This window comes from Sphingobium mellinum (genome assembly GCF_037860795.1).
Classification (GTDB): domain Bacteria; phylum Pseudomonadota; class Alphaproteobacteria; order Sphingomonadales; family Sphingomonadaceae; genus Sphingobium; species Sphingobium mellinum.
Genome location: NZ_JBANRK010000022.1, coordinates 1 through 41,116, shown reverse-complemented (window position 1 = coordinate 41,116; position 41,116 = coordinate 1). Strand labels below are relative to the sequence as shown.

Here is a 41,116-nt window from a genome sequence, read left to right as displayed (position 1 = left end):
CAAACCACGGTGCTTGCACTGCCGCTAACTCCCGCGAATACTCCCCTATCGCAAGGCGGCCGCTATCGGATGCGTACTTTGATAATAGCTCCACATACGTCAATTTGCCCCCTCGCTTCGAGCCGCCCTTGCGGTATGAGCTTTTTATAGAAAGCGCATACGGGGGTTGTGGTGTCGCTTGCAGCAGGGCTTCGGTTCATCGGGCTTGGATTCGCGGTCAGTCTACCCAGCCTGGCAGCCGTGACCGCCGCTAAGGCACAATCGCTATCGCCGGACACGGCAGGCAAAAGCGACAATGAAATAGTCGTTTATGGTCGGGCGCTCGCGCAGATCGGTCTCGCAACCTCCGGCTCTCAGGGCGTCGTTGGCTACAAGGATTTCGAGAACAAGCCGCTCAGCCGGGTCGGCGAGCTGGTCGAGAACGTTCCAGGCGTCATCGCCACGCAACACTCGGGCACCGGCAAAGCAAACCAGTATTTTTTACGAGGGTTCAATCTCGATCACGGAACCGACTTCGCCGGTTTCGTCGATGGTGTTCCCGTCAATATGCGGACGCATGGTCATGGCCAGGGCTACCTCGATCTGAACTTCCTCATTCCCGAGTTGGTCGAGCGCATCGATTATCGGAAAGGTCCCTATTTCGTCGACGTCGGTGATTTCTCGGCTGCCGGAACTGTTCGCTTCAAGACGGTCGATACGATGAAGCCGACCGCGGAAATCACGGTCGGCAGCTACGGCTATTATCGTGCATTGCTGGCGGGAAGCATGCCAGCAGGCAGTGGCGACCTTCTACTCGCGGTCGATGGCACGGCGTCCAACGGGCCATGGGTGCTCAACGAGGATCTGAAGAAGATCAACGCCGCGGTGAAATATTCGCACGGGAGCGACCGCGAGGGCTTGAGCATTGGCTTTACCGGCTATCACGCGACTTGGAATGCCACCGATCAAGTGCCCCTTCGTGCAATCGAAAGTGGGCTTATCAGCCGATTTGGAAACATAGATCCGTTTCTTGGCGGATCGACAACGCGGATCGGCCTCACCGGAAACGGTTCGTTTAGCGGCACAGACATCAACCTCTTCGCATTATATTACCGCTTTCGCCTTACCTCGAACTTCACCTATTTCCTCGACGATCCGGTCAATGGGGACGAGTTTCAGCAACGCGATCAGCGTGGCGTCTTCGGCGGCTCGGCAAAGCACGACTTCGCAGCGACGATCGCCGGCAAATCGGCCGTTTTTACGATCGGCATGGATGCCCGGTACGATCACATCGGGAAGATCGGCCTCTATCACACTCGCAATGCGATCAGGATCGGGACGGTTCGGCAGGACCGGGTGGATGAATATAGCGGCGCCATCTACGCGCAGATGGCCGCATCACTGACTGAACGCCTCAGGCTTGTGCTCGGCTTGCGCGGTGACCTGTACGGTTATGATGTGCGGTCCGAAACGCTCCGCGCAAATAGCGGGAAAGGTTCAGACGCCATTCTTGGGCCGAAGGCGGCACTTGCTTGGAAGGCTACGGACCATCTCGAGCTTTACGCCAATTACGGTGAGAGCTTTCACTCCAACGATGCCCGCGGTGCAACGATACGGCTCGACCCGAAGACCGGCGATCCGGCCGATACGGTCAAATTGCTGGTAAAGGCGCGCGGCGCAGAGGTCGGCGCACGCGTGGAATATCCGCGTGTCTCGATTTCGCTCGTCGGTTTTTGGCTCTCCCTCGGCTCCGAGTTGGTGTTTTCCGGCGATGGCGGCACGACTGAACCAAACGACGCCACGCGTCGCTACGGCGCAGAGGCGACCCTATTCGTCAGGCCCTCTGATTGGATCACATTCGATGCGTCGGCGGCGCTCACACATGCTCGATTTCATGACGTCGCGCCGGGAGAAGCGCGGATACCTAACTCCGTGGGCAACGTGATCTCGGCCGGCACAACAATTGATTTAGGCCGAGGGCTGTCGGCATCGCTCCGCGTCAGGCACTTTGGTTCGGCTCCTCTCATCGAAGATGACAGCGCAAGATCTAAACCCACGACACTTGTCAATTTTGGGGGCTACTACACATTCGGTCGGGCCAAACTCGGCATCGATGTGTTGAACCTGCTCGCCGCCAAGAATGCTGACATCACCTATTTCTACACTTCTCGTCTGCAGGGCGAGCTGGCATCGGGGGTAGACGATTATCACCTTCATCCGGTTGAACCGCGACAGGTGCGCGTCTCGTTGCGCTATCAATTCTAAGAGCATCGCCGCTTATCGGTCGGTAATCTGACGGTTGCTGATTTAAGGGGAAAGCCTTCCCCTACCGCCGAGCCGCACGGTCTCGGCGGACCCCTTCTGCAGGGAGCCAGCCCCCCGCAACGCCCCCTATATAGACGCCTGCGGCGGAGAATTGGTTCTGGGCCTTCGGCCCGCAGAACGTCACTTGACGTCGGGACCGCTGTTAAAGAACGATCGCTGGCATGGCTGCGGACGCCGCGCATCCGCGCGGCGGCGTTCTCTGTGCCTCTCCCGGTACGGCGGGTGCGGGCGGCGCTCCCGGCTAGGCCCGGCGCGGCCGGCGGCAACCCTCGCGCGCTCGGGTGCTCCTCTTCGTTCCGCCCTGCGGTGCCGCCGGCCACTGGAGCCGGGCCTCTTGGTCGCGTCTCGCCGCCCACCCCCGCCTTCCGGGGAGGCTTGCTGCTTTTTGGGTGGCGATGGAGGACCGCGATGCGCAAAGCTACCAGCCGCCGTGCCCGCCGAGAGGTTGCGGGCGAGGATCGTCAGGCCGACAACCGGGTGAGCCTCTATGACGAGGTGACCGCGCGCATCGTATCCGAGCTTGAGGCCGGGCGTCTGCCTTGGGTTCAGCCTTGGGGATCGACCGGCAGCGCCGGACCCGGCTTGCCGCGCAACGCGCTCACAGCACGCAATTATTCGGGCCTGAATGTGCTGATCCTGTGGGGCGCGGTCATCGAGCATGGCTGGCCGTCGCAGTCGTGGCTGACCTTCCGGCAGGCGCAGGAAGCGGGCGGATGCGTCCGCAAGGGCGAGCATGGCGTGACCGTCGTCTATGCCGACCGCTTCACCCCCGAGGCCGAGAAGGAGCGGGCTTCCCGCGAGGGTGGCGACCCCAAGGCCGTGCCCTTCCTCAAGCGCTTCACCGTCTTCAATGTCGCGCAGTGCGAAGGCGTGCGTGCCGGACTGGCGGCCGATCCCGCGCCGCTGCCCGAGCGCGAGATCGTGCCCGTCGCCGAGGACGTGATCGCCGCGTCGGGTGTGGATTTCCGCATCGGCGGGACGCGCGCCTTCTATGTGCCGTCGCTCGATTTCGTGCAGGTGCCGCCGCAGCCTGCCTTCTTCGAGCAGGTCAATTACTACCGGACCTGCCTCCACGAACTGACCCACGCCACCGGCCATGCCAAGCGTCTCAACCGCGACCTGACCAACGGTTTCGGCAGCAAGGATTATGCGCGCGAGGAACTGATCGCCGAGATGGGATCGGCGTTCCTCTGCGCCGCGCTCGGCATCATGCCGACCGTGCGCCACGCCGATTATATCGGTTCGTGGCTTGAGGTGCTGCGCGAGGACAATCGCGCGATCTTCCGCGCCGCCGGCGCGGCTACCAAAGCCGCCGACTGGCTGCTGGCGCGCCACCGCGAGGCACAGGCCGCGCGCGGGGACGGGAGGATCGCGGCATGATCCTCCTGACCCCGACCTTGCGCTCCGCGCTTCGCGCCAACGACCTTTCCCGTCGCGCCTGTGACGAGAAGGGGCAGCGCTTCGACCCACCGCCCGTGGTCAAGCTGTTCAATCCGCTTGGCGCGGCGACATGGCTGGCTACCGAACTGGCCGAGGATGGCGACACCCTGTTCGGGCTGGCCGACCTTGGCTTCGGTTGCCCGGAACTTGGTTATTTCAGCCTGTCCGAGATCGTCGCCGTGCGCCTGCCTTTCGGCTTGTTCATCGAGCGCGACCTGTCGTTCGAGAGCACCTTTCCGCTGTCCGTCTGGGCCGAATGGGCGCGCCGCGCCGGTTCGATCTTTTGGGCCGAAACCCTGCTGCGCCGCGCCGTCCAGACCGGCGCGGACCCTGATCTTCCGCACCGTTCCGGCGAGCCGGACGGCGGTTGAAGCGCGGGCGGCGCGCTTCGCCGCCAATCCGAAACCGGCCCGCCATCCCCGCAAAGAGCGACGGACCGGCACTCACAAGGAGTTGTGCCATGACACTCGTTTTCATCGATCAAGACAAGCTGTCCGTCAGCAAGACCAACATGCGCTACGGCAAAAAGGCACCGGACGTGTCCGATATGCTGCCGACCGTGCGCAAGCGCGGCATCATCCAGACCTTGCTGGTGCGCCCCAATTGTCAGGACGGTCACTATGAGATCGTCGCGGGCGCGCGGCGCTTCCACGCCGCCCGGATCGTCGCGCAGGAAACCCGCGAGGCCGAGCCGCTGCCGTGCCGCATCCTCGCCGAAACCGACGATGCCGCCGCCATCGAGGCGTCGATGATCGAGAACCTCGCCCGGCTCGATGCCGACGAGGTGACCCAATGGGAGACTTACACTCGGCTGGTGAAGGAAGGCCGCGACGTCGCCGACATCGCCGCCACCTTCGGCCTTCCCGACTTGACCATCGCGCGGGTGCTGGCGCTCGGCAATCTGTTGCCGCGCATCCGCAGCCTCTATGCGGCGGAGAAGATCGACCGCGCCACCGTCCGCCACCTGACGCTTGCCAGCAAAAGCCAGCAACGCGCGTGGCTGGCGCTCTATGATGACCCGGAGACCTATGTCCCGACCGGCCACCAGTTGAAGGCGTGGCTGTTCGGCGGGCAGTCGATCCCGGCCCGGTTCGCGCTGTTCGATCTGGACGGGTTCAAGGGCGCGACGGTCGCCGACCTGTTCGGCGACGACCGCTATTTCGCCGACGCCGATGCCTTCTGGACGGCGCAGAACGAGGCCATCGAGGCGCGCCGCGCGGCTTATCTGAAGGAGGGCTGGAGCGACGTCGTGATCGTCCCCGCGTCCGAGCATTTCCATTCGTGGGAATATGAGAAGGCCGCGAAGCGCAAGGGCGGGCGCGTCTATGTCGATGTCCGTTCGACCGGCGAGGTCACCTTCCACGAGGGCTATCTCTCCGCCAAGGAAGCCCGGCGCGCCGCGCGCGGCGACGGCCCGGAACCCGCGAAACTGGCACGGCCCGAGGTCACATCGACGATGCAGACCTATCTCGACCTGCACCGTCACGCCGCCGTGCGCGCCGCCCTGCTCGGTCATCCCGGCATCGCTTTGCGCCTGATGGTCGCCCACGCCATCGGCGGATCGCATCTGTGGCGGGTGTCGCCCGAACCGCAGGCGGCGCGCAACGACGAGGTCCGCGAGAGCCTCGAAACCTGTCGCGGCGAGACGCTGTTCGACGAGCGCCGCCGCGCGGTGCTTGGCGTTCTCGACTTCTCGTCCGAGGAGCCGACCGTCACCGGCGGCAATGGCGACGACTATGGCGTGGCGGGAGATCGCCTCTCGGCGATCTTCCTGCGCCTGATCGACCTTCCCGACGCCATCGTCATGGAGATCATCACGGTCGTCATGGGTGAGACGCTGGCCAGCGGGAGCGCCGCCGTCGCGGCGGCGGGAACGCAGATCGGCGTGGACATGGCCGACTGGTGGCAGGCCGACCCGGCATTCTTCGAGCTGATCCGCGACAAGGAAGTGCTGATCCGGATCGTCGCCGAAGTGGCGGGCGAGACGGTCGCCACGGCGAATGCGGGCGAGAAGACCAAGACCTTGAAGCGCATCGTCCGTGACCATCTTGATGGTGCGGACGGGCGGACCAAGGTCGAGCGCTGGGTGCCGAAATGGCTGGGCTTCCCAGCATCGGCCTACACCGCGCGCGGCGGTGTCGGCACTGTAGCCGCCCATGCCAAGGTCGAGGCAGCGCGGACCCCGGAGCCGGACCCCGACACCGAGCAGGAGCCGTTGAAGCAAGCTGCGTGACCGAACGCGGGCGGGCTTCGGCCCGCCCGCCATCAGGCCCTGAATATCGGCCGCACGCCTCCGCCGTTCCGGCGTCGGCGCGCGGATTTTTCATCTTGGGGGCGGGTTGAGCGCGTGCACCTTAAGCGTGACGCCCAGCGTTCTGGCGCGGGCCTTCAACTCCTCCGGCAACTCTTCCTCGGTTAGCAGCAGCGCGCGCACGTTGGCCGCGACCGGCAGTTCCTGCGCCGCGATCACCGCGCGGTATTTCACGCATTGGTAGAGTCCGCGCTGCCAGTCGTAATAGCCCGACCGTATCGATTTGACCTCGACCGCGACGAAGGCTGTCCCATCCGTGAAGAAGGCGTCGATCCGGTCGCCGGACAACAGGTCCTTCTCAGGTTCTCCCTTCATCGCGCCCGCTAGGCCGAGCGCCTGCGGATTTTCGACAGCCCATTCCTTGAGCCGACGATGCTCCTCGCTTTCACCCGCGCCCCGCGGGCGTGCCGTCTCGGGTGGCTTGCCGTCCTTCTCGGTGAATTTCTTGGGTTGAGGCCGCCGCGGCGGATCGCCGCCATAGATCGCCCGATAGACCTTGTCCCAATCCGGATAGGCGCGCACGTCGCCGCGGACCTCGGCGACGACATCGAGCTTGCGAGGATCGGTCAGCTTCGTCCAGCCGCGCCCACCGGCCGGCTTGAGGATACGGTCGTAATAGCCGCCGAAGCCGGCCCCCGGAATGCCGGTGGGGCGGGTGACGAGCGCATTGATCAACGGCGCGTCTGGATCGACCCCCTCGATCTGGTCCATCATCGCGCCGGCCACCCAGCCGATATGAGTTGGGAAGACCTTCGGGATTTGCAGCTTTTGCTCGAGCAGGCGCGCGATCGCGCCGTAGGTGACGAACGGTTCGTCACCATCGCGGACATGCTGGAGCAGCAGCTGGAACGCATAGCGCGCGCCCCGCTTCGCGAGATTTGGAACCGTATAAGTGGCCATCGGATACCCCCGGACTCTGCCGAACGGCGAAGTGCTGAGGCCTAAGTGCCATTCCCTTGATCACAACGCACGCGGTCAGCGTAGACGTTCGCACCAAACCGGTTTCGGTCGCCCGTGCGGCCACCACTTCGCGACACCGATCCGCACCAGCTCGGTTCCAAGATCGCGTCCATCGACGACAACGGTGGCCACTGTCCGATTGTAGCTGCGGCCGACCCGGTGGAAGGTCACCTCGCGGCCCGCGAGCAGCGCCTTGGCACGGTCCTTTGCTCGCAATCCCAATACTGTCTCGCCTGCGCATCTGGCCTGGCCGCGGTGCGTTTCCGGAGCATCGATCCCCGCGATCCTGATCCGCTCGCCGCTTTCCAGCCGGAACGTGTCGCCGTCGGTCACCCAGGCGACGCGGCCGGAACCAGGGCCGCCCGCCGCGCCGGCGGGCGCTGCCATCGGTATCGCCGCGATGAGGGCGGTCAGCGCAAGGGCACGAAGCATCAACACGATTATCGCGGTGCCGGGGGCCGATTGTCGAGCGTCATCCGCACGGTGCCAGACCTCCTGCATGTCGACTGCCGCCCTAAACGGACCTCTCTCTCGGGGGGTCTGGCGGGGTCCTCCAGTCCCGCAACGGCGTCGCCGAACTTCTTCCCCGGCTCGGTTCCCTCGCCTTCCTCGCGAGGCAAGAAGCCCGGCTTTGGCCGTCCTCCGCGGTGCTGCGGCCCTGCGGGTGCGGGACCGTCCTTTGCCCGCCTGATCGACCGCCTGTCGAGGCCGCATCGGGCGGCATCGCATCACTTGAAGGAGGTTATCATGGCACAGATTGGCAGCTTCACCCGCGGCGAAAACGGCGTCTACACCGGCGAAATCCGGACCCTGACGCTTCGCGTCAAGGCGAGCATTCGCCCCTGCGAGCGCGACAACGAGAAGGCGCCCGACCACCGGGTCAGCGCATCGGGCGTCGAATTCGGAGCGGCCTGGACCAAGGCGGCGCGCGAGACCGGCGCGGAATATCTGAGCCTCAAGCTCGACGATCCATCGTTCCCGGCGCCGATCTACGCGACGCTCAGCCAGGGCGACGACGGCGAGCACAAGCTCATCTGGTCGCGCTGAACCGGATGCCCCGCGCGCCACTGCGCGCGGGGCATTCACGCCCCGGCGCATCAGGTGTGTCGAAAACGCAGGTCGCGATTCCGACACTCCCCGGCCAGTGTCCCGCCCGCCATTCCCGGTGTCAGCGGCGGCAGATCGCCATCGCTTTCGGACACGGACAGACAGAATGGACAGCGACGACGACATCTCCCGCGCGAGCCGCGCGAAACGCGGCTCCCCCTATCTCAATACCGATCAGGCGGCGGCCTATCTGAAGTTCTCCAGCCGGCTGCTGAAACGGCTTCGGCGTGCCGGCAAAGGTCCGGTGTTCCGGCTGCACAGTCGCTTCGTCCAATATCATATCGACGATCTCGATGCATGGTCGAAGGCCCAGTCGATGGGAGGCCGCGACCATGACCAGGCGTGAAAAGCGCGGGCCGGCGACGCCACTGCTAGAGTGGGGCGATCAGCTTCGTGCCGGCAAGCAGCGGCGGCGGATCCTCGGCCGTCGCATCGCAATCGCCGGCATCGGCATCACCCTGCTGGGGCTGACTATAGCGTCTCCGCCGGCTCCGCGCCTGGTGTGGAATGCCAGCGCCAGCGCGCCGATCGGCCTTTATGCCGTGACCCCCGGAGCGTCCGTCGATGCCGGCGACATGGTCATCGCGCGCGTGCCCGATCCGTGGCGGATGATGGCCGCGCAGCGCCGCTACATTCCCGTCAATGTGCCGTTGGTGAAGCGCGTCGCGGCAGTGGCGGGAGACGAGGTCTGCGCGCTTGGGCAGGAGATCTTCATCAACGGAACATGGGTGGTCGAGCGCCGCGTTGCCGACGCCAGGGGGCGACCAATGCCGTGGTGGAGCGGGTGCGTTCGACTGCGCGGTCGTCAGCTTTTCCTGCTGATGTCGGACAGTCCCGGTTCGTTCGATGGTCGCTATTTCGGCGTGACTGATGGTGGATTGGTCGTTGGAAAGGCGCGGATGCTGTGGGCGCGCTGACCCGGTTGCTATCGGCCATCCTGCTGCTGGCCGCGACCCCCGCCAGGGCCGATGAGGTCGGGCGCTGGCGGCCGATCATCGAGGAGGCGTCGACCCGGTTCGGCATCCCGACCAGCTGGATCGAGCGCGTCATGCGGGCCGAAAGCCGGGGCTATACGACGCTGAACGGGCATCCGATCCGCAGCCGTGCCGGGGCGATGGGCCTGATGCAGATCATGCCCGCGACCTGGGCGGACATGCGCGCGCGCCTCGGATTGGGCACCAATCCCGACGATCCGCGCGACAATATTCTCGCGGGCACCTGCTTCCTGCGGCTAATGTACGACCGCTTCGGCTATCCGGGATTGTTCGGCGCCTACAATGCGGGACCGGGCGCCTATGCCGCCTGGCTCGCCGGCGATCGGAGGCTTTCCGGCGAGACGGTGGCCTATCTCGGTACTGTGGGCGGCAGGTCACAGCCGATGTCGCTGGCCGCCCAAACCGCAGCACCGCCCCCGCTGTTCATCGTCCGGCGAACCGTTTCCGAAGACCGATCCTCATCCACCGCAAGTGAGCCGCAGGCGTCGCTGTTCGCTGTCCGGAAGGTCGGGCCATGATCGCGGGCGTGGGAGGGGCTCGTCTCGACAGGCCCAGCATGACGGCTGCCGGAGCGGCTATCAAGGCCCGTGGGTGCCCCCCAATTTTCTTCGAAAATCGGTTCCCCCCACGTCCGCTTCGCGGCGCTCCACTCCGCTCCGCGGCCCTGACAGCCGCTCCGCCACCCGTCTTCTTCACGATGTTCTCGATCAGGAAAACAGAAGCGAAGGAGATGATCATGGGCATGTTTCAACCCATTTCGGTGGCGTCGGATCGCGTGATGGCGGCGCTGGTTTCGGGGCTGGAGATCGAGTTCGGCCACGGTGTCGGGGAGGCTCTGGCGCATCGGTTCCTGGAGGCCGAAGAGAGTGATTTTCTCTGGGATGCGCGGGAGCAGGAGCGCTGGATCGGCACCTATGAGAGCGCGGACGATGACGAAATCGACCTGGATCGGGTTCGGATTTTCGGGCGACTGGATGGCAGATGGTTCGTCGCGGTGATGATCGCCGATGGCGATGGAAACGCGCACGGGATGATGGGAAAGCGCGAGTTCGGGCGGCGCAAGCAGGCATTGGCGGCGTTCGCGGATGCATGAGGAGCTGCGCATTTCGGGCCGGGGCGCGGTGCCGGGTCGGCATCGTGTCCCGGCCTTTGTTTTGCGCCGAGGGTGGGGAACGGGATGGGAAGAAGGGGAAAGGCGAAAGCAAGAGAAAGGCAATGCCTCGCAGGCATTGCTAAGTGTTTGTCTGCACATCGTTTTTCCGGGAGACAGGCCGCTAGTTGAGCGAGACACGCTCAAAACAAATGGCAGAAATCCGCCATTTTTGGTGCCAAATCGCGAGATTTGGAGCGTACGGTGAGCGAGGACGACGAGTTCACGCCCCGGCTCGGCCGCCAGCGTCAGCGGAGCAGCAAGAAGGCCCGGCGATACCTCGGCCGCGTCGTCGGCGCGGCGATCCGCTCGGCCGAGAAGGGTGCGGTCAGGAGCCGTCGGTTCGACGGCAGCCGGATCGGGCGCGGAGCGAGCATGGGCCGGCTACTGTCGAGCCGCGATCGGTTCGGCGGCATGCGCGCTCGGCGTGCGGTGGTGAAGACGCGGCTGGTCCGCATCGGCACCAAGGGGATGCCCGCCGCGCGCGCGCATCTGCGCTATATCCAGCGCGACGGCGTCACCCGCGAAGGTGCGCCGGGCGAACTCTATTCCGCGGATCAGGACACGGCCGATGGCAAGGCCTTCCTTCAGCGCTGCGACGGCGATCGCCATCAGTTCCGCTTCATCGTCTCCGCGGAGGACGGTTCGGAATATCCCGACCTCAAGCCCTACACCCGCCGGCTGATGGCCCAGATCGAGGCCGACCTCGGCACAAGCCTGGATTGGGTCGCGGTCGACCATTTCAATACCGCCCATCCGCACACGCACATCATGCTGCGCGGTGTCGACGACACTGGTCAGAACCTGATCATCGCGCGCGAATATATCTCGCACGGCATCCGCGAGCGTGCGGCCGAGCTGGCGACGCTCGACCTCGGGCCACGCACCGACCAGGAGATCGAAGCGCGCCTGCGGCACGACATTGGTGAGGAGCGAATGACCGCGATCGATCGCCGTCTGATCCGGTCGATGGATACAGATCGCCTGGTCCTGTCGGCCGACCGCGATCCGTTCCAGCAATCGCTGCGCGCGGGGCGTCTGCAGAAGCTCGCGAGCATGGATCTCGCGGAGAATGTGGGCGGCGGTATCTGGCGCCTCGCCGATGACCTTGAGGGAACGCTGCGATCGCTCGGCGAGCGCGGCGATATCATCCGGACCATGCAGCGCGAACTGACGGCGCGGAACCTGCAGCGGCCATGGATTGGACGAAGCCTATTCGGCGGCGGCGACAGCGACCCAGAACCAATCGTCGGGCGGGTGATCGCACGCGGCTTCTCTGATGAGCTCCGGGATCGACATTTTCTGATCGTCGACGGTGTCGATGGGCACGCCCATTATGTCGACATCGGGCGTGGCGACGCCGTCGCGCCGATCCCGGAGGGCGCGATCGTGCGGGTGTCAGCGCGGAGCATGGAAGTTCGGGACGCCGACAGAACCGTCGCCGAGGTGGCGGCGGCGAATGGCGGGCAATATTCGGTCGACCTGCATCTGCGGAACGATCCTTCGGCCACGCAGGCGTTCGCCGAAACCCATGTGCGCCGGCTCGAGGCGATGCGACGCGCCGGCGCGGGCGTCGAGCGGGAGGCCGACGGGACCTGGACGATCCCGGCTGACCATGTCGATCGTGCGGCCGCCTACGAGGCGCGCCGCCATCGCGACCAGCCGGTGGAGGTGGAGACCCTGTCAGCGCAACCACTGGACCAGCTTCGTGGAGCCGACGCGGCAACTTGGGTCGATCGAGAGCTGGCATCGCAATCTCCGCTGCCGATCCGTGACGCCGGCTTCGGACGCGACGTCCGTGCGGCCATGGCGGGCCGTCAGCAGTGGCTGGTCGAGCAGCAGCTTGCGGATGTCGAAGGGGATCGTATCCGGCTTCGCGCCAACGCGATCATGATGCTTCAGCGACGTGAGCTTCTTCGTGCCGGCGAGGAATTGGCTGGCGAGTTGGGCAAGCCGTTCGTCGAGGCGAGAGCCGGGGAAACTATCGAGGGGCGGCTGGCGCGTCGGGTGGATCTCGCCAGCGGTCGGTTCGCGCTGGTTGAGAAGAGCCGTGAATTCACCCTCGTGCCTTGGCGGCCGGTGTTTGATCGGCGCATCGGCAACCCGGTGGCCGGGGTCGTCAGAACCGATGGAATTAGCTGGCGCATAGGCCGTGGACGAGGGGGGCCAGAGATTCCCTGATCAACTGTTCTTGCTTTGTTCCGTTGTGGATGCTATGTGTCAAGTGCATTGAGTGAAGTGAGCGAATAAGGCATAGTCGCTGCGCCGCGGAATGCCGCGGATCGCTGCGGAGCCAACGATGGGCAAGGATGGAAAGGACGCGGAACGCGTCACGACTACATTGTCCCGCTTGCAAAAGTTGGAGTTGGACCGTTTAGCGAAGGCTGAGGGTGTAAAGGTTGCGTGGCTCGTTCGCCGGGCCGTGGAACGATTTTTGGAGCAGGCGTCGGGCGGCCCGATGCTGCCGTTGGATTTTGAGAGGGGCGAAGATGCGCAGCGCTGAACTCTTCGCCGGATGTGGAGGGCTTGCCCTCGGCATGTCGCAGGCGGGCTTCCGTCACCTTCTCATGGCTGAGTTTGACTCCGACGCGGTCGCCACCGTGCATCATAATCGCGATCGAAAGGTCGAGCACGTCGCACACTGGCCGATGGAGCGTACGGACGTGCGCGATATCGATTGGTCGGCGCACAAGGCACTGGATCTGATCTCTGGTGGGCCGCCATGCCAGCCCTTTGGCATCGGCGGCAAAAAACTTGGCCAGGAAGATCACCGCGACATGTGGCCCGAGGCGATTCGGGCGATCCGGGATGGCGCGCCTCGCGCTTTTCTCTTCGAGAACGTCCGGAATCTCGCCGGTCCGAAGTTCAGGCACTATCTCGAATGGATTCTCGCTCATCTCGAACGGCCGTCGGTGGCCCGTCGACCGGGCGAGTCGTATATTGCCCATACCCATCGGCTGCGCGCGAGTTCGCAACCGCGCGACTACGAGGTCTGCTGGCAGATCGTGAACGCCGCGGATTTCGGCGCCTCCCAGATAAGGCATCGCGTTCTGATTTTCGGTGCCCGGGCCAGCGAGGGTGTGACGCCAATGCCGATGATCGCGACGCATTCCCGCGAACGCCTCTTGTGGGAGCAATATGTCACCGGCGAATATTGGAAGCGGCACGGACTCAAGCCGCGCAAGGCGCCGTCCCTTAGACAGGATCAGGCCACCGTCGCGCGTTTGCGCCAAGCGAAGGCAGCGCCGGTCGGCGCGGCTTGGGTCACGGTTCGAGACGCGTTGTCCGATCTTGGCGATCCCGATGGACTGCGGAACCATGTTTTGCAGCCGGGCGCGCGCGTCTACCCCGGCCACACGGGCAGCCCTCTCGATTTGCCGGCGAAAGCCCTCAAGGCGGGCGACCATGGCGTGCCCGGTGGCGAGAACATGATGGTTCGGGACGATGGGTCCGTGCGCTATTTCACGAAACGCGAAGCGGCGCGGCTGGTCGGCTTGCCGGACGCGTTCGAGTTTCCGCGCTCGTGGAGTGAGAGCATGCGCCAAATGGGCAACGCCGTCCCGGTGCCGCTCGCCTTGGCTGCGGGCGGTTGGCTGCGCCGCCTCCTGAACTCCGGCAAGGTCGGGCTGGCCCCCCGTCGTCGCGCCGCTTAACACGGGTTGGTGGGGAACCAAGTCGGTTGAGTCGCAACTACGGTGCCCCCTTAGGAATTTGAAGGGGTATTGATGGCGCTGTCACCCGATCGGGCCGCGATCAAAGCATTGGAGGAGGCGCTCGCCGGCGTACTCGCGGCGGCGGGCGACAACCCGCCTCAGGCGGTTGTGCGCCGGATTCGCGAAAGCCTGGCCGCGCACGCCAATGCGGTGGAGGCGGCGCGGTCGCGGACCGACCCTGTTCGTATGCCTACTGCGACTTTTGATCCCTCCGATCCAAAAACGGTTGGTAGAATGGTGTCGCTGGCTTTGCTGGCGCAGCCGATGATTCCATTGAGCGCGATCAAATCCGCATACGGGTCGGGCGTCTACGCGATTTACTACACCGGCGACCATCCGCTCTACGCAGCGATCTCCGGCACCGAGACGCCGATCTACGTCGGCAAGGCCGACCCGCAGAACGATGATGCGAGCAATCCCCGCGAGCAGGGCGCTAAGCTTACCGCGCGGTTGCTGGAGCACGCAGGCACGATCGCGACAGCCGCCGGTTACGCCGATCGGCTTCCGTCGGGCCTCCACGCCATCCAACTTGACGACTTCAATTGTCGGCGGCTCGTGTGCGCGACCAACGCGCAGCTCGTCGCCGAAAAGCATTTGATCCGGACCTTCTGGCCGCTTTGGAACCAGGAGACGAAAGCATGCTGGGGCATGAGCAAACACGGTGACGCCGCCACCACGCGGGCCAACAAGCGCTCCCCTTGGGACGTCGTACATCCCGGCCGGCAATGGGCGCTGGACTCACGGCTCGTCGACTCGATCAGTCCCGACGAGATCAAGGCTCGGATCAACGCCACGCTGGAGCGGGCACCGCCACGCACCGATCACGCCAGTCTATTGGAGGAAATGCTGACTGGTTTCCGTCAGGATGGCGAGATCGCCGAGGGAAATGAATCCCCGCCGGTCGGCGACGCGACGGGGCCCAGCTTGGAGGAAGCGGGTGGCGCCGAAGATTGAGGCGGTCGATCCGAAGCGTAGCGCGCAAATGCGGCTCGTTCGAGCGCGCGACACGAAGCCCGAACTTATCGTCCGTCGAGCCCTCCACGCCGCGGGCCTACGCTTTCGTCTTCACGCCAAGGATCTACCCGGCAAACCCGACATCATCTTCCGCCGCAAACGCCTGACAATATTCGTCCACGGCTGTTTTTGGCATCAACACCCCGATCCCAACTGCAAACGCGCGAGATTGCCGAAGTCGCGCCAAGACTTCTGGGAACCAAAGCTGAACGGAAATCGGTCGCGTGACGAAGCCGTTACGGCTACGCTCCAGGACAAGGGTTGGCGAGTGATCGAAATCTGGGAGTGCCAGCTCGATCAGGATCATCTCGCGGAACTGGTGAATGTGGTTCGCGCGGCTGGCGGAGCATCGGCGACCCCACCGTGAAATTGGGGAGGCCGTCTTAGAATGCCGCAGGAACTGGATCTGACGCCGGCGCCACGCGTGCTGCAAATGCTGGGCGAGATCACGCTCGAGCAATGGCGATGTCTCGCGGAATTGATCGATAACTCGATCGACGGCTTCATCGACGCGGCCAGGGCTGGAACGCCCATCACGCGGCCGGAAATTTCGGTCACCATACCAATGGCTGACACCGACGCGGCGCGCGTTTCGGTGAAGGACAACGGACCGGGAATGTCGCTTGAGATACTCGAGAACGCGTTGCGGGCGGGCTGGACCGGAAACGACCCGCTCTCGAAGCTTGGGCTCTTCGGTATGGGCTTCAACATTGCGACCGCGCGCCTCGGCGTGGTCACCGAGGTCTGGACCAGCCGCAGCGGTGATCCGGAGCAAGTAGGCGTTCGCATCGATCTCGAAGAGTTGCGTGCTTCGAACAATTATCGAGTGCCGCGTCAGACACGTCCCAAGGCCGATCATACCGATCACGGCACCGAGATTGTCATTTCACGCCTGAAGCCGGAGCAGAGGGCCTATCTGGCGCGCGCGAACAATCGCACCACGATCAAGAAACATTTGGCGAAAACCTACTCGGCGCTTCTCTCGAATTCGGACGCCGGCACCATACGACTCATGCTTGGCGGTGCTCGCGTCATGCCGTTGCGGCCGTGTGTTTGGGACGCCAGTCGTTCCGTTGATTTGCCGGACGGAACGACCGTCAACGCCGTTGAGCAGTTCGACGTGGCGCTCGCGCCTCGGCGCTACTGCCAGCATTGCATGCGCACCTTGGCGTCGGACCAGGAGTCGTGCCCGACCGGCAGCGCGTCCTGCTCCATCGTCGAGACACCCCGAAGGGTCCGAGGCTGGGTGGGCCTGCAGCGTTATCTCGACAAATCCGACTTCGGAATCGACTTCATCCGCAACGGGCGAAAAATCGAGATCGGAAACAAGGATCTCTTCATCTGGAACGACGGGGAAACACAGGAAAGCGAGTATCCGATCGACGATCCGAGAAGTCGGGGACGCTTCATCGGCGAGATCCACCTCGACCACTGCCAGGTTAGCTACACCAAGAACCGGTTTGAGCGGGACGACCCGGCATGGGGCGAAATGGTCCGGGTCGTGCGCGGTGAGGGACCACTTCGGCCTAACGCGGCGAGGCTCAAGGGATATGAAGGCAACCACAGTCCGCTTTACAAGCTGTTCCAAGCCTTTCGGCGGACCAGCCCGCAGGGAAAAAACGGACTATGGTCTCGGATCATGGTCGTCCAGGACAACGACCGAGCCGTCGAGATGGCCGGGTTCTTCGCGGCGGCCGACCCGGACTATCTTACGGACGAACGATGGTGGCAGCGCGTTGAGGAGCAGGACGCGAAAATACTTGGCGACACGCCCGGTAGCGGTGACGGTGCGGCGATTCCCGAAGGTTTTCTCGGCGAAGGAGGCGACGCCGAACCCGGCGAACCGGCCGCGCCCGAACAACCCGACGCGGCGCCTCCTGCGGCATCGCCCGAACCCCCGCCACCGCCGGCGAGACGTCCGATTTTCGAGCTCACTCGGAAATACATTCATCCGACATACCGCGCCGAATTCGATGTCGAGGCGTTCGCGGTCGATCCGGCCGACCCACAGCTTCCCACCGGCCAGGCTTGGACGGTGCGGCTGGATGACGTCGCGACGCGAACATACGCCTTCCTCGTCGATACGTCCCACGAGATGTTTCGCTCGACGACCATGACGCCGCTGGATGCCCTGTTGGTGGACCTGACCTACCGCACGATCGAATTCATCAAGGGGCACAGTTTGGAGGCGACCGTGGCGAATGTGCTCGCCGACCTGCGCGCCGAATATTGTGTCGACACCAAGTTGGATGAGCAGGACATCATCGCCGTCGCGGGAAATACGCTAACGGAGATTTGCCGTGCGGCGGCCGGCCTCGTCAGTGGACAGCCGGCCGACACGATGCATGGGGAATTGACCGAGCGCGAAAAAGAGGGCGTCGCCCGCCGCATGGCCGGACGCGGTGTGTCCGACCCGCGCGCCCTGATCCAAGATGGCCGTTTTTGGGAGTATGCGGACGGCGCCGCCGTTCGCCGACTTTTCCAGCGCCATCCGGAACTGTTCCTCGACGGCAATTATTGGGAGGACGCCTATTCGTCGCTCGATTTCGGCGCGAGCGACGTCACCGAGGAGGCGAAGGCCGCCACCGTGGCCCGGTATGATGCCTACCTCGGCGACGCGATCTGGCTCGTCGATCAGACTCCCGCCGATCTCGCTCGTGCTTCCCGGGACGCGGTGATCCGAGCGACGTGTTCGCTTCGATTGTTGAGACCGGACTCGTACGTGTGATCCCGGAACCGTTCCTGAATACCCACAGCTTGCTGCACGGCTCGTGGCAGGCGTTCGAGCGTGACATCGCCAGATTGCTCGTCTGCAACGGTTTTGACGATGTGCGGCTCATCGGTGGTTCGGGGGACGCGGGCGCCGACGTCCTCGGTGTGAAGAACGGAGAGCTATGGGTTATCCAGTGCAAGTTCACCACCAACGGATACCCCTCCGCAGGCGCGGTTGATCAGGTCGGTGAGGCTGGTCGCTACTACAAAGCGGACCGTCTCTTCGTCGCGACGAGCCGGCGAGCGGGACCGGCGATGCTGGACGCGATCCGGCGCTGGGCCGCTCTCGGCATAACGATCGGCATATTGGAACCCGCGACGCTGCTCGAGATGGCGAGGCGTAGTCCCGAATATCCGCCGAGCAGGCGGGACTTGCGCGACTATCAATCGGAAGCGGTCGATAAATTCATCGGGACGCTGAGAGAGACTGGTCGCGGACAGGTCGTGTTGGCGACGGGTCTCGGCAAAACCGTGGTTTTGGCGGAAAGCGTTTCGCAACTCTTTCGCGACGAGGCGATTTCCGGCTCGAAGGTCTTGGTTCTGGCTGGGACGCGCGAATTGGTCGATCAGCTACAGCGCGCGTTCTGGGATCAACTCCCCAAATGGGTACCGACCCACCGAATGATGGGCGGCGAGTTCCCCAGCGCCTGGGAAGGGATCACTTTCGCGACGGTTCAAAGCGCCGTTTCGCGCCTCGATCAGCTACCCGAATTCGGCGTCGTCCTGATCGATGAGGCCCATCACGTCGGTTCGGACAGTTTTCGACGCGTCACCGACCAACTGACCGATGCTATGATCGGAGGCGTGACCGCAACTCCCTGGCGGGGCGATGGGTATGACATCGATCATCTGCTGGGCCCGCCGGTCGTCCGCATCGGGATAGCCGAGGGCTTGCGGCGAGGCTTTCTTTGCGAGGCGGACTACCGTCTCTTGGCTGATAACATCGACTGGTCCTTCGTGCGCGCCCAATCAAGGAACAGCTACTCGCTCACGCAGCTGAACAAGTTGCTGCTCCTGCCCACCCGCGACGAGGAGGCGGCGCGTTCGATCCGCGAGACGTTCGACAAGGAGGAACGGCGCTCGGCGATCATCTTTTGCTCGTCGGTCGCCCACGCCAAGAGCTTCGCGGCGATGTTGCGTCTTTTCGGATTCAGGGCGGAGCCGATCACCGGCGACATGACACCGCGCGAGCGCGACCGGGTGATGTCGAATTTCCGCAAAGGCGCGCTTGACGTCGTTACCACGCGCGACCTCTTCAACGAGGGTGTGGACGTGCCCGATGTCGACATGATCGTGTTCATGCGCGTCACCCACAGCCGTCGCATCTTCGTGCAGCAATTGGGACGCGGACTGAGGATCAGTCCGCGAAAGACCAAGGTCGTAGTGCTCGATTTCGTCAGCGACCTGCGGCGGCTGGCCGAGGTGGTCGAGCTTGAACGGGCCGTACGCGGTGATGTCGAGCGCCTGCGCCTGCCGGGCGTCATCCAGTTTCGCGATGAGGGCGCCGGCAGCTTCATGCTCGATTGGATGAAGGATCAAGCGGATCTCTTTATGCGCGAGGGGGATCCGACGCTTGAACTTCCCGCGTTCGACTTTCCTCCACCGCATGCGGGAGGGGGAATTCAATGACGGCAATCCCCTCCAAGATACGCGACGCGATGCGCGACAAGCTTTGGGAACAATGCGACGATCTTGGTTGGATGGCGCTGCAGGATGTCGAGCGCGCCCGATACTATGAGCAGTGGACTCGCGACAGCACCATCGGCGGTCAGTTGGCCCAAGTCATGGATGCGCGAAAGGTTCGAGTTTACATAAAGGACTCGCTGGTCAAACCGTATGTACGAGCGCGACTATCCTTGAATGAATCCGAGGTTTGGCGGCTTTTGGACCTGACCGAGACTGATCGATCCGTACAAACCTTCATTAAGCCTCATGGCCGACGGCTCGAAGACGGACGAATAGTGGGCTGGGGTCGGAGCCGAGATTGGAAATCGGTGCTCATGGCCGTCTTCGAGCGGAGTCGCGCGGCAAAATCCTACTCTGCCTTCGGTGTCGTGTTGCTGGAGAGCGGCAAGACCGAGAGCGAGAAATCCCGATCCCTGGTTCGAGAGGCGGCCTCGCTTCTGGGGATTGATAAACTGGCGTGGCTGGAGTGACGATGAAGGACAAGTTTCCGGGCTGGTACACCCGCGACGCCGATCGCATCTCCGCGCTTTGGGAGACGGCGATATTCGTTCCGGACGCGAATGTCCTACTTCATTGTCTCCGTCATCCAGCGAAAGTCCGAAACGAATTGATTCGGGTATTCACGATCCTGCGCGAGTCCCTCTGGATACCCTATCAGGTTGGCCTGGAGTTTCATCGAAACCGCCTCGACGTCGAATTTGGTGCTCAGGATACCTATCAGCGCCTGACCGCCGACTATGACGGTCTCCTGAAGCAAATCGAGGAAAAGCTCCGACAGTTGAGGGCGCACCCCGTCATTGAGGTGGAAAGGGAACTCGCCGCGATCGCGACCTTCCAGGCAGATTTCCATGCCCGCATGGACGCGGCCGCCCAATCTCACCCCAAGGACGAGATCCAGACCGCGATGGACGAGCTAACTGCTCTGCTGGAGGGACGAGTCGGTGAAAAATGGCCTGCCGATCGCCTCGCGGCGATCAAAAAGGAAGGCGACGATCGATACGCCAAGAAGATCCCGCCCGGATTCAAGGATATCAAGAAGGACGGCGATCTCGATAAGTTCGGCGATCTCATCATTTGGAAGGACATGATAGCCAAAGCGAAGGAGGAAAAGCGGCCAATCGTCTTCATTTCCGACGACGTGAAGGAGGATTGGTGGTGGCTCTACAGGGGACGGAAACTAGGGCCGCGCCCCGAATTGGTCGAGGAATTCCATAGCGAAACGGACGGTCAGGAATTCCTGATCTATGAGTTTACGAACTTCCTTCGGGTCGCTGCGGAACGCCACCAGGAAATCCGTGAAAATGTGGACGAGGTGGAAAAGAGCCTTCTTGGCGATGAGCGCGCCAAGCGCCGCCAACGAGAGGCGAACGACGCGAATGACGTCGTCATCAGAATCTCCGAACTGGAGGACGAGCGCGAACGCATCGTCCAGACCCTTTCGGGAAGCCCAACGCTCGATGGCGAGCGCCTGTCCTCGGACCGCTCCCAACTTCGCGCGCGACTTGACGCGATAAATGGTGAGCTCAGTATTTTAGAGTCCTCGGTGAGGAGCAACCCCTCCGACTTCAGTCGGATAGTTGCTTCAGCCCCAGACTCGGTGGATAGCCTGTAACCTCGGGAAAAGTGAGACCGCCGATAGGCGTGAAGTCTCACTTTTCCCGAGGTTACAGGCTATGGGCTATTCGACCGGTTGTCACACGACCTTCCATCATCGCTACCATCTCGTCTGGGCGCCGAAGTACCGGTTCAAGGTTCTCCGGGGCGAGGTCCGCCTGAGGGTCCGCGAGATCATCCGCCAGGTCTGCGCCGAGATGGGTGTGACGATCATCAACGGCGCCCTGTCATGCGACCACGTCCACATGTTCGTCGAGATCCCGCCGCACGTCTCGGTGAGCGACTTCGTCCGCCGGGCAAAGGGCCGATCATCGCGCAAAATCCAGCAGGAGTTCGAGCATATCCGCAAACGCTACTGGGGCCAGCGCTTCTGGCAACGGGGCTATTTCTCAACCACGTCCGGCAACATCACCGATGACATCATCATGCGATATCTCGACCGACATACCCACAAACAAGGCTTCAGCCCCGCCCCATGATCCTACCGGCGTCAGCCGGTCAGTCGTTCAGCCACCAGCGCCTCAGCCGACGCCCCGAACAGCCCGGAAAATGAACGGGGGGATTGATCGTCCCCAGATCGGTACCTTGGGTCACCAGACAGCCTCTCATTCAATCGAGCGCTTTCGTCGAAGTTAACGGCCGAGCCCACACGAATTGATTCTCGTGCGGGCGGAGGCCCGCATGACCCCGACCAAACTTCTCATCGGACAGATCATCGCTGTGTTCGCCATCGTATTGGCGGGCGTCTGGTTCGCCACGCAATGGGCTGCCGCCGAATTGGCCTATCAACCCGAGCTTGGCCGACCATGGTTCGTCGCGTTTGGTCATCCGGTCTACCTGCCCTGGTCCCTATTCGGCTGGTGGTTCTCGTTCGAGGCCTATGCGCCAACCCTGTTCGAGGAGGCCGGTGCGATCGCCGCGACGAGCGGTTTGCTCGGCTGCGCCGCCGCGATCTTCGGATCGCTCTGGCGTGCACGGCAACGCAAGAACATCACGACATATGGCTCCGCACGCTGGGCCACCGCGAAGGATATCCGTAGTGCTGGCCTACTCACCGAATCCGGCGTTTTTCTTGGTCGGACCGGACCACGTTATCTTCGTCATGACGGTCCCGAGCACATCATGGCGTTCGCCCCGACGCGCAGCGGCAAGGGCGTTGGGCTGGTCGTGCCGACCTTGCTTGGCTGGTCAGGCTCGGCCGTCATCCATGACATCAAGGGCGAGAACTGGCAGCTGACCGCCGGCTGGCGCCAGCGCTTCTCCCACTGCCTCCTGTTCAATCCAACCGATGCTCGTTCGTCGCGCTACAACCCGTTGCTGGAGGTTCGCCGCGGGATCGACGAGGTCCGCGATGTTCAGAACATTGCCGATATCCTCGTCGATCCCGAAGGCGCGCTGGAGCGCCGTAGCCACTGGGAAAAAACCAGCCACTCCCTGCTCGTCGGCGCCATCCTCCATATTCTCTATGCCGAGGAAGATAAGACGCTCGCGCGGGTGGCGTCCTTTCTGTCCGATCCGCAACGTCCGTTCACCGCCACGCTTCGCCGGATGATGACTACAAATCATCTCGGCACGGCCGAAGCGCCTGTCGTTCACCCGGTTGTCGCGTCGGCGGCGCGTGAAGTCCTCAATAAGTCCGAAACCGAGCGATCCGGCGTGTTGTCGACGGCCATGTCGTTCCTTGGTCTCTACCGCGATCCGACAGTGGCGATGGTTACGTCGCGCTGCGACTGGCGGATCGCGGACCTTGTCGAGGGCAGATCGCCGGTCTCGCTCTACCTTGTCGTGCCGCCCTCTGACATCAGCCGCACCAAGCCGCTTATTCGCCTAGTGCTCAACCAGATCGGCCGCCGACTGACCGAGCATCTCCACGCCGAGAATGGGGCGAACGCGGCTGCTCGGCACAAACTGCTGATGATGCTCGACGAGTTTCCGGCGCTCGGTCGCCTGGACTTCTTCGAGACCAGCCTCGCCTTTCTCGCGGGCTATGGCGTGCGCGCCTTCCTGATCGCCCAAAGCCTCAACCAGATCGAGAAGGCCTACGGCGAACACAACGCCATCCTCGACAATTGCCATGTCCGTATCGCGTTTGCGACTAATGACGAGCGAACCGCGAAGCGCATTTCCGATGCGCTTGGAACAGCGACCGAGCAGCGCGCGATGCGCAACTATGCCGGGCATCGCCTCGCGCCTTGGCTCGCCCATGTCATGGTCAGCCGGCAGGAGACCGCCCGCGCCCTGCTGACGCCCGGCGAAGTGATGCAGCTGCCCGCGACCGACGAGCTTGTGCTCGTCGCCGGCACACCGCCGATCCGTGCGACCAAGCTTCGCTACTTCGAGGACCGGACTTTCAAGGCTCGCGTGCTGCCACCGCCGAACCTGGCGAGCGGTGACTATGCCGATCGGCCGACAGCGCGGCCGGACGTTTGGGCAGGCACCGTTCGCGGCACCGATGCACGTCTCGGTGCCGGAGAAGATGAGGTCGGCGGCGATGGTGGCGGAGGTTTGGAGCAGGCCCGGCAACCCGGGCAGGAAATCGATCACCCGCTGGCCCCCGATCCCGTCACCACCGACCCGCTCGGTCTCGGCGCTGATGACGACGATGCCGCAGCCGATCAGCGCGCCATGGATCAGGCACGAGCGCTTGGCACCGCACGCACCGTCTACGCCATCGACGCCGGCGCCGATGGTTCGAACGGGCATCGACCCGGCGACCTGCAGCTGGATCTTTGACCATGGTCGAGAAAATCCGCCACCAGCTATTCCTGCCGAAACCGGTAAGCGACCGCCTCGAGGCGTTGGCCGCAAAGCCGGGCACGTCGAAATCGGCGATCCTGACCAACGCGGTCACCGCTTGGCTAAACCGGCGCGGCGCGTCCGAACTGGAGGATCGCTTCGGCATCCGGCTTGATCGCCTCACCACCGCTATCGGGCGGCTTGAACGCGACGGACATATCCAGCTCGAAACGCTGGCACTGTTCGTCCGATATGAGCTGGCGGTCCAAGCCCCGCTCGCCGAGAACGATGATGCTGGCCGCGCCATCGCCGCCAAGCGGTTCGATGCCTTCATCGCCCAGGTCGGCCGGCAGATCGCCGCTGGACGGCGGACGATCGCCGACGGGTTCGGCGGCGCGGCGGAGTCCGGCCGGTGAGCGCCGGTATCTCCGCAGACCGGCGGCGCGGGATGCTGCGCACGGCGATGGGGCCGGCGATCGCCGAAGCACTGGCCGATGCCCGTGTCATCGAGATCATGGTCAATCCTGACGGCGCGCTGCGCCTCGACCGACTTGGCGAGGGCCGCACCGACACGGGCGTGCGGATGGACGCCGCGCAGGTCGAGCGGATCATCCGCCTCGTCGCTTCCCATGCTAGGGCCGAGGTTCACGGTGACGCACCGATCGTCTCGGCCGAACTGCCACCGCATATCGAGGGACGCGCTGGGGAGCGGTTCGAAGGCGTGCTGCCGCCCGTATCGACCGCACCCTGCTTCTCGATCCGCAAGCCCGCCGAGCGTCTCTACAGCCTCGACGACTATGTCGCTGACGGCATCATGGCGCCGGCCGCTGCCGACCGGCTGAAGGCCTGCGTCACCCAGCGCTACAACATTCTGGTCGCCGGCGGCACCAGCTCGGGAAAGACCACGCTCGCCAATGCGCTGCTCGCCGAAATGGCCTGGGTCGATGAGCGCGTCATCCTGATCGAGGACACGCGCGAGCTGCAAAGTCCCGCCGCCGACACCGTGGCTCTCCGCACGCGACCGGGCGTCGTCACGATGGCCGATCTCGTCCGCTCGACGCTGCGCCTGCGCCCCGACCGCATCATCGTCGGAGAGGTGCGCGGTCCCGAAGCGCTCGACATGCTCAAGGCTTGGAACACCGGCCATCCCGGCGGCATCGCCACCGTCCACGCCAATAGCGCGCTCTCCGCGCTCTACCGGATCGAGGGTCTCGTCCAGGAGGCGGTGGTCACGGTCCCGCGCCGGCTGATCGCCGAGGCGATCGACATCATCGTCTTCATCTCCGGACGCGGCCTCCAGCGCCGCATCTCGCAGATCGAGCGTGTCGCCGGGCTAGATCCCGACACCGGCGCCTACGCGCTCGCCGACTTCCTCTCGCCCCTCAACCCCCAAGGAGAATGACCATGCAACTTGCCAAGATTCCGTCTCGCGGATCGACCTTCCTCGTCGGCGCGGCCATCGGCCTGACCCTTGCCATAGCCCCCGCCGCGGAGGCGGCGGGATCAGGTATGCCGTGGGAGCAACCGCTCCAGCAGGTGCTGGAATCAGTCCAGGGTCCGGTCGCGAAGATCGTCGCCGTCATCGTGATCATCGTCACCGGCCTGACGCTGGCATTCGGCGAGAGCAGCGGCGGCTTCCGGCGCCTCATCCAGATCGTCTTCGGCCTGTCGATCGCTTTCGCGGCGTCGAGCTTCTTCCTCAGCTTCTTCAGCTTCGGCGGTGGGGCGCTGATCGCGTGATTGGCGCCGGCCAACATCTCGAAGGGTTCGAGGCTCCCATCCACGGGAGCCTCGGATCACCGATCCTACTCGGCGGCGCACCGCGCGGGCTCGCGATCGTCAACGGAACGCTGGCCGCCGCCGTCGGCCTCGGCCTCCAGCAATGGATCGCCGGTCTCGTGCTCTGGGCGGTCGGCCACAGCATCGCCGTCTTCGCCGCGCGCCGCGACCCGGACTTCGCACCCGTGATGATCCGTCATCTCCGCCAGAAAGGCTATTTCGCGTGCTGAATCTCGCCGAATATCGTCACCGGCCCGACCGGTTGGCGGACCATATCCCATGGGCGGCCCTCGTCGCGCCGGGCATCGTCCTCAACAAGGACGGGAGCTTCCAGCGGACGCTGCGCTTCCGAGGACCCGACCTGGAATCCGCGACCGAGGGCGAGCTGATCTCGGCCTGTGCTCGGGCCAACAATGTGCTCAAGCGGTTCGGGACGGGCTGGGCGCTGTTCTTCGAGGCCGAACGTCGCGAGGCATCTGCCTACCCCGACAGCGAGTTTCCGGACGCCGCGTCCTGGCTGGTCGACCAGGAACGCCGCGCCGCCTTCCTTGGCGAAGACGAGCACTATGAAAGCCGCTACCATCTTACACTGACCTGGCTGCCCACGCCGGATAGCGCCGAGGCGGCCGGCCGTTCGCTGGTCGAGCGGCCCGATGCGGACAAGGGCCGCGACTGGCATGGAGCGCTGTCCAGCTTCGTCGCCGAAAGCGATCGCGCCCTGGATCTCTTCGCGAGCTTCATGCCCGAGGTCCGCGCGCTCGATGACTCCGAGACGCTCACCTTCCTGCATGGTACGATCTCCAATCGCCCGCATCATGTCGCGGTCCCGGAGACGCCGGTCTATCTGGACGCGTTGCTCGTCGATACGCCGCTGACCGGCGGGCTGGAGCCGCGGCTCGGCGGGACCCACCTTCGCACCCTTACCGTGCTTGGCTTCCCAAGCATGAGCCGGCCGGGAATCCTCGATGCGCTCAACCGTCAGGACTTCGGCTATCGCTGGGTCACGCGCTTTCTCGCGCTCGACAAAAGCGACGCCACCAAGGCGCTGACAAAGCTACGTCGGCAGTGGTTCAACAAGCGCAAGTCGATCACGGCGCTCCTGCGCGAGATCATGTACAACCAGCCATCGCAGCTGCTCGACACCGACGCCGACAACAAGGTGCTCGATGCCGACCTCGCGCTTCAGGTCCTGGGCGGCGACCATGTCGCGTTCGGCCAACTGACCACGACAATCACGGTCAGCGATAGTGATCGCGCCGGCGTCGAAGACAAGGTCAGGCGGGTCGAGCGGATCGTCAACGGGCTCGGCTTCACGACGATACGAGAAGGCGTCAATGCGGTCGAGGCGTGGCTGTCGTCGCTGCCCGGTCAGGTCTACGCGAACGTCCGACAGCCCCTGGTCCACACGCTGAACCTCGCGCATCTAATGCCGCTGTCGTCGGTCTGGGCCGGCCCTGTCCGCAACGCCCATCTCGACGGTCCTCCGTTGCTCCATGCCAGCACGGCAGGTTCGACGCCGTTCCGCCTGTCGACCCACGTCGGCGACGTCGGGCACATGCTGGTGGTCGGACCGACGGGCGCCGGCAAATCGGTGTTGCTCGCGCTGATTGCACTTCAGTTCCGGCGCTACCCCGGCTCCCAAGTCTATATCTTCGACAAGGGGTTTTCCGCACGGGCGGCCGTGCTGGCGATGGGCGGCGCACACCATGCGCTCGGACTCGGTGCCGATGCGGGTGAGACGCTGGCGTTCCAGCCTTTGCGCAGGATCGATGACACCACCGAGCGGAGCTGGGCGGCGGAATGGATCGCGGCGCTGCTCGCGCACGAAAAGGTCCTCGTCACGCCCGAGGTGAAGAATGCCGTCTGGTCGGCGCTCGGCAGCCTCGCTTCTGCGCCGCCCGAGGAACGCACCCTTACCGGGCTGACTCTGCTCCTCCAATCCAATGCGCTTCGGACCGCGCTCGGCGCCTACACGCTGGACGGCCCCTATGGACGGCTGCTCGACGCGGCCGAGCAGCATCTCGCCTTCGCCGATGTGCAGTGCTTCGAGACCGAGGAGCTAATGGGCCAGGCCGGCGTGGTGGCGCCCGTGCTGACCTATCTCTTCCACCGGCTGGAAGAGCGGTTCGATGGCCGGCCGACCCTGCTGGTACTCGACGAGGCCTGGATATTCCTCGACCATCCGCTGTTTGCAGCGCGCATCCGCGAATGGCTGAAGGTGCTGCGCAAGAAGAACGTCGCGGTGCTGTTCGCGACGCAGAGTCTCGCCGACATCGCATCGAGCAGCATTGCGCCCGCGATCATCGAGAGCTGCCCACAGCGTATCCTGCTGCCCAATGATCGCGCGATCGAGCCGCAAAGCCGCGAAGCCTATGAGCGGTTCGGACTGAACGATCGCCAGATCGAACTGGTCAGCCGCGCCATACCAAAGCGGCAATATTACCTGCAGTCGGCGCGCGGCAATCGGCTCTTCGAGCTAGGGCTGGGGCCGATCGCGCTGGCGCTCTGCGGTGCCTCCAACCCGGCCACCCAAGCGCGGATCGACGCGATGATCGCCGACGGCGGCAAGGCGGATTTCGCTGCGCGCTTCCTCGTCGATGCTGGTTTCGACTGGGTAGCTGAGTTGCTTCGAGGACATCCGCACAAAGCCAACGTCTGAAAAGCGCGCTGGCGGCTAAGTACCCCTCTCTGCATCGTCCTGCCATCGAACCTGAGTATTCCGGCAGTAGCCGGCATTTGCTAAAAGAGCTTCTGACGCCGAAAATATAAAGGCTACAATAGGAGCCGACCCAATTGGCGGGACTAGCAGTCAATTGCTGCCCTTATACGAAGTATCGAAATGAGGTTTCGTCCGGATCCTGCTCGCCATATTCGTTTAGAATGCCGCCAACACGGCGAGCGAACGAAAGTGTCACGGGCCATTTCCCACGAATATCAGCCGTGTTCCAATTCATCCGCGTCAAGTTAAAGATATCGGTTGCGGCCGACAACGAGTCTTCGGGGCCGATCGAGCGCACCTCAAATGGCTGTGGGATATGCGGGCCAGGATAGGTCTCAATTTCAGGGATATAGCCAGATGTGTAAAGAAAAGTCCGCGCCCCGTTCACGGTGCAGATCGTGCCCACCTTGGGCGGATACATGCCGAAGCGCACAAGGCGAAAGGCGCTTGGGACCATTGTAACGAGGCTGACGATCGGGATGTCTCCGAGCGCCGCGCGGAATCCCCTAATCTCTGCATCGTCAAACTGGCTGGTCTTGTGAATCACAAGCCGAAGTGGCGATCGGCCAGTTCGCGACGCATATTCAGCAATTATGCGCTCTCCGAGTTCAAATGCCTGATCTTCAGACAGATGAACGTTCAGACGCTGGTCCGCTTCCGCCGGCACACCCGCTCCTCGGATCGCGAAACCCTCGCCCTCGCTCGAGAAAGCCTGGGCGAGGCTCGATTGTACAACGTGTCGCTGTTTTGTTCGATAATGATGGAAGCTGATCCCGACAAAGCAGGTCTCGGGACCAGGCGGACTTAAACGCCACGGAACGCCCCCCGCTTTATAATATAGGCCGACCGAGAAGTTCCAGGCGCGGGTGGCAGGATCCTCGCTCTTGGGTCCATCCTCCAGCAGTCGGGGCGTGACGATCTGGATCGGCAGCCGCGCCGCCAAAGCTTTGGCCTTCAGTGCGTGTCGCAAATCGCGCTTGAGGAAGTCATCCTCGCTTTCCTCGACTTCGTCGAGCAGGTCGAAAAAGTCGGTCTGCCGACTGGCACGCGCTTTTCGGATCGCTTTGGCCCGCTCGCGTTCGGCCTCGGTATTTTGCCGTTCGACCGTCCTACACTTATCGAGCACGCTTTGCGGAAGGCAAACTAGGACCACATCGGGTCGGTTGACATCGCGTCCGGCCAACCGCTGAAGCGCGATATCGTAGAGATCGACGACCGTCTGAAAACGCTGGAACGCATCGGTTCCCGCGAGAGCTTGCTCGAGCGGGTCGGTATGCGCTTCATTCAGAACGATGGTGAGATGCGCCGAAAAGACCAGCTTCTTCCGGAAAACCTCCGCAAAGCCTGGGAACGGTCGCCGCAGCGCCGTACCCTGTCCGAACGACGGTATCCCGGCCGCGCAGCGGGTCAACCATTTCTGCGCACTATCAACAACGTCCGCAGGGCCGATCACGCCAACATAGATCGCGTCCTTTCGCGCTGACCCAAACCGCAGATCAAAGGGGCCGGCACTGTCGAGGCCCGACTTGGGATCGGACGTCGATGCAGCGCCACCGAATTGCAAAGGCGGCGGGCGCAATTCGAAGAGCGAGAGCTCAGTCATCGTCGTTCGCCCGATCGGAAGCACTCACCGGCTCCGGCTCCCGAAGATCGTCCAGTTCGACCATGTCCGCCATCGCGGAAAGTTCTTCATCAAGCTCGTCGAGCTCATCGATATGATCGACTTGAATGCTCGCCAACTCATCCAGTGCATTGGAATTCAAGGACGCCGCGGGAAGCTGATTGCTGATCACGATATTGGGAGCGAACATTGATAGTTCATCCCGCACATCGGGCTGAAGCGAGAAAACCCCCTCTGCTTGATCCGCCAGCATAGCCTGCCAGAAGGCAAGGTCGTTATGGACGTTCGAATTGAAATCCTTTGCAGCCCGCCGTGTCGACAGGCTGTTGATGAGCTCGTTGCCGATCAGCCGACCGAAACCGTTCCGCGTAAAGGCGTAGCCGGGCGAGAGAATTATGCACCACTCGGAACCATAGGGAGCGACCGAAATCGAGAGAGCTTTGTGCTCATAGTAGGAGATGTCCCCGGTATCCCTCTTAGTCCTAGCCTTGACGACGGTTCTGGTGGCCCGCTTGTACCGGGCTTTGTATGTGATCCGACGTTCATGCTCCTCCTCGAAACGAGGGAAATGAGCACGCTTCCGCTTGAAATCGATCTGCATTCCGAGCGCGCGGCAATGTCCGAGCACGGCATCTACCAGGAGTTTGATCAGAATATTCTCGCCGTTGGGAAGCTCAATGAGTTCCTCGGGGGTGACCGTCTCGATATCGCCGGGATCGAACGGCGTCACTAGCGCGTCGGCGACGTCGTCGAGGTCATAGAGCGTATAGAAGCGACCATCTTGCACATGCCCGGGCGGCACCGGCAGATCGCCCGCCGACCGAAAGAGCCCCCCAGTGTACGTTGCAGTCGTTCCAGCATGCCAGATTCGATCTGGCATCGTATGGATAGGTAGAAGGTTCGTGGTGAAGCGCGTGACCTGCGATTCATCTGCGATAGCGGTATTCGTGATGTCGTCCACAGCCTCCGGGCGTGCCCGGATTTCAACGGCGAATGCCCTATTTTCGTCCCTTGGCCCGAAGTCCACGTCGCCATTATTGTTGATGGTCTCCTTCCACATGTCCGACAAACCGGACCCGGTGTGGTCCATCTGGCCGCCACCATAGAAGAGATCGGAGATGACGGGATTTCGGTAACCTTTGATGCTCCGCTGGCCGCTCTTAATGAGCGCCTGAAGTTCTTGATCGTAGATTTGAGCCGCAACCGTATCCACCAAGCCGCCTGGGCTCCGCGTGACAATCCGCTCCGGGGTCACGAGGATTTCGACCGGACCGGCACACGCATAGTCTCGGTGCACCAGCGCATTCACGATCATCTCCTTGAGCGCCAATGGGCTGTAGGAGCGAACCTGCCGCGACACCTCCTGCTTCAGACGAAACTGCCGATTGACGCGCGACAAAAGCTCGGTGAGTTGGTCGAGTTGCGACCACAGGTTGCCTCGGATTTCCACATCGACAAGACGGTCCCCTTCATCGGCCTCAGGCACGAGATCAATATCGTCCCCGAGGCATTGGCGGAGCCAGGTTACCGGGCCCTTGGCATGAAAGCGAACGAACGCGTTCGGCACTAGTGTGGAGGGATCATTCGCGAACAACAGCCAACCCGCCACGGTGGGAACGGTAGAACCGTCACGGGCCATGAGCAGGTTGAAAGTCGTTGCGATCCCGAGCGTCCATTCTTCCTGGTACGATTCCGGCGCCCAGTTGTTCAGAACTGCCGCATATTCGCGCAAGCGCGTGAAAAGCAGAACGCGGTCGACGCCGTCCAACGAACCACCGTCCATCGGACTCATATCCAGCGGCAGTTCGGTTGGCCGATAGCCATGGCTCCGACGGGTTGGCTGCGCGCCCTCGGCGACCAACCGATTGTATAATTCGATCTCGAAGAGATCATCAAAGCTCGAGATCGGTACCTTGGTGAAGTTGCCACCAATCGCTGACGCGAGTTCCGACACCATCGGCGGCATTGGCGCGTCGATCTCCCGATCCAGCACACACCAGTAGATACCGTGATAGAAATTGTTCGCGTAGCCAATGTTGTCGAGAAACAGGCCCCTCATCACCGAGGGCTCTGCGCCCCGATAGCCTACGACGATGATCGGGTGATCACGGAGCAGTGGGCGGACGCGCTCAACAATCTCGCTATCCATGTTCTGCACATCGACCGTCAGATTTTTGTCGGTCAGATGCTCAACCGAGCCATGGAGATAGACGAGTTGGGGGTTTTCCGGCGCAGAAGAAAAACGGACCAAGTCTGACGGCGTCTTGATGGCAACCAAATGGTGGGGACGTGTAACCAATACACGGGCGTTCTGGATGCATTCGTCAAAATTTGTCGTGAGAACGGTGGTGATCCAGCCTTGGTGGAGGATATTAGCAAGGCCCTTGTAGCCCCGGTTGGGGTGCACCGGCGGATGTATCATGTCCTCGAAGAAGACGCGCCGGTCATTTGCGACATTCAGCAAATGCTTGACCGCGTCCGGATACAGTTCCGCAAGATGAACATCGGCCGAAAACCAGGGCTGCGCGGCCAGCCAAGGCCAGTAATCAGCGCGGCGGACACTGGGGTCATTCGGCAGTCGATCATTGTCTAGACACCACCGCCATCTCGCGATTCTCTCGACGGCTTCGCCGGCAGCTGGAACTCCTGACGAAATTGACGCGCCCGCGCCAAGCAGAAGAACCGGATCAGGCTGCCCACGCAGCAGCGATCGAAGCCGGCCCGGCACCGCACGTTGAATTTCTGACGGGTTTATGCCGGATGTCGGCATTCTGACTGCCAAGACGAATATGCCCCACTGATGATCTAGCTAAGTGCGAACAAAAGCCGAACGGCAATCTGCGCGATTTGAGCGGAAAGGGGAAGCCCCAGTCTGCCATTCGACCGAAATATCGACGAAAACAGTCGTGCCCGATTTCAATATCAGGTGGCTTGAGGTCCGTGTCCCCCGAACAGCACCCAGCGTCACCAGATAGGTTCTGCCGCTTAAAGCCGAGTTGATCGAACTTGCAGACTTTCCCCAACCGAGGAGTCTGCCCGTGCGCAACTATCGCCACTTACCAACCCGCAAATATCTGATCGCAGGCGCGCTAGGCGTCGGTACCGCCGGTTCTCTTGCCGTGGCCCTGGCCATGACAAGCACGCCTGCCCGCGCGCAACTGACGGTGTTCGATCCGAGCAACTACAGCCAGAACATCCTGACGGCCGCCCGGACGCTCACCCAGATCAACAACCAGATCCAGTCGCTGCAGAACCAGGCGCGTAGCCTGCTCAACCAGGCGAAGAACCTGACCACGATCGATTTCCCCGAGCTGCAGGCGCTGACCCAGACGCTGCAACAGGTCGATCGGCTGATGGGACAAGCCCAGGGCATCCGGCTTCAGGTCTCCGGTATCGACCAGCAATTCCACCAGCTCTTCCCGCAGAGCTTCGGCCAGGCATTGCGGATGAACGACCAGGTCGTTGCCGCGCGCTCTCGCCTCGACACCGCGATGACCGCCTACCAGCACACGATGACCGTGCAGGCACAGGTCGCCGAAAACGTCGCGGCCGATGCCCAGACCTTGTCGTCGCTGGTCGCGAAGAGCCAAGGCGCCGAAGGATCCTTGCAGGCGCAACAAGCCACCAACCAGCTGCTCGCGCTCAGCGCCAAGCAGCAGTTCCAGATCCAGAACATGATGGCCGCCCAGTATCGCGCCGAGACGATCGAGCGCGCGCGGCAGGCGCAGGCGCAGATCGATGCGCAAGCGGCGACCAAGAAGTTCCTCGGTTCCGGCACTGCCTACACCCCCCAATAGGCGCGCCGGAGGGCGGCGACGGTTCGCCTCCCGTCGTCGTCCGCCGCGGGGCGGGGCTTCGCTCCCCCGGCCTCGCCCCGCGGCCTCGTTCACTTCGCCGAGGAACCAACAGCCGTGAATGATCTCAATGTCATCGACCGCTTCATGCAGGCGTTCATCACCTACATCGACGCCGGCTTCGGATTGCTCGGCGGTGACGTTCACTTCCTGACCGTGACGTTGATCGGCATCGACGTCACGCTGGCCGGACTCTTCTGGGCGATGGGTGGCGACGACAATGTGATCGGCCGCTTCCTCAAGAAGATCCTCTACATCGGCGCGTTCGCGTTCATCCTGAACAGCTTCTCGACGCTTGCCGACATCATCTTCCGCTCGTTCGCGCAGGCTGGCCTGACCGCAGGCGGCGGCACATTATCGGCAGCGGACCTCCTCAAGCCGGGCCGCCTCGCCGGCACGGGGTTCTCCGCCGCGTGGCCGCTGCTTCAGCAGGTGTCCGAGCTGACGGGCTTCGTCAGCTTCTTCGATAATTTCCTGACCATCGCCGTGCTGCTGTTCGCCTGGGCGATCGTGATCATCACCTTCTTCATCCTCGCGGTGCAGATGTTCGTCACGATCATCGAGTTCAAACTGACTTCGCTGGCCGGCTTCATCCTCGTGCCCTTCGCGCTCTGGAATCGGACCAGCTTCCTGGCCGAACGCGTCCTCGGCAACGTCGTGTCGTCGGGCATCAAGGTGATGGTGCTCGGGGTCATCGTCGGCATCGGATCGAACTTCTTCACCGAGTTCACGTCCGCGCTGCAGGGCCAAGAGCCCGATATCAACCAGGCACTGAGCCTGATGCTCGCCAGCCTCACCATGTTCGGTCTCGGCATTTTCGGTCCCAGCATTGCTTCGGGACTCGTCGCGGGCGCTCCGCAACTCGGGGCCGGTGCCGCGCTTGGAACGACCGTCGGCGCGGCGGGGATCACGATGCTTGCAGGCGGCGCAGCCATTGGCGGGGCGCGCGCACTTGGCGGCGCGGCACTCGGCGCGGTGCGGGCCGGAACCTCGATGGGGTCGGCAGCTTCGACCGCCTACACGCTGGGGAAGGAAACCGCGTCGTCACCGACGATGGCGGCTGGCCTTGGCGGCGTGGCGCGCGCCGCCGGCAATGCCGCCCGCGACCGTGCCTCGAGTGCGCTCGGCCTGGGCGAAGCCGCTTCGCAGGGTCGGGCTGCGGCCTGGAATGCCCTCAACCGCAGCGGCCGGGCCGAAGTAGGATCATCCGCCGAAGCCGACGGCACCCCGGCCTGGGCAAGAGCGATGCGTGGCCAGCAGACCGCCCGACATCACCGTCAGATCGCCGTGCACACCCTGCAGCAAGGCGATCGCGGCGGCGCCTCCGCCACCCCCGACATCAAGGAAAGGGACGACTGATGATCTTCAAACGCGCCGTCCAGCGTTACGGACAAACCCCGCAGCCGGAGACGCCGTACCAGCGTGCCGGCCAAGTCTGGGACGAGCGGATCGGTTCTGCTCGCGTGCAAGCGCGCAACTGGCGCCTGATGGCGTTTGGGTGCCTTGCCCTCTCCGGCGGTCTTTCGTCAGCTCTCGTTTGGCAGTCGGTGCAGAGCCGCATCACCCCCTATGTCGTGGAGGTCGACCGGCTCGGCGAGGCGCGCGCCGTCTCGGAAGCAGAAGCGGGCTACCATCCAACCGATCCGCAGATCGCATGGCACCTGTCGCGATTTATCGCGAACGTCCGCGGCCGATCGCTCGATCCGGTGCTGGTTCGCCAGGACTGGCTCGAAGCGTATGATTTCACCACCAAGCGCGGCGCGCAGTTTCTCGGCGACTATGCCCGAACCGCCGATCCGTTTGCCAATATCGGCGAGCGGACGGTGTCGGTTCAGGTGACGAGCGTGGTGCGCGCGTCCGACCGGTCCTTCCAAGTCAAATGGACCGAGACCGCCTACGAGCGCGGCGCGCAGTCGGGCACGCAGCGCTGGACGGCGATTCTGACCGTCGTGATGCGGGCACCTACCGATGCGGACACGCTCCGGAAGAACCCGCTTGGTGTCTATGTCGATGCGGTCGACTGGAGCCGGGAACTCGATCCTCCCGCGCAGTCGCGTCCGACACCGCCGCCTGCTGCCCGACCGCCTGTCCCGGCAGGCTTGCCGCTCGGCTCACCCCTCGATCCCAATCTCGCTGCTCCCACGCAGCCCGCCCAGGAGTCACGCCCATGAAGTTCATTCTCGCAGCGTCCGCCCTCGCGATCATCGCGACTTCAACGCAAGCCCAGACCACGACGTCTCAACCAGCACCGGTGTCCATTTCGGTTTCCAAGGCGTCGCCCGCGCCGAGGCAGCCAACTCGGCGAACGATCGCCCGCAAGCGCGTCAACCCGATGGTGGCGCGTGTCGCTGCGGCCAATCGCGCAGCCACGCTGGAGCCACAGGCACAGGGCTTCGTGAATGCGGTCCAGGTTTTCCCGTTCAGCGACGGCACGATCTACCAAGTCTACACCGCGCCCGGGGCCGTCACCGACATCGCCTTGCAGCCCGGCGAAAATCTTGTGGCGGTGGCGGCCGGCGATACAGTCCGGTGGGTCATCGGCGACACGACGAGCGGCACCAGCGCAGACAAGCGAACGCACATCCTGGTGAAGCCGTTTACCTCGGGCCTCGCTACCAATCTCGTTGTGACGACCGATCGGCGGAGCTACCACCTCCAACTCATCGCAACGTCGCGCACCGCCATGGCCGCCTTGTCATGGACATACCCAGCCGACCAGCTGATCGCCCTGCGCCGGGCCGCCGATCAGGCTGCGGCTGCGGGCCCGATCTCCGAAGGACTGGCGGTCGACAGCCTCCACTTCAACTATGCGATCAGTGGCGACGCACCCGCATGGCGTCCCCTTCGTGCGTTCGACGATGGCCGGCAGACCTTTGTCGAGTTCCCAGCCAGCATCGCCGTCGGCGACGCGCCACCACTGTTCGTCGTCGGGCCGACCGGCGAGGCAGAGCTGGTCAATTATCGTGTCCGCGACCGGTTCTACGTCGTCGACCGAATCTTCGACGCGGCCGAACTCAGGCTCGGCACCAGGAAGCAGCAGGTTGTCCGGATCGCGCGCATCGGTGAAGGCGCTCCCTCGCGAAAGGGGAAGCGCTCATGAGCGAGGAATCCATCTCTCCCGCCGCGAAGCTCGATCCCGAGACGCTGGCGATCCGGACGAAGCCCGCGCGCGCGATACGCTTCCGTCGCGGCGTTATCATCGCCGTCGCCGCGCTCGGATCCGTCAGCCTGGTCGTCGTGGCCTGGATCGCGCTGAAACCACGCGTCTTCAGCGCGGTCGCGGATCGCCAGGAATTATCGGAACCGAGCAATCGCCCTTCGACTGACGCTCTGAACGGCTTGCCCGCAACCTATGGCGATACCCCGAAGCTCGGCCCTCCGCTGCCCGGAGATCTGGGTCGGCCGATCCTCGAAAGCCAGCGCCGCATGGCAACGGAAACCGGCGTCGGCAATGATCCGTCGGGCCGGTCTCAGGCGCAAGAGCGGGAGCGGCAGCTGTCGGAGTTGAGGGCCGCTCGCCAATCCGGGGTGTTGGTGCAAGGCCGCACCGCCACGTCGCCGACAGTAGCAGCCGACGCCTCAGCGCCGCCGGTCGTCCCAACGCCAGAGACATCTGGCCCAGCTATCGATCCGGATCGGGACCCCAACGCTCAGGGGCGGAAGGCCCAGTTTGTCGGCACGCTCGATCGCTCCGGGGACATCAATCCGCACACGCTGACCGCGGCACCGTCGCCATACCTGCTTTCTGCGGGCAGCGTCATTTCGGCGAGCTTGATAACCGGCCTGCGGTCCGACCTGCCAGGGCTGGTCACGGCACAAGTCACCAGCCAGGTGTTCGACAGCCCAACCGGGCGCATCTTGCTCATACCGCAGGGATCACGGCTGGTCGGGAGCTACGATAGCGTCGTGGCGTTCGGCCAGAAGCGTGCACTGATCGTGTGGCAGCGCATAATGCTACCCGACGGCAGCTCGCTCAGGATCGACAATGTTCCAGCCACAGACGCGTCGGGCTATGCCGGCCTGCAGGACAAGGTCGATTTCCACACATGGGCGCTCCTCAAGGGCGTCGCGCTGTCCACGCTGCTCGGGGTGGGTTCGCAATTGACGATTACGGGTGAGAGCGACCTCGTCCAGGCGATCAGGGAATCGACCCAGCAGAATGTGTCGCGCGCCGGCGATCAGCTCACATCGCGCAATCTCAACATCCAGCCGACCATCACGATCCGGCCCGGAGCGACCGTCCGGCTGGTCGTCTACAAGGATCTCATTCTCGCACCCTGGCGAGAGAAGGAGCGCTGAAATGGCTGACCTCAGACTGCCCCAGCTTCCCGATCGCAATCCGGTCAAGCTCAGCATCGCTGTGATGCCGGACCTTCATCAGGCTTTGAGCGACTATGCCGCGCTTTACGCTCGGACCTACGGCCGCGACGAGCCAGTCACCGAGTTGATTCCCGCCATGCTCGCTGCCTTCCTCGAAAGTGACAGGAGCTTTGCGCGAAACAGGACGAAGCTGTGATTTATGGCGCACAGCACTGATCGCCAGGCCGACGCCGTCCTCATCGAGCCTCTGACAGTCCGCATCTCCACGGCGGTCCAGCTCACCGGTATCAGCCGCTCGCGTCTCTATGAGCTGATCCAGTCCGGTGAGCTGAAAACCGTGAAGGTGGGTCGATCCACGCTTATCCCGTACAAAAGCCTGAAAGCCCTGACCGGCGTCTAGCCTGGCGTGCCCCTACCTTTGCCGAAGTTCGGCCGCAGGATTTTCGCGCCGTCCCGCAACTGGTCGAGATAATCTGACCAGTGCTGCATCATGCGGACGCGTTCATCCCAGTATTCACCGCGGGTGTAAGCACGGCGCACCATTGAGGTGTCGAGGTGGGCGAGCTGCTTCTCGATGGCGTCCGGGTTCCAGATGCCCATCTCGTTGAGCAGGGTCGCCGCCATGGCCCGGAAGCCGTGCGCCGTCATTTCTTCCTGGCTGTAGCCCAGCCGGCGCAGTGCCGCGTTGATGGTGTTTTCCGACATGCACTGGCGAGGCGACCGGAATGACGGGAAAAGATACCTTCCATCGCCGGTCAGGGGGTGAAGTTCTTCCAGTAGCGCCAGCGCCTGTCGCGACAGCGATACGCGATGCGGCCGGCGCATCTTCATCTTTTCCGCCGGGAGCGACCAGATGGCGGTTCGCGTATCTATTTCCTCCCACTCCGCCTTGCGCAACTCGCCCGGCCGGACGAACAGGTGGGGTGATAGCCGCAGAGCGATCGCGGTGATTTCGTGGCCCGTATAACCGTCGATTGCGCGCAGGAGCCCGCCTGCCTCCTTGGGAGTCGTGATCGCGGCAAGGTGCTGGACCTTCGGGGTGATGAGCGCGCCGCGCAGGTCGGCAGCGACATCGCGATCGGCCCGAGCAGTCGCGATTGCGTAACGGAACACCCGACTGAGCACGCTGCGCATCCGGCGCGCACTTTCGTAGCGACCGGTCGCCTCCACCTTGCGCAGGACGGCCAAAACTTCCTGCGGCGATATTTTCGTAATCGGAAGGCTGCCGATCATCGGATACGCCATGCCGAGGAGCCAACGAATCTTGTCGAGCGTGATCGGCGCGCGACCCTCCCGCTCGTTCTTCGCCAACCATTCTTCAGCGATCGTCTTGAATGTGTTGTCAGCGGCCACCTTGCGCGCGAGGGTTTCGATCCTCTTCTCGGCAGCGGGATCGAGGCCGGCCGCGATCTGCTCCCGCGCCTTGTCGCGCTGCTGGCGCGCCATGGCGATTCCCACCTCAGGCCAAGCGCCGAAATAGAGGGTCTTCTGCCGACCGAGGTGTCGGTAGTTCATGCGCCAGAGTTTCGCACCGTTCGTCTGGACGACGAGGTACAGCCCATCGGAGTCGGCCACCTTGTAGGCCTTGTCTCTGGGCTTGGCGTTGGTGATCTGGATGTGATTCAGTGCCATGATGGTGCCAGCTCCAAAGGGCTCGCCGACACCATCAAAAACACCATCATTTTGATGGTGCTGCCGATGGATTCGGGTGGATGAGCCCGGATTCCATTCGGCGATTTTCACTGAAAATATGCTGTAAAACCAGCCGCTTGCTGGACCTTCCCGGACGTTCCCGGAAAGGCCGTTGGTGCCCAGAACCAACACCAGCATCGCCCAGCCGGCGTGGATTGCCGCCGCGCCGGGCGACCTGCTTCATGATCTCTGAGCGCAGCCTTGAGCCACGCGGTGGGCGGGCGCTGTCGCGCCGCGAACGCCCGACGCGGGGCTCGAAGGAATCGTCATCCTGTGCCATCATCCAGGATATGGCGAGAGAGGCCCGGCGGCCTCAAGTATCTCGCGCAAAAGTCACGCTTTTCCGCGGCTTTGCGAGGAAACAGTGCCGGTTCGATCTCCCCCACGAGACAGGCCGTCTCCAGCAAAAAGGATGTGCAGACAAGGGCTTGCCCGGGCAGATGCGACGAAGCGTGCCGGCCTTTATCTTGCGCGCATCTCCTAACCCGGCACCATCCTCCTTTCGGACGCTGGTGGACATTCCCCCGCCTGCACCTGACAAACAGAGAGTCAAACTGTAGCGGACGATCAATTCCCCTCCTGGAGACGCAATCATGCTGCCCGCCCGTACCTACAGCATCACCATCAAGAGCGATTGGCAGGCGCTTTACGAGATGATCTGGCACCCGGAATTCTTCCCCAAATGGGCATCGGGGCTGGCCGAATCCGACCTTCGAAAGGAGGGCGATATGTGGCTGGCGGATGGTGCCGACGGCCCAGTCCGTATTCGGTTCACGCCCCAGAACAGCTATGGCGTGATGGATCATTTTGTCGATGTGGGGGACGGCCAGGAAGTCCATGTGCCGCTGCGCGTCGTCCAGAATGGCGACGGCGCGGAGGTGATGCTGACGCTATTTCGCCAGCCCGATATGGATGATGAGCGGTTCGCGGCCGACATCAAATGGATCAACCGCGACCTCAAGGCCCTGAAAGCGCTGGTCGAGGGTTAGGCAGCCTTGGCGAGGGTCTCGATGCGGCTTTCGCATGCCTCGCGGACGAGATTTTGCAGCAGCGCGACGCGCTGCGCGATCCAGTCCAGCTCTTCCTCGGTGATCCGGTAGGCACGCGAATATCTGGCCTTAATGTAAGCATCCCGCAGCAGGGAATAGCAGCGCTTCTCGAACCGGGTTTCGCGCGGCCAGACGGTTTTGAGCGACGGCTCCAGTTCCTCGGCCAGATCGCGCAGCCGGTTTAAATTATGGCTTTTGGGCGATTATGCCGATCCACGAACTATGCTGATAGGGTGCAGCTTTCCCATCGTCACCAACGCGTTAGCGGCTATCGGCGCGG

Annotated in this window: 38 protein-coding genes; 33 read left to right on the top strand and 5 right to left on the bottom strand. The window is 63.4% G+C overall.

All coding sequences use genetic code 11. From position 1 onward, the window contains the following. The first annotated feature begins 171 nt into the window (after nucleotides 1–171). The 4 genes from AAC640_RS16375 to AAC640_RS16360 all read left to right on the top strand — a co-directional run bounded on the left by AAC640_RS16375 (nucleotide 172) and on the right by AAC640_RS16360 (nucleotide 5,977). Nucleotides 172–2,244 carry a TonB-dependent receptor gene (locus tag AAC640_RS16375; protein ID WP_340268195.1) on the top strand — a complete coding sequence of 691 codons (2,073 nt, stop codon included), beginning with the start codon at nucleotides 172–174 and terminating at the stop codon, nucleotides 2,242–2,244. 468 nt (nucleotides 2,245–2,712) lie between these two features. Continuing rightward, nucleotides 2,713–3,684, top strand: a complete 972-nt coding sequence (locus AAC640_RS16370; protein WP_340268193.1) for an ArdC family protein — start codon at nucleotides 2,713–2,715, stop codon at nucleotides 3,682–3,684. Continuing rightward, nucleotides 3,681–4,115, top strand: a complete 435-nt coding sequence (locus AAC640_RS16365; RefSeq protein WP_340268191.1) for a DUF2958 domain-containing protein — start codon at nucleotides 3,681–3,683, stop codon at nucleotides 4,113–4,115. Before AAC640_RS16370 ends, AAC640_RS16365 begins: the two co-directional genes overlap by 4 nt. Before the next feature lie 89 nt (nucleotides 4,116–4,204). Beyond that, the gene (locus AAC640_RS16360; RefSeq protein WP_340268189.1) at nucleotides 4,205–5,977 is read left to right on the top strand and encodes a ParB/RepB/Spo0J family partition protein; all 1,773 of its coding nucleotides are present in this window, start codon (nucleotides 4,205–4,207) and stop codon (nucleotides 5,975–5,977) included. 90 nt (nucleotides 5,978–6,067) lie between these two features. Here the strand turns inward: AAC640_RS16360 and AAC640_RS16355 are convergent, their stop codons facing one another. Together AAC640_RS16355 and AAC640_RS16350 are read right to left on the bottom strand one after the other, a co-directional pair. Further along, the gene (locus tag AAC640_RS16355) at nucleotides 6,068–6,955 is read right to left on the bottom strand and encodes a hypothetical protein (protein ID WP_340268187.1); all 888 of its coding nucleotides are present in this window, start codon (nucleotides 6,953–6,955) and stop codon (nucleotides 6,068–6,070) included. 75 nt (nucleotides 6,956–7,030) lie between these two features. Further along, a complete protein-coding gene (locus AAC640_RS16350) occupies nucleotides 7,031–7,516 on the bottom strand; it encodes a thermonuclease family protein (protein WP_340268185.1) in 486 nt (161 codons plus the stop codon). Between the two features lie 246 nt (nucleotides 7,517–7,762). Here AAC640_RS16350 and AAC640_RS16345 point away from each other — a divergent pair, with 246 nt between their 5' ends. The 21 genes from AAC640_RS16345 (at nucleotide 7,763) to trbE (ending at nucleotide 28,240) form a co-directional block, all read left to right on the top strand. Continuing rightward, on the top strand, nucleotides 7,763–8,062 hold the full coding sequence (locus tag AAC640_RS16345; protein WP_340268183.1) for a DUF736 domain-containing protein: 300 nt from the start codon (nucleotides 7,763–7,765) through the stop codon (nucleotides 8,060–8,062). A gap of 166 nt (nucleotides 8,063–8,228) precedes the next feature. Continuing rightward, the gene (locus tag AAC640_RS16340; RefSeq protein ID WP_340268181.1) at nucleotides 8,229–8,468 is read left to right on the top strand and encodes a helix-turn-helix domain-containing protein; all 240 of its coding nucleotides are present in this window, start codon (nucleotides 8,229–8,231) and stop codon (nucleotides 8,466–8,468) included. Next, nucleotides 8,455–9,039 (top strand): S26 family signal peptidase, encoded by a 585-nt coding sequence (locus AAC640_RS16335; protein ID WP_340268179.1) that lies wholly within the window; start codon nucleotides 8,455–8,457, stop codon nucleotides 9,037–9,039. The genes AAC640_RS16340 and AAC640_RS16335 overlap by 14 nt, the downstream gene beginning before the upstream one ends. Continuing rightward, nucleotides 9,027–9,635, top strand: a complete 609-nt coding sequence (locus AAC640_RS16330; RefSeq protein ID WP_340268177.1) for a lytic transglycosylase domain-containing protein — start codon at nucleotides 9,027–9,029, stop codon at nucleotides 9,633–9,635. Before AAC640_RS16335 ends, AAC640_RS16330 begins: the two co-directional genes overlap by 13 nt. Before the next feature lie 260 nt (nucleotides 9,636–9,895). Next, complete coding sequence (locus tag AAC640_RS16325; protein WP_340268175.1) at nucleotides 9,896–10,210, top strand: hypothetical protein; 315 nt, start codon at nucleotides 9,896–9,898, stop codon at nucleotides 10,208–10,210. 261 nt (nucleotides 10,211–10,471) lie between these two features. After that, entirely contained in the window at nucleotides 10,472–12,448 is a 1,977-nt protein-coding gene (gene rlxS / locus AAC640_RS16320) for a relaxase/mobilization nuclease RlxS (protein WP_340268173.1), read from the top strand. Between the two features lie 118 nt (nucleotides 12,449–12,566). Then, the gene (locus AAC640_RS16315; RefSeq protein WP_150290000.1) at nucleotides 12,567–12,770 is read left to right on the top strand and encodes a ribbon-helix-helix domain-containing protein; all 204 of its coding nucleotides are present in this window, start codon (nucleotides 12,567–12,569) and stop codon (nucleotides 12,768–12,770) included. After that, complete coding sequence (locus AAC640_RS16310; RefSeq protein ID WP_150289999.1) at nucleotides 12,757–13,920, top strand: DNA cytosine methyltransferase; 1,164 nt, start codon at nucleotides 12,757–12,759, stop codon at nucleotides 13,918–13,920. The genes AAC640_RS16315 and AAC640_RS16310 overlap by 14 nt, the downstream gene beginning before the upstream one ends. 72 nt (nucleotides 13,921–13,992) lie before the next feature. After that, nucleotides 13,993–14,934 carry an Eco29kI family restriction endonuclease gene (locus AAC640_RS16305; protein WP_150289998.1) on the top strand — a complete coding sequence of 314 codons (942 nt, stop codon included), beginning with the start codon at nucleotides 13,993–13,995 and terminating at the stop codon, nucleotides 14,932–14,934. Further along, nucleotides 14,918–15,361 carry a very short patch repair endonuclease gene (locus tag AAC640_RS16300; RefSeq protein WP_240334152.1) on the top strand — a complete coding sequence of 148 codons (444 nt, stop codon included), beginning with the start codon at nucleotides 14,918–14,920 and terminating at the stop codon, nucleotides 15,359–15,361. The genes AAC640_RS16305 and AAC640_RS16300 overlap by 17 nt, the downstream gene beginning before the upstream one ends. A 21-nt stretch (nucleotides 15,362–15,382) precedes the next feature. Continuing rightward, the gene (locus AAC640_RS16295; RefSeq protein ID WP_340268166.1) at nucleotides 15,383–17,722 is read left to right on the top strand and encodes an ATP-binding protein; all 2,340 of its coding nucleotides are present in this window, start codon (nucleotides 15,383–15,385) and stop codon (nucleotides 17,720–17,722) included. Then, on the top strand, nucleotides 17,719–19,395 hold the full coding sequence (locus AAC640_RS16290) for a DEAD/DEAH box helicase family protein (RefSeq protein WP_340268164.1): 1,677 nt from the start codon (nucleotides 17,719–17,721) through the stop codon (nucleotides 19,393–19,395). Before AAC640_RS16295 ends, AAC640_RS16290 begins: the two co-directional genes overlap by 4 nt. Next, nucleotides 19,392–19,922 (top strand): hypothetical protein, encoded by a 531-nt coding sequence (locus AAC640_RS16285; protein WP_150289997.1) that lies wholly within the window; start codon nucleotides 19,392–19,394, stop codon nucleotides 19,920–19,922. Before AAC640_RS16290 ends, AAC640_RS16285 begins: the two co-directional genes overlap by 4 nt. Nucleotides 19,923–19,924: 2 nt before the next feature. Further along, nucleotides 19,925–21,064 carry a PIN-like domain-containing protein gene (locus AAC640_RS16280; RefSeq protein WP_340268157.1) on the top strand — a complete coding sequence of 380 codons (1,140 nt, stop codon included), beginning with the start codon at nucleotides 19,925–19,927 and terminating at the stop codon, nucleotides 21,062–21,064. 61 nt (nucleotides 21,065–21,125) lie between these two features. Next, entirely contained in the window at nucleotides 21,126–21,545 is a 420-nt protein-coding gene (gene tnpA / locus AAC640_RS16275) for an IS200/IS605 family transposase (protein ID WP_340268155.1), read from the top strand. A 202-nt stretch (nucleotides 21,546–21,747) separates the two neighbouring features. After that, nucleotides 21,748–23,799, top strand: coding sequence for a conjugal transfer protein TraG (locus AAC640_RS16270; protein ID WP_340268153.1), 2,052 nt, complete (start codon nucleotides 21,748–21,750; stop codon nucleotides 23,797–23,799). A 2-nt stretch (nucleotides 23,800–23,801) separates the two neighbouring features. Beyond that, nucleotides 23,802–24,218: a CopG family transcriptional regulator gene (locus AAC640_RS16265; protein WP_340268151.1), complete on the top strand. Its 417-nt coding sequence runs from the start codon at nucleotides 23,802–23,804 to the stop codon at nucleotides 24,216–24,218. Then, a complete protein-coding gene (trbB, locus tag AAC640_RS16260; protein WP_340268149.1) occupies nucleotides 24,215–25,204 on the top strand; it encodes a P-type conjugative transfer ATPase TrbB in 990 nt (329 codons plus the stop codon). Before AAC640_RS16265 ends, trbB begins: the two co-directional genes overlap by 4 nt. A gap of 2 nt (nucleotides 25,205–25,206) precedes the next feature. Continuing rightward, nucleotides 25,207–25,542 (top strand): TrbC/VirB2 family type IV secretion system protein, encoded by a 336-nt coding sequence (locus AAC640_RS16255; RefSeq protein WP_459113012.1) that lies wholly within the window; start codon nucleotides 25,207–25,209, stop codon nucleotides 25,540–25,542. Next, complete coding sequence (locus AAC640_RS16250) at nucleotides 25,539–25,811, top strand: VirB3 family type IV secretion system protein (protein ID WP_340268145.1); 273 nt, start codon at nucleotides 25,539–25,541, stop codon at nucleotides 25,809–25,811. Before AAC640_RS16255 ends, AAC640_RS16250 begins: the two co-directional genes overlap by 4 nt. Next, nucleotides 25,805–28,240, top strand: coding sequence for a conjugal transfer protein TrbE (trbE, locus tag AAC640_RS16245; RefSeq protein WP_340268143.1), 2,436 nt, complete (start codon nucleotides 25,805–25,807; stop codon nucleotides 28,238–28,240). The genes AAC640_RS16250 and trbE overlap by 7 nt, the downstream gene beginning before the upstream one ends. Nucleotides 28,241–28,403: 163 nt before the next feature. Here trbE and AAC640_RS16240 read toward each other — a convergent pair whose 3' ends face one another. After that, a complete protein-coding gene (locus tag AAC640_RS16240; RefSeq protein WP_340268141.1) occupies nucleotides 28,404–29,753 on the bottom strand; it encodes an argonaute/piwi family protein in 1,350 nt (449 codons plus the stop codon). Between the two features lie 142 nt (nucleotides 29,754–29,895). Further along, nucleotides 29,896–32,691 carry an SIR2 family protein gene (locus AAC640_RS16235; protein ID WP_340268139.1) on the bottom strand — a complete coding sequence of 932 codons (2,796 nt, stop codon included), beginning with the start codon at nucleotides 32,689–32,691 and terminating at the stop codon, nucleotides 29,896–29,898. Nucleotides 32,692–32,959: 268 nt separating this feature from the next. Between AAC640_RS16235 and trbJ the strand changes: the two genes are divergently transcribed. From trbJ to AAC640_RS16200, 7 genes are all read left to right on the top strand, one after another. Then, entirely contained in the window at nucleotides 32,960–33,718 is a 759-nt protein-coding gene (gene trbJ, locus AAC640_RS16230) for a P-type conjugative transfer protein TrbJ (protein WP_340268137.1), read from the top strand. A gap of 114 nt (nucleotides 33,719–33,832) precedes the next feature. Further along, entirely contained in the window at nucleotides 33,833–35,134 is a 1,302-nt protein-coding gene (gene trbL / locus AAC640_RS16225; RefSeq protein ID WP_340268135.1) for a P-type conjugative transfer protein TrbL, read from the top strand. Continuing rightward, on the top strand, nucleotides 35,134–35,946 hold the full coding sequence (gene trbF / locus AAC640_RS16220; RefSeq protein ID WP_340268133.1) for a conjugal transfer protein TrbF: 813 nt from the start codon (nucleotides 35,134–35,136) through the stop codon (nucleotides 35,944–35,946). The genes trbL and trbF overlap by 1 nt, the downstream gene beginning before the upstream one ends. Continuing rightward, nucleotides 35,943–36,875: a P-type conjugative transfer protein TrbG gene (trbG, locus tag AAC640_RS16215; protein WP_340268131.1), complete on the top strand. Its 933-nt coding sequence runs from the start codon at nucleotides 35,943–35,945 to the stop codon at nucleotides 36,873–36,875. Before trbF ends, trbG begins: the two co-directional genes overlap by 4 nt. Further along, nucleotides 36,872–38,074 carry a TraB/TrbI/VirB10 family type IV secretion system protein gene (locus tag AAC640_RS16210; RefSeq protein WP_340268129.1) on the top strand — a complete coding sequence of 401 codons (1,203 nt, stop codon included), beginning with the start codon at nucleotides 36,872–36,874 and terminating at the stop codon, nucleotides 38,072–38,074. Before trbG ends, AAC640_RS16210 begins: the two co-directional genes overlap by 4 nt. Nucleotide 38,075: 1 nt before the next feature. Further along, nucleotides 38,076–38,291: a DUF2274 domain-containing protein gene (locus tag AAC640_RS16205; protein WP_340268127.1), complete on the top strand. Its 216-nt coding sequence runs from the start codon at nucleotides 38,076–38,078 to the stop codon at nucleotides 38,289–38,291. 3 nt (nucleotides 38,292–38,294) lie between these two features. Continuing rightward, complete coding sequence (locus tag AAC640_RS16200; protein ID WP_340268125.1) at nucleotides 38,295–38,495, top strand: helix-turn-helix domain-containing protein; 201 nt, start codon at nucleotides 38,295–38,297, stop codon at nucleotides 38,493–38,495. Here AAC640_RS16200 and AAC640_RS16195 read toward each other — a convergent pair. After that, nucleotides 38,492–39,727, bottom strand: a complete 1,236-nt coding sequence (locus tag AAC640_RS16195; RefSeq protein WP_340268197.1) for a tyrosine-type recombinase/integrase — start codon at nucleotides 39,725–39,727, stop codon at nucleotides 38,492–38,494. The two genes, AAC640_RS16200 and AAC640_RS16195, sit on opposite strands and share 4 nt — an antisense overlap. Before the next feature lie 653 nt (nucleotides 39,728–40,380). Here AAC640_RS16195 and AAC640_RS16190 point away from each other — a divergent pair. Beyond that, nucleotides 40,381–40,776, top strand: coding sequence for a polyketide cyclase (locus tag AAC640_RS16190; RefSeq protein WP_340268123.1), 396 nt, complete (start codon nucleotides 40,381–40,383; stop codon nucleotides 40,774–40,776). The last annotated feature ends 340 nt before the right edge of the window (nucleotides 40,777–41,116 follow it).

What these genes read in the sequence shown, in the direction of transcription:
- AAC640_RS16295 (WP_340268166.1), top strand. Translation starts at nt 15,383, where the DNA reads ATGCCGCAGGAACTGGATCTGACGCCGGCGCCACGCGTGCTGCAAATG.
- AAC640_RS16310 (WP_150289999.1), top strand. Translation starts at nt 12,757, where the DNA reads ATGCGCAGCGCTGAACTCTTCGCCGGATGTGGAGGGCTTGCCCTCGGC.
- AAC640_RS16210 (WP_340268129.1), top strand. Translation starts at nt 36,872, where the DNA reads ATGAGCGAGGAATCCATCTCTCCCGCCGCGAAGCTCGATCCCGAGACG.
- AAC640_RS16360 (WP_340268189.1), top strand. Translation starts at nt 4,205, where the DNA reads ATGACACTCGTTTTCATCGATCAAGACAAGCTGTCCGTCAGCAAGACC.
- AAC640_RS16235 (WP_340268139.1), bottom strand. Translation starts at nt 32,691, where the DNA reads ATGCCGACATCCGGCATAAACCCGTCAGAAATTCAACGTGCGGTGCCG.
- AAC640_RS16270 (WP_340268153.1), top strand. Translation starts at nt 21,748, where the DNA reads ATGACCCCGACCAAACTTCTCATCGGACAGATCATCGCTGTGTTCGCC.
- AAC640_RS16335 (WP_340268179.1), top strand. Translation starts at nt 8,455, where the DNA reads ATGACCAGGCGTGAAAAGCGCGGGCCGGCGACGCCACTGCTAGAGTGG.
- AAC640_RS16195 (WP_340268197.1), bottom strand. Translation starts at nt 39,727, where the DNA reads ATGGCACTGAATCACATCCAGATCACCAACGCCAAGCCCAGAGACAAG.
- AAC640_RS16340 (WP_340268181.1), top strand. Translation starts at nt 8,229, where the DNA reads ATGGACAGCGACGACGACATCTCCCGCGCGAGCCGCGCGAAACGCGGC.
- tnpA (WP_340268155.1), top strand. Translation starts at nt 21,126, where the DNA reads ATGGGCTATTCGACCGGTTGTCACACGACCTTCCATCATCGCTACCAT.
- AAC640_RS16265 (WP_340268151.1), top strand. Translation starts at nt 23,802, where the DNA reads ATGGTCGAGAAAATCCGCCACCAGCTATTCCTGCCGAAACCGGTAAGC.
- AAC640_RS16280 (WP_340268157.1), top strand. Translation starts at nt 19,925, where the DNA reads ATGAAGGACAAGTTTCCGGGCTGGTACACCCGCGACGCCGATCGCATC.
- AAC640_RS16305 (WP_150289998.1), top strand. Translation starts at nt 13,993, where the DNA reads ATGGCGCTGTCACCCGATCGGGCCGCGATCAAAGCATTGGAGGAGGCG.
- AAC640_RS16315 (WP_150290000.1), top strand. Translation starts at nt 12,567, where the DNA reads ATGGGCAAGGATGGAAAGGACGCGGAACGCGTCACGACTACATTGTCC.
- AAC640_RS16255 (WP_459113012.1), top strand. Translation starts at nt 25,207, where the DNA reads ATGCAACTTGCCAAGATTCCGTCTCGCGGATCGACCTTCCTCGTCGGC.
- AAC640_RS16370 (WP_340268193.1), top strand. Translation starts at nt 2,713, where the DNA reads ATGCGCAAAGCTACCAGCCGCCGTGCCCGCCGAGAGGTTGCGGGCGAG.
- AAC640_RS16205 (WP_340268127.1), top strand. Translation starts at nt 38,076, where the DNA reads ATGGCTGACCTCAGACTGCCCCAGCTTCCCGATCGCAATCCGGTCAAG.
- AAC640_RS16200 (WP_340268125.1), top strand. Translation starts at nt 38,295, where the DNA reads ATGGCGCACAGCACTGATCGCCAGGCCGACGCCGTCCTCATCGAGCCT.
- trbG (WP_340268131.1), top strand. Translation starts at nt 35,943, where the DNA reads ATGAAGTTCATTCTCGCAGCGTCCGCCCTCGCGATCATCGCGACTTCA.
- AAC640_RS16355 (WP_340268187.1), bottom strand. Translation starts at nt 6,955, where the DNA reads ATGGCCACTTATACGGTTCCAAATCTCGCGAAGCGGGGCGCGCGCTAT.
- AAC640_RS16365 (WP_340268191.1), top strand. Translation starts at nt 3,681, where the DNA reads ATGATCCTCCTGACCCCGACCTTGCGCTCCGCGCTTCGCGCCAACGAC.
- AAC640_RS16350 (WP_340268185.1), bottom strand. Translation starts at nt 7,516, where the DNA reads ATGCAGGAGGTCTGGCACCGTGCGGATGACGCTCGACAATCGGCCCCC.
- trbF (WP_340268133.1), top strand. Translation starts at nt 35,134, where the DNA reads ATGATCTTCAAACGCGCCGTCCAGCGTTACGGACAAACCCCGCAGCCG.
- AAC640_RS16190 (WP_340268123.1), top strand. Translation starts at nt 40,381, where the DNA reads ATGCTGCCCGCCCGTACCTACAGCATCACCATCAAGAGCGATTGGCAG.
- AAC640_RS16285 (WP_150289997.1), top strand. Translation starts at nt 19,392, where the DNA reads ATGACGGCAATCCCCTCCAAGATACGCGACGCGATGCGCGACAAGCTT.
- AAC640_RS16345 (WP_340268183.1), top strand. Translation starts at nt 7,763, where the DNA reads ATGGCACAGATTGGCAGCTTCACCCGCGGCGAAAACGGCGTCTACACC.
- AAC640_RS16325 (WP_340268175.1), top strand. Translation starts at nt 9,896, where the DNA reads ATGGCGGCGCTGGTTTCGGGGCTGGAGATCGAGTTCGGCCACGGTGTC.